Annotated in this window: 55 protein-coding genes and 3 tRNA genes (1 of these 58 cut by a window edge); 27 read left to right on the top strand and 31 right to left on the bottom strand. The window is 72.4% G+C overall.

Annotation, left to right across the window (positions count from 1 at the left end):
• Positions 1–107: 107 nt before the first annotated feature.
• From AB4Y83_RS04515 to AB4Y83_RS04500, 4 genes are all read right to left on the bottom strand, one after another.
• Entirely contained in the window at positions 108–851 is a 744-nt protein-coding gene (locus AB4Y83_RS04515; RefSeq protein ID WP_442296129.1) for a response regulator, read from the bottom strand.
• Positions 827–2,683: a GAF domain-containing protein gene (locus AB4Y83_RS04510; RefSeq protein ID WP_442275270.1), complete on the bottom strand. Its 1,857-nt coding sequence runs from the start codon at positions 2,681–2,683 to the stop codon at positions 827–829. Before AB4Y83_RS04510 ends, AB4Y83_RS04515 begins: the two co-directional genes overlap by 25 nt.
• A 130-nt stretch (positions 2,684–2,813) precedes the next feature.
• On the bottom strand, positions 2,814–3,317 hold the full coding sequence (locus AB4Y83_RS04505; protein ID WP_442275269.1) for a pyridoxamine 5'-phosphate oxidase family protein: 504 nt from the start codon (positions 3,315–3,317) through the stop codon (positions 2,814–2,816).
• Between the two features lies 1 nt (position 3,318).
• Positions 3,319–3,966, bottom strand: a complete 648-nt coding sequence (locus AB4Y83_RS04500) for a hypothetical protein (RefSeq protein ID WP_442275268.1) — start codon at positions 3,964–3,966, stop codon at positions 3,319–3,321.
• Between the two features lie 180 nt (positions 3,967–4,146).
• Between AB4Y83_RS04500 and AB4Y83_RS04495 the strand changes: the two genes are divergently transcribed.
• Positions 4,147–4,674 (top strand): universal stress protein, encoded by a 528-nt coding sequence (locus tag AB4Y83_RS04495; RefSeq protein ID WP_442275267.1) that lies wholly within the window; start codon positions 4,147–4,149, stop codon positions 4,672–4,674.
• 3 nt (positions 4,675–4,677) lie between these two features.
• On the opposite strand, the gene AB4Y83_RS04490 is transcribed toward AB4Y83_RS04495, so the two are convergent.
• The 5 genes from AB4Y83_RS04490 to AB4Y83_RS04470 form a co-directional block, all read right to left on the bottom strand.
• Entirely contained in the window at positions 4,678–5,541 is an 864-nt protein-coding gene (locus AB4Y83_RS04490) for a glycosyltransferase family 2 protein (RefSeq protein ID WP_442275266.1), read from the bottom strand.
• 50 nt (positions 5,542–5,591) lie between these two features.
• On the bottom strand, positions 5,592–6,722 hold the full coding sequence (locus tag AB4Y83_RS04485; RefSeq protein ID WP_442296128.1) for a glycosyltransferase: 1,131 nt from the start codon (positions 6,720–6,722) through the stop codon (positions 5,592–5,594).
• Complete coding sequence (locus AB4Y83_RS04480) at positions 6,719–7,801, bottom strand: glycosyltransferase (RefSeq protein ID WP_442275264.1); 1,083 nt, start codon at positions 7,799–7,801, stop codon at positions 6,719–6,721. The genes AB4Y83_RS04485 and AB4Y83_RS04480 overlap by 4 nt, the downstream gene beginning before the upstream one ends.
• On the bottom strand, positions 7,789–8,883 hold the full coding sequence (locus AB4Y83_RS04475; protein WP_442296127.1) for a glycosyltransferase family 1 protein: 1,095 nt from the start codon (positions 8,881–8,883) through the stop codon (positions 7,789–7,791). Before AB4Y83_RS04475 ends, AB4Y83_RS04480 begins: the two co-directional genes overlap by 13 nt.
• Before the next feature lie 186 nt (positions 8,884–9,069).
• Complete coding sequence (locus AB4Y83_RS04470) at positions 9,070–10,428, bottom strand: cation:proton antiporter domain-containing protein (protein ID WP_442275262.1); 1,359 nt, start codon at positions 10,426–10,428, stop codon at positions 9,070–9,072.
• A gap of 244 nt (positions 10,429–10,672) precedes the next feature.
• Between AB4Y83_RS04470 and AB4Y83_RS04465 the strand changes: the two genes are divergently transcribed.
• The gene (locus AB4Y83_RS04465; protein WP_442275261.1) at positions 10,673–11,428 is read left to right on the top strand and encodes an ANTAR domain-containing protein; all 756 of its coding nucleotides are present in this window, start codon (positions 10,673–10,675) and stop codon (positions 11,426–11,428) included.
• Positions 11,429–11,473: 45 nt separating this feature from the next.
• On the opposite strand, the gene AB4Y83_RS04460 is transcribed toward AB4Y83_RS04465, so the two are convergent.
• The gene (locus AB4Y83_RS04460) at positions 11,474–12,310 is read right to left on the bottom strand and encodes a sigma-70 family RNA polymerase sigma factor (protein WP_442275260.1); all 837 of its coding nucleotides are present in this window, start codon (positions 12,308–12,310) and stop codon (positions 11,474–11,476) included.
• Positions 12,311–12,570: 260 nt separating this feature from the next.
• Between AB4Y83_RS04460 and AB4Y83_RS04455 the strand changes: the two genes are divergently transcribed.
• On the top strand, positions 12,571–13,443 hold the full coding sequence (locus tag AB4Y83_RS04455) for an SDR family oxidoreductase (RefSeq protein WP_442296196.1): 873 nt from the start codon (positions 12,571–12,573) through the stop codon (positions 13,441–13,443).
• A 14-nt stretch (positions 13,444–13,457) separates the two neighbouring features.
• Here the strand turns inward: AB4Y83_RS04455 and AB4Y83_RS04450 are convergent, their stop codons facing one another.
• Entirely contained in the window at positions 13,458–13,829 is a 372-nt protein-coding gene (locus tag AB4Y83_RS04450; protein WP_442275258.1) for a hypothetical protein, read from the bottom strand.
• Between the two features lie 60 nt (positions 13,830–13,889).
• Positions 13,890–15,071, bottom strand: a complete 1,182-nt coding sequence (locus AB4Y83_RS04445; RefSeq protein WP_442296126.1) for a zinc-dependent alcohol dehydrogenase — start codon at positions 15,069–15,071, stop codon at positions 13,890–13,892.
• Between the two features lie 80 nt (positions 15,072–15,151).
• Between AB4Y83_RS04445 and AB4Y83_RS04440 the strand changes: the two genes are divergently transcribed.
• Positions 15,152–16,105, top strand: a complete 954-nt coding sequence (locus AB4Y83_RS04440) for an SDR family NAD(P)-dependent oxidoreductase (RefSeq protein ID WP_442296125.1) — start codon at positions 15,152–15,154, stop codon at positions 16,103–16,105.
• Between the two features lie 175 nt (positions 16,106–16,280).
• Here the strand turns inward: AB4Y83_RS04440 and AB4Y83_RS04435 are convergent, their stop codons facing one another.
• The 5 genes from AB4Y83_RS04435 to lysX all read right to left on the bottom strand — a co-directional run bounded on the left by AB4Y83_RS04435 (position 16,281) and on the right by lysX (position 24,570).
• Positions 16,281–17,963, bottom strand: coding sequence for an alpha-amylase family protein (locus AB4Y83_RS04435; protein ID WP_442296124.1), 1,683 nt, complete (start codon positions 17,961–17,963; stop codon positions 16,281–16,283).
• Positions 17,960–18,973: a TIGR03885 family FMN-dependent LLM class oxidoreductase gene (locus AB4Y83_RS04430; RefSeq protein ID WP_442296123.1), complete on the bottom strand. Its 1,014-nt coding sequence runs from the start codon at positions 18,971–18,973 to the stop codon at positions 17,960–17,962. Before AB4Y83_RS04430 ends, AB4Y83_RS04435 begins: the two co-directional genes overlap by 4 nt.
• A gap of 143 nt (positions 18,974–19,116) precedes the next feature.
• A complete protein-coding gene (locus AB4Y83_RS04425; protein WP_442296122.1) occupies positions 19,117–20,016 on the bottom strand; it encodes an SGNH/GDSL hydrolase family protein in 900 nt (299 codons plus the stop codon).
• A gap of 73 nt (positions 20,017–20,089) precedes the next feature.
• Positions 20,090–21,205 carry an alpha/beta hydrolase gene (locus AB4Y83_RS04420; RefSeq protein WP_442296121.1) on the bottom strand — a complete coding sequence of 372 codons (1,116 nt, stop codon included), beginning with the start codon at positions 21,203–21,205 and terminating at the stop codon, positions 20,090–20,092.
• Positions 21,196–24,570 (bottom strand): bifunctional lysylphosphatidylglycerol synthetase/lysine--tRNA ligase LysX, encoded by a 3,375-nt coding sequence (gene lysX, locus AB4Y83_RS04415; RefSeq protein WP_442275251.1) that lies wholly within the window; start codon positions 24,568–24,570, stop codon positions 21,196–21,198. Before lysX ends, AB4Y83_RS04420 begins: the two co-directional genes overlap by 10 nt.
• Before the next feature lie 246 nt (positions 24,571–24,816).
• Here lysX and AB4Y83_RS04410 point away from each other — a divergent pair, with 246 nt between their 5' ends.
• From AB4Y83_RS04410 to AB4Y83_RS04400, 3 genes are read left to right on the top strand one after another with little or no spacing between them, the layout of a single operon-like run.
• Positions 24,817–26,340 carry an FMN-binding glutamate synthase family protein gene (locus AB4Y83_RS04410; protein ID WP_442296120.1) on the top strand — a complete coding sequence of 508 codons (1,524 nt, stop codon included), beginning with the start codon at positions 24,817–24,819 and terminating at the stop codon, positions 26,338–26,340.
• On the top strand, positions 26,337–28,058 hold the full coding sequence (locus AB4Y83_RS04405; RefSeq protein ID WP_442296119.1) for a thiamine pyrophosphate-dependent enzyme: 1,722 nt from the start codon (positions 26,337–26,339) through the stop codon (positions 28,056–28,058). The genes AB4Y83_RS04410 and AB4Y83_RS04405 overlap by 4 nt, the downstream gene beginning before the upstream one ends.
• A gap of 2 nt (positions 28,059–28,060) precedes the next feature.
• Complete coding sequence (locus AB4Y83_RS04400) at positions 28,061–28,918, top strand: class II glutamine amidotransferase (protein ID WP_442296118.1); 858 nt, start codon at positions 28,061–28,063, stop codon at positions 28,916–28,918.
• Between the two features lie 3 nt (positions 28,919–28,921).
• Here the strand turns inward: AB4Y83_RS04400 and AB4Y83_RS04395 are convergent, their stop codons facing one another.
• Positions 28,922–29,098: a hypothetical protein gene (locus AB4Y83_RS04395; RefSeq protein ID WP_442296117.1), complete on the bottom strand. Its 177-nt coding sequence runs from the start codon at positions 29,096–29,098 to the stop codon at positions 28,922–28,924.
• Positions 29,068–29,481 (bottom strand): TetR/AcrR family transcriptional regulator, encoded by a 414-nt coding sequence (locus AB4Y83_RS04390; protein WP_442296116.1) that lies wholly within the window; start codon positions 29,479–29,481, stop codon positions 29,068–29,070. The genes AB4Y83_RS04395 and AB4Y83_RS04390 overlap by 31 nt, the downstream gene beginning before the upstream one ends.
• Positions 29,482–29,578: 97 nt before the next feature.
• Here AB4Y83_RS04390 and AB4Y83_RS04385 point away from each other — a divergent pair, with 97 nt between their 5' ends.
• On the top strand, positions 29,579–30,133 hold the full coding sequence (locus AB4Y83_RS04385; RefSeq protein WP_442275247.1) for an NADPH-dependent FMN reductase: 555 nt from the start codon (positions 29,579–29,581) through the stop codon (positions 30,131–30,133).
• A 152-nt stretch (positions 30,134–30,285) separates the two neighbouring features.
• On the opposite strand, the gene AB4Y83_RS04380 is transcribed toward AB4Y83_RS04385, so the two are convergent.
• Positions 30,286–30,798: a MarR family winged helix-turn-helix transcriptional regulator gene (locus AB4Y83_RS04380; RefSeq protein ID WP_442296115.1), complete on the bottom strand. Its 513-nt coding sequence runs from the start codon at positions 30,796–30,798 to the stop codon at positions 30,286–30,288.
• Positions 30,799–30,872: 74 nt separating this feature from the next.
• Between AB4Y83_RS04380 and AB4Y83_RS04375 the strand changes: the two genes are divergently transcribed.
• From AB4Y83_RS04375 to AB4Y83_RS04365, 3 genes are all read left to right on the top strand, one after another.
• The gene (locus AB4Y83_RS04375; protein WP_442275245.1) at positions 30,873–31,058 is read left to right on the top strand and encodes a hypothetical protein; all 186 of its coding nucleotides are present in this window, start codon (positions 30,873–30,875) and stop codon (positions 31,056–31,058) included.
• 133 nt (positions 31,059–31,191) lie between these two features.
• Positions 31,192–31,518 (top strand): hypothetical protein, encoded by a 327-nt coding sequence (locus AB4Y83_RS04370; RefSeq protein WP_442275244.1) that lies wholly within the window; start codon positions 31,192–31,194, stop codon positions 31,516–31,518.
• Between the two features lie 42 nt (positions 31,519–31,560).
• Positions 31,561–32,805, top strand: a complete 1,245-nt coding sequence (locus tag AB4Y83_RS04365; RefSeq protein WP_442296114.1) for a D-arabinono-1,4-lactone oxidase — start codon at positions 31,561–31,563, stop codon at positions 32,803–32,805.
• Positions 32,806–32,833: 28 nt separating this feature from the next.
• On the opposite strand, the gene AB4Y83_RS04360 is transcribed toward AB4Y83_RS04365, so the two are convergent.
• On the bottom strand, positions 32,834–33,313 hold the full coding sequence (locus tag AB4Y83_RS04360; protein ID WP_442275242.1) for a MarR family winged helix-turn-helix transcriptional regulator: 480 nt from the start codon (positions 33,311–33,313) through the stop codon (positions 32,834–32,836).
• Between the two features lie 204 nt (positions 33,314–33,517).
• On the opposite strand from AB4Y83_RS04360, the gene AB4Y83_RS04355 reads away from it, so the two are divergent.
• A complete protein-coding gene (locus AB4Y83_RS04355; RefSeq protein ID WP_028785469.1) occupies positions 33,518–33,709 on the top strand; it encodes a BldC family transcriptional regulator in 192 nt (63 codons plus the stop codon).
• On the opposite strand, the gene AB4Y83_RS04350 is transcribed toward AB4Y83_RS04355, so the two are convergent.
• Positions 33,706–34,956 carry an AGE family epimerase/isomerase gene (locus AB4Y83_RS04350; protein WP_442275241.1) on the bottom strand — a complete coding sequence of 417 codons (1,251 nt, stop codon included), beginning with the start codon at positions 34,954–34,956 and terminating at the stop codon, positions 33,706–33,708. The two genes, AB4Y83_RS04355 and AB4Y83_RS04350, sit on opposite strands and share 4 nt — an antisense overlap.
• A gap of 58 nt (positions 34,957–35,014) precedes the next feature.
• Positions 35,015–35,557: a MarR family winged helix-turn-helix transcriptional regulator gene (locus AB4Y83_RS04345; RefSeq protein ID WP_442296195.1), complete on the bottom strand. Its 543-nt coding sequence runs from the start codon at positions 35,555–35,557 to the stop codon at positions 35,015–35,017.
• A 91-nt stretch (positions 35,558–35,648) separates the two neighbouring features.
• Here AB4Y83_RS04345 and icmF point away from each other — a divergent pair, with 91 nt between their 5' ends.
• Positions 35,649–38,918: a fused isobutyryl-CoA mutase/GTPase IcmF gene (gene icmF, locus AB4Y83_RS04340; RefSeq protein ID WP_442296113.1), complete on the top strand. Its 3,270-nt coding sequence runs from the start codon at positions 35,649–35,651 to the stop codon at positions 38,916–38,918.
• 32 nt (positions 38,919–38,950) lie between these two features.
• Positions 38,951–39,712, top strand: coding sequence for a helical backbone metal receptor (locus AB4Y83_RS04335; protein ID WP_442275239.1), 762 nt, complete (start codon positions 38,951–38,953; stop codon positions 39,710–39,712).
• 88 nt (positions 39,713–39,800) lie between these two features.
• Here AB4Y83_RS04335 and AB4Y83_RS04330 read toward each other — a convergent pair whose 3' ends face one another.
• The 3 genes from AB4Y83_RS04330 to AB4Y83_RS04320 form a co-directional block, all read right to left on the bottom strand.
• Positions 39,801–41,048, bottom strand: coding sequence for a cupin domain-containing protein (locus AB4Y83_RS04330; RefSeq protein WP_442296112.1), 1,248 nt, complete (start codon positions 41,046–41,048; stop codon positions 39,801–39,803).
• Positions 41,048–41,320 (bottom strand): hypothetical protein, encoded by a 273-nt coding sequence (locus AB4Y83_RS04325; protein ID WP_020143298.1) that lies wholly within the window; start codon positions 41,318–41,320, stop codon positions 41,048–41,050. The genes AB4Y83_RS04330 and AB4Y83_RS04325 overlap by 1 nt, the downstream gene beginning before the upstream one ends.
• Positions 41,321–41,416: 96 nt before the next feature.
• Entirely contained in the window at positions 41,417–42,238 is an 822-nt protein-coding gene (locus AB4Y83_RS04320) for a hydrolase (protein ID WP_442275237.1), read from the bottom strand.
• Positions 42,239–42,297: 59 nt separating this feature from the next.
• On the opposite strand from AB4Y83_RS04320, the gene AB4Y83_RS04315 reads away from it, so the two are divergent.
• Entirely contained in the window at positions 42,298–43,194 is an 897-nt protein-coding gene (locus tag AB4Y83_RS04315; protein WP_442296111.1) for a hypothetical protein, read from the top strand.
• 28 nt (positions 43,195–43,222) lie between these two features.
• Here AB4Y83_RS04315 and AB4Y83_RS04310 read toward each other — a convergent pair whose 3' ends face one another.
• Positions 43,223–44,599, bottom strand: a complete 1,377-nt coding sequence (locus AB4Y83_RS04310; protein ID WP_442296110.1) for an AI-2E family transporter — start codon at positions 44,597–44,599, stop codon at positions 43,223–43,225.
• A 138-nt stretch (positions 44,600–44,737) separates the two neighbouring features.
• Here AB4Y83_RS04310 and AB4Y83_RS04305 point away from each other — a divergent pair.
• The 6 genes from AB4Y83_RS04305 (at position 44,738) to AB4Y83_RS04280 (ending at position 47,407) form a co-directional block, all read left to right on the top strand.
• Positions 44,738–44,810, top strand: a tRNA-Thr gene (locus tag AB4Y83_RS04305).
• Positions 44,811–44,869: 59 nt separating this feature from the next.
• Positions 44,870–44,946 (top strand) — tRNA-Met (locus AB4Y83_RS04300).
• 170 nt (positions 44,947–45,116) lie between these two features.
• Entirely contained in the window at positions 45,117–45,287 is a 171-nt protein-coding gene (gene rpmG / locus AB4Y83_RS04295; protein ID WP_020143294.1) for a 50S ribosomal protein L33, read from the top strand.
• 112 nt (positions 45,288–45,399) lie between these two features.
• Entirely contained in the window at positions 45,400–45,846 is a 447-nt protein-coding gene (locus tag AB4Y83_RS04290) for an FAS1-like dehydratase domain-containing protein (protein ID WP_442275234.1), read from the top strand.
• Entirely contained in the window at positions 45,846–46,316 is a 471-nt protein-coding gene (locus tag AB4Y83_RS04285; protein WP_056822143.1) for a MaoC/PaaZ C-terminal domain-containing protein, read from the top strand. Before AB4Y83_RS04290 ends, AB4Y83_RS04285 begins: the two co-directional genes overlap by 1 nt.
• Before the next feature lie 17 nt (positions 46,317–46,333).
• Positions 46,334–47,407, top strand: a complete 1,074-nt coding sequence (locus AB4Y83_RS04280; protein WP_442296109.1) for a UDP-N-acetylmuramate dehydrogenase — start codon at positions 46,334–46,336, stop codon at positions 47,405–47,407.
• A gap of 88 nt (positions 47,408–47,495) precedes the next feature.
• Here the strand turns inward: AB4Y83_RS04280 and AB4Y83_RS04275 are convergent, their stop codons facing one another.
• From AB4Y83_RS04275 to AB4Y83_RS04260, 4 genes are all read right to left on the bottom strand, one after another.
• Positions 47,496–48,179 (bottom strand): hypothetical protein, encoded by a 684-nt coding sequence (locus AB4Y83_RS04275; protein WP_442296108.1) that lies wholly within the window; start codon positions 48,177–48,179, stop codon positions 47,496–47,498.
• Positions 48,180–48,304: 125 nt separating this feature from the next.
• A complete protein-coding gene (locus tag AB4Y83_RS04270; protein WP_442296107.1) occupies positions 48,305–49,333 on the bottom strand; it encodes an adenosine deaminase in 1,029 nt (342 codons plus the stop codon).
• 92 nt (positions 49,334–49,425) lie between these two features.
• The gene (locus AB4Y83_RS04265) at positions 49,426–49,947 is read right to left on the bottom strand and encodes a DUF5709 domain-containing protein (RefSeq protein ID WP_056771184.1); all 522 of its coding nucleotides are present in this window, start codon (positions 49,945–49,947) and stop codon (positions 49,426–49,428) included.
• Positions 49,944–51,326 (bottom strand): aminotransferase class I/II-fold pyridoxal phosphate-dependent enzyme, encoded by a 1,383-nt coding sequence (locus AB4Y83_RS04260; protein ID WP_442296106.1) that lies wholly within the window; start codon positions 51,324–51,326, stop codon positions 49,944–49,946. Before AB4Y83_RS04260 ends, AB4Y83_RS04265 begins: the two co-directional genes overlap by 4 nt.
• 257 nt (positions 51,327–51,583) lie before the next feature.
• On the opposite strand from AB4Y83_RS04260, the gene AB4Y83_RS04255 reads away from it, so the two are divergent.
• The 6 genes from AB4Y83_RS04255 to ggt form a co-directional block, all read left to right on the top strand.
• Positions 51,584–51,656: transfer RNA gene (locus AB4Y83_RS04255), tRNA-Trp, on the top strand.
• Positions 51,657–51,772: 116 nt separating this feature from the next.
• A complete protein-coding gene (gene secE, locus AB4Y83_RS04250) occupies positions 51,773–52,042 on the top strand; it encodes a preprotein translocase subunit SecE (RefSeq protein WP_056752708.1) in 270 nt (89 codons plus the stop codon).
• A gap of 80 nt (positions 52,043–52,122) precedes the next feature.
• Positions 52,123–52,989 (top strand): transcription termination/antitermination protein NusG, encoded by an 867-nt coding sequence (nusG, locus tag AB4Y83_RS04245; RefSeq protein WP_442296105.1) that lies wholly within the window; start codon positions 52,123–52,125, stop codon positions 52,987–52,989.
• Between the two features lie 97 nt (positions 52,990–53,086).
• On the top strand, positions 53,087–53,518 hold the full coding sequence (gene rplK / locus AB4Y83_RS04240; protein WP_147066061.1) for a 50S ribosomal protein L11: 432 nt from the start codon (positions 53,087–53,089) through the stop codon (positions 53,516–53,518).
• Positions 53,519–53,666: 148 nt separating this feature from the next.
• Complete coding sequence (rplA, locus tag AB4Y83_RS04235; protein ID WP_056771168.1) at positions 53,667–54,383, top strand: 50S ribosomal protein L1; 717 nt, start codon at positions 53,667–53,669, stop codon at positions 54,381–54,383.
• A gap of 225 nt (positions 54,384–54,608) precedes the next feature.
• A protein-coding gene (gene ggt / locus AB4Y83_RS04230) for a gamma-glutamyltransferase (protein ID WP_442296104.1) crosses the window boundary here: on the top strand, positions 54,609–55,365 show its beginning. It continues 1,127 nt past the right edge of the window; only the first 757 of its 1,884 coding nucleotides appear in the window; it begins with the start codon at positions 54,609–54,611; its stop codon lies off the right edge, out of view.

The following is a 55,365-nucleotide window of genomic DNA, read 5'->3' as shown; positions in this document are numbered from 1 at the left end:
GCCGGACAGGCAGCGAGACGGCACCCGCTCGGGGGATCGGGTGCCGCCTCACCCACACCATCGCGGCCCGCGTGCATCCGTTACAACCGTCGGCTCGGCGTATGCCGTCACCTGCGTTCGTGGTGCTCCGCGGGCTCCGTGCCGTGCTGGGCGCCGTAGACCGCGGCCTGGGTGCGGCGCTCGAAGCCGAGCTTGGCGAGCAGGCCGGACACGTAGTTCTTGACGGTCTTCTCGGCGAGGTGCAGGCGGTCGCCGATCTGGCGGTTGGTCAGTCCCTCGGCGATGAGGGTGAGGATCTCCTGCTCCCGGTCGGTCAGGGTCCCGGTGCGCGAGCCCGGTCGCACCGATCCGACCCGCCCCGACGGGTGCTCACCGCCGCCGTCCGCGGTGTCGGCGCCCTGGGGTCGGCGGATCCGCTCGAGCAGGCGCTCGACGAGGGCAGGGTCGATGAGGGAGTGGCCGGCGGCGACGTGCGCGACCGCCTCGGTGAGGGACGTGCCGCGGATCTGCTTGAGCAGGTAGCCCGAGGCCCCGGCCATGACCGCGGCGAAGAGAGCATCGTCGTCGTCGTAGGAGGTGAGGATGAGACAGCGCGTGCCGGGGCTGCTCACCTGGACCTCGCGGCACACGTCGATGCCGCTCCCGTCGGGGAGCCGCGCGTCGAGCAGCGCCACCTGCGGGGCGAGCGTCGGGATGCGTCGCAGGGCCTCGGCGGCGGTGCCGGCCTCCCCGACGACCCGGAAGCCGTCGTGCGACTCGAGCAGGTCGACGAGCCCTCGGCGGACGATCTCGTGGTCGTCGAGCAGGAACACCGTGATCGGCGTCGTCACGGGGTCAGCAGGGCGGTCCATCTCAGCACCGTCTCCCTCTCGTCGGTCGTCAGCGTGCAGTCCCCGCCGCGGTCGTGGGCGCGCTTCGTGAGGTTGGCGAGGCCGCGGTGACGTCGCTCGGGCGGGCGCGTGGTCCGTCCGGCGCCGTCGGTGGCGTCGGTGGCGTCGCGGTCAGCCGGTGTCCCCGAGCTGCCGCGGCGCGTGCCGTCGGCCCCCGAGCCCCGCGCGGCCGGGCCGTCGTCGGTCACCTCGACCGTGACGGCCTCCGCCGTGACGGCGACGCGGACGGAGACGGCGGAGCACCGCGCGTGCTTGACGACGTTGGTCAGCGCCTCGCGGAGGACGGCCGTGACGTCGTGGACCAGCACGGGGTCGATGACCGTCGCGACCGGTCCCTCGAGGCTCAGGGTCGGCTCGACGCCGAGACCTGCGGTCGCTGCGGCGACCACCTCGAGCAGCACGGCGCGGGCGTCGAGCGACGACGGGGGTTCCTGCAGCTCGAAGATCGAGGCCCGGATCCGTCGGATCGTCTCGTCGAGGTCCTCGACCGCTCGGCCCAGGGCCCCGCGGACCGTCGTGTCGGCGGCGCGCTCGGTGACCGCCTCGAGCGACAGGGCCGTGGCGAAGATGCGCTGGATGACGTGGTCGTGCAGGTCGCGGGCGATGCGGTGGCGGTCCTCGAGCACCGCGATGCGCTCCTCGTCGGCGCGACCGTCCGCGAGCTCGAGTGCGAGCGCGGCGTGGGTCGCGAGCTGCTCGGCCATCTCGACGTCGGCGCGGGTGAACGGGTGGCTCCCGGCCCGTCGGGCGACGACGACGGCGCCGCGCACCCCGGCCTCGCCGACGAGCGGACAGGCCATGGCCGGCCCGCCCGACCCGGCCCCGTCGACCGAGAGGAGGGTCGGGTCGGCGGGCCCGGACGCCTCGGCGAGGACCGCCCGGCGCTCGCGCATCGCCGTGCCGGCCAGCGAGGGACCGGATCGGTATGCCGTTCCGACGAGGCCGTCGGCCCCCACCCCGCGCGCGACCCCGACGACGAGGCGGACGGCATACGCCAGTGGTTCGTCGGCGTCGGCGAGGGCGGCGTCCGTCTCGCGGTCGGGGAAGTCGAGGGTGACGACGTCGGCGTCGGCGAGGCGCAGCACCGCGTCGGCGATGCGGACGAGGACCTGCTCGCCGAGGCCGGGCCGGAGCAGGTCGCGGCTGATCTCGGCCGACGCCCGCAGCCACTCCTGGCGTCGTCGCGACTCCTCGTAGAGGCGAGCGTTCTCGATGGCCACACCGGCGCTCGCGGCGAGGGCCACGACGAGGTCCTCGTCGTCGGACGAGAAGTCCGAGCCGTCGACGCGCTCGGCCAGGTAGAGGTTGCCGAAGACCTCGCCCCGGGAGCGCACCGGCACCCCGAGGAAGCCGTGCATCGGAGGGTGCCCGGCGGGGAATCCGACGGACCGCGGGTCGTCGGAGATGGCGTGCAGCCGGATCGGCTCCGGCTCCTCGATGAGGGCGCCGAGCACGCCGCGCCCGGTGGGCAGGTGGCCGATCAGCTCGACCACCTCGGCGTCCATGCCCGAGTGGATGAACTGCTCGAGCCGGCCGTCGATCCCGATGACCCCGAGCGCGGCGTAGCGGGCGCCGGCGACGGCGCGTGCTGCCTCGACGATGCGGCGGAGCACGGCAGGGAGCGCGAGCTCCGAGACGACGGAGCGGTTGGCCGCGAGCAGGCCGCGCAGCCGGTCCTCCGCCGAGCCCGTCGAGCCCGTCGAGCCCGTCGAGGCCGCCACGCCTGCCCTGGGTGCCGAGCCGCGCGGGCCCGGTGTGCCGGCCGGGCGGGGCGACGGGACACGCTCGACCATCAGCGTGTCGTCCGCGCAGGCACGGCGGCCGTCCGCACCCGTCGGCCGGTCGCGCGCGTCGCCGTCATCACCCAAGGCTAGGCCCGCGCGGCTGCGCCGGTGGCTCGTTGTCGCAGGACGGGGCGGGCCGTCAGCGGGCACTGCGTCGCGCGGCGGACGGCACGCGCTGCGATCCGAAGGAACGACCGGTGATCCGCTCGACGCTGATCCCGATGAAGACGTTGCGCACGCCACCGGCCCACGGCTCGGCACCCTCGACCGTCCACAGGTGCGTGAGCAGCGCGGGTGACGCGACGGCCTGGGCGCGACCGCGTGCGATGACGCTCCACCCCGTGTGTGCCATGTCGTCGAGGTCGTCGACCTCGAAGACCACCTGGGTCGGCCGCACGAGCTCCGAGAGCACGCCGAAGGGCGAGGTCCGGAAGACGATGAGGTCGGCCGCGCAGGCATAGCTGACGGGGAAGATCTGGGGGCCGTGGCCGGCATTCCACCCGATGCGCCCGACGTTGCGGGACTCGAGCAGGGCCTGGCACTCGGTCGGGGTCAGGTCGGCGTAGTTGATGCGTCGGCTCGACCGCTGCCCGTGGTCCGCGTGGTCCGCGCTCTCGCCGGTCGGCCGGCCGGTCGTCGTCATGTCAGGACCTCGGCGTCGGCCCGGCCGAGGCCAGGCGCTGGGGGTGGTGGGCGCGGCCGGAGTCACGTCCCACGGGCCGTCCGAGCTCGACGGCGCTGACCGGGCGCGGCTCGGGAGTCACGGCGCGGAGCATCGCTCGGCACCGGTCGAGCTCGGCACGCACCCGGGCCAGCTCGGTGCGCACCTCGAGGAAGTGCACGAGGTGGTCGCCGACGCTGCGCGCCCACGCGTCGACGGCACGCCAGTCGGCGCACCACGTCATCGGGATGGTGGACCGGCCGTCCTCCGGTCCCGCCTCGGCGCCGGGGTCCGGCGGCTCCGTGGGCCGGACGGGGACCGACGGCCGGCCGCTCCAGTGGCTGACGTGCAGGTGGTCGACGGCGACGACGAGGTCGAAGCCCTCCGTCGACGTGATCGCGACGCACGGGCGGCACGTGACGCGGTGCCCGGCGCGCGAGAGCTCATCGGCGATCGACGCGGCGATGGCCTCGTCGATCCCCGCGGTCGTCGCCGCGAACGAGGACGACGAGGGGGGCGTGGCCGGCGCGCCCGTGGCCACTCCGGTCGGGAGCACGCCCGTGGCGTACGACTCGGGCGCCGTCTCCGGCGGCGGTGGTGGGGTCGAGTAGGTGATGAGGACGGTGCACATGGTGCTCTCCCTGGTCGGCGGCGCCGGGCACGGCGCTGCATCGATGGTGCGCGCCGGTGGGCGGGTCATGACACGGCCGAAGGTCGCCAGGTGCCGGGACCAAGGTCCCGGATCGGACAGGACCGATGCATCTGTCGGCAGTGCGGTCCGCGGCAGACGCTGGACCCAGAGGTGAGCACCATGGACGAGACGAGACAGCGCGACCCAGGTCCGGCCCGCCCCGGGGCGGCACGTGTGGCGACACGGCCCGCTGGGGAGCGCGGGGCTGACGCGCCTCGGCCGAGGGGCAGGATCGTCGTGGGGGTGGACGGCTCGAAGCAGAGCCGGGCCGCGCTGCGCTGGGCCTGTGCCGACGCCCACGCCAAGGGGGCCGTGGTCGTCGCGGTCGCGGTGTGGCACCTCTACCCGCTGGCGCCGCCCGAGCGGATCGGTGCGTCGCCGTGGTGGTTCACGGCCGACCCGGAGGAGGCCACTCAGGCCTTCCTCGGGGAAGTCGTGGACGAGGTGGCCGACGACTTCCCGGACGTCGTCATCGAGCAGAAGGTGCTCTCCGGGCATGCTGCCGAGCAGCTGATCAGCCTGTCCGCGGTCGCGGACCTCGTCGTCCTCGGGGCGACCGGGAGCGGTGGCTTCGCCGGCATGTCGCTCGGCTCGACGAGCCGGGCCGTCGTCGAGCACGCCCTCAGCACCGTGGTCCTCGCCCGCTGACGTTCAGCCGGGCGCGTCTCCGGTGACCTGCCACGTGCCGTCGGGGTCGCGCCGGGCGAGCCCCAGGGTGGCGAACGCGTCGAGCCACCCCTCCATCGGCCACCACCCCCACCGGCGGGCGAAGCGGTTGGCGTTGGCGACGACGTCGTGCACGTGCTGGACGGGCGGCGAGCTCGTCGGGTGGTGCTGGTGGTGTGCCACGGCACCGCCGACCCAGAGCAGGCGCCCACCGGAGGCGCCGAGGCGCTGGCCGAAGTCGGTGTCCTCGCCGCCGTAGCCGACGTACGCCTCGTCGAAGCCCCCGACGGCGTTCCACGAGCGCACCGTCAGCGCGAAGGACAGGGACCAGAAGAGCCGCAGGTCCTCCGCAGGACGCACCTCGTCCGAGGCCAGGGTCGGCCGGGCCGGGTGCGGCGAGGCCAGGGCCGCGAGGTCGAGGTCGCGGTAGTCGCGTCCCGCCGGGGCCGGTGGCAGGTAGGCCACCTCTCCGGAGAGGACCAGCGGTGCCACGCCCGGCCCGGGACTGCGCGGGTGCTCGTCGCGCAGCACGGCGGCATACCGCTCGACGAGCCGTGGTGACGGGATGCAGTCGACGTCGAGGAGCACGACCTGCTCGGCGCCGGCGCGGGAGGCGACGGCGACCCCGAGGTTGCGCGCGGCGGCGAGGGGTAGCCTTCCCCGTCGACGCGGCAGGCTCGCGACCCGCACGTCCCACGGCCCCGCCTGCGACCGGGCGAGCGGCTCGACCTCCGGGTCGTCCATCGCGACGACCACCTGCAGGTCCGGCAGTCGGGTCTGGCGACGCAGGCCCCACAGCTGGCGCGCGAGGTGCGTGTGGCGCCCGTGCACGATCGTCACCACGGCCACGCGGGGCGCCCTGCCCGCGGGCGTCCCGGCTGTCGGTGAGAGGGCGCGTGTCACGACGCCGTGCGGATGTCGTCGCCGGTGCGGGCGTGGCGGGCGTGGCGGGCGTGGCGGGCGTGGCGGGCGGCGAGCTCGTCGAGCCTGGCCGCTGCGGAGGCCGCCCCGTGACCGGTGGACCACCGGCGCCAGCCCTCCCCGCCCCGGTCGAGGGCCCGGTCGAGCAGGCCGGGCCAGGCCGTGGCGCGCGGCCAGGCGCGGACGCCGACCGCAGCCCCGAGCCGGTCGACGGCGGCGGCCGTCGCCACCTGCTCGTCGAAGGGGCGCGGCTGGGCCACGACGACGGCGGGACGGCGCGCCGCGGCGACCTCGGCGACCGCGTTCTGGCCGCCGTGCGTGACGACGACGTCGGCGGACTCGAGGTCGGCCCACAGGTCGGGCGACGGCGAGCCCGGGCCGCGCTCGACCCACTCCCAGCCCGGTGTCGCGGCCCGGGCGGCGGCCACCTCCGCGGCGGACGTCGACCGTCCGCCGCCGCCCCAGAGGACGAGGACGCGTCGCGGCGATGCCTCGGCGGGTTCCGGCCCGGCAGAGGCGGGGCCGTCCGCCAGGGCGTCGATGCCGTCCGCGGCCGAGCCGAGGGACGTGCGTCGACGCGACGGGACCCGGTCGTCGAATCGCGAGATGCCCCCGACCGCCCACAGCTTGTCTCGCCACGACCCGGGCCAGGCGGTCGCATGGGCCGCCTCGGGCCACGGGGCGAGCAGGGCATCGGCGAGGTCGTAGGCGAGGACGTGGGCGCGGTCGGTGCGCTCTCCGGGCATGGCAAGCACGACGACCGGTACGCCGCACAGCCGGACGAGCGTCGCCACCTCCACCGACACGTCGACGACGACGAGTGAGGGCCGCGTCCGGGCGATCCACTCGGTCAGTGCAGCGGCACGGTGGGCCAGTCCGGCGTCGTGCCGCGGGACCCAGTGCAGCACGTCGCCGGCCGTGGGGTCGGCGCGGACGACCTCGCCGGCGGGCATCTGGTCGTCGCGGACGAGCTGCAGCCACTCCGACGGCCATCCGTCGGGGGCTGGAAGGGAGCTGATCCCCGTGACGGGCGAGCTGAGGTGCTCGGCGACGGTCTGCAGGCGGGTCAGGTGGCCGAGCCCCTGGTGGTGGACGTACCAGCCGATCATGCGGCACCGGACATCGCGCTGAGGGACTCGTAGATCCCGAGGTAGCTCTCGACCATGCGGTCCACCGAGCAGGCGACGACGGCGTGCGCCCGGCACGCAGCGCGGTCGAGGTCGACGGCTGCGGCCACGGCCTCGGCAGCGGCCGCGTCGTCGCAGTCCCGGGGCAGCAGCAGCCCGACGCCGGGCACGACGAACTCGCGCAGGCCACCGCGGTCCAACGCCACGACCGGCGTGCCGCACGCGAGGGACTCCGCGGCGACGAGGCCGTACGGCTCGTCCCACTCCGGCGTCACGAGCATGGCCGCGCTCGCCCCGACGAGGGCGACGAGGCCGTCGGTACCGAGGTGGCCGACGTACTCGACGTCGTCGCCGAGCTCGCCCGCGACGTGCCGGGTGAAGTAGTCCGCGTCGCCGACCGGGCCCGCGAGGCGGAGCCGGCGGCCTGCCGCCCGGGCCATGGCGATGGCCCGGTGTGGTGCCTTCTCCGGCACGAGCCGGCCCACCCAGACGAGGTCGTCGCCGCCGGGTCCTTCGACCCATCGGTCGACGTCGACGCCGTTGTGGACGACGTGCGCCGGAGTGACGTGCGCCCACGACCGCGCGGTGTGCTCGCTCACGGCGACGAAGTGGCTGTGCCGCAAGGGGTTTCGTGACCGAGCGCCGATCTCGATCGCGGGCTCGAGCCACGGGGTCGGCGGAGTGTGCAGGGTCGTGAGCACGGGTGACGGCAGCGAGCCGGCCATGGCGACGGGCAGGTGGTGGAGGCTGTTGTTGTGCACGACCGCGACATCGGGACGTTGCTGGAGCGCCAGCATGACCTGCAGGTATGCGTGGTGCTCGCGCAGCCACGCCTCCGGCACCATCGACGCGTCGCTCCGGGCGGTGTGGCTCAGGCGCAGGGGCTCGACGTCGAGCGGGGTCGCCCCCAGCGCCGGGTCGCTGCCCGGGCCCGCGAAGAAGGACACGTCGACACCCTGTCGCCGCAGCCCTCGCACGAGGTGCCACGTCAGCGACTCCAGGCCACCGGCGAACGGCTCCGCGATGGGGTGCCTCGCGGCAGCGAGGATCACGACGCGCACGCGACACCCCGCTCCGCAGCGGCAGCCAGCACGTGGGCATACACCTGCTCGTGAGCACGCGAGACGTCGTGGCGCTCGCGTCGGCGTTCCTCCGGCTCGGCCCGCCACGAGGGCCGCTCGTGGTAGGCCCTCAGGAGGGCGTCCCGGAGCGTCGGGGCTCCGTCGTCCGGAAGGGATCCAGACGCGCTGTAGAGGAGGCACGGACGCTGGTCGGCGTAGTGGCCGCAGTCGGGGGCGACGACCGTCGTCCCGAGGTCGTGGCACGCCTCGAGCCAGCCCGAGTGCGTGCCGAAGCGGTAGGGCAGCACCGAGACGTCGAGGGACTGGAGGTAGTCCCACAGCTCGTCGTCGCTGAAGTAGTCGTGGACCCGCAGGTCGACGCCGTCGGTCGCTGCGAGCTCCCGGAGCCGGGGCTCGAGGTCGCTCGCGTGTCGGGGGCCGCCCGGGGTCATGACGTCGGTGTGGGCGTCGACGCGCAGCCGGGCGCCGGGCATCTCCGGCAGGGTGGCGACGATCTGCTCGATGACGGGTAGCGGGTCCATGCCCGCTCGCAGGCTCTTGGCGTGGACCCCGATGACGTAGCCGCGGTGCGGCACTCGGGGCCGGGACAGGCGCGGCTCCTCGACGACGTGCGGGTGGGGCACGACGAGCGCCTCACGCCCCCACCGCTCGGCGATCTCCGCCGCGGCGCCGGGAGTGAGCGTGATGAGGGCGTCCGCCGCCTCGACGAGGACCCCGAGCTGTGCGTCGTGCAGCTCGCGCTCGTGGTGGTGCGGGTTGCGCAGGTCGTGCACCGTCAGCACGAGGGGCTTCCCGTGGCGGCGCAGGCTCGAGGCGACCCGGGCGAGGTCGTCGGGTGACACGGCATCGAAGCCGAAGTGCACGTGCATGACGTCGAAGTCGGCGGCATGGGCGTCGACCCAGCCGGGCTCGAGCATCCGCGGCGGCCACCACTGGGCGTCGGGCACGTCGGCGCGGGGACGGGGATCCGGCAGCCGCGTCACCGTCGTGTCGCCGTCAGGTGGAGCGAGGTGGCGGACGTAGACATGGCCTGCGGGGACGGACGCGATGACGGGACTCAACCGGTTGCCTCTCGGTGCACGCCGCCCGACGCACCGAGGGAGGAAGAGGGGGCGCCGGCGCGGGTTCGGGGGGCCGCTGGGCTGGAGCCTCCAGCAGGCCCATACCCGGGTAGTGGCCCGGCCACACCGATCCGGTGGATCGTGCGCGGTATGGGGTGGTTTCGCCGGACCGGCGGGGGTATGCCGTCAGGCCGGCCCTGCGACCCCGGCGCGCTCCCGCCGGCGCTCGAGGTAACGCATGACGGGGGTGGCGAGGGTGCCGTGGACCATGACCGACAGCAGGATGGTGAAGGCGACCGTCGACCACAGCCACCGCTCGTCGGCGAAGGCGTGCTCGCCGGCCGCGAAGGCGAGGTAGTAGAGCGAGCCGATGCCGCGCACTCCGAAGAACGCCGTCGCGAGCGTCTCGCGGCGGCCGAGCCCGCCCGGGAGGTCGGCCGGGCGGGCGCGCAGCCGCAGGCTCGCCCAGCCGGACAGCGGGCGGACGACGAAGACGAGGGACACGGCGATGACGACGCCGCGCCAGTCGAGCTCGCCGAGGACGCCCTTGGTCATCGCCATCCCGAGCATGAGCAGGATGACGAGGGTCAGCAGGCGCTCGAGGCGCTGGACGACCTCGTGCATCGAGCGGTGGTACCGGTGGTTGCGCTCGGCGGCCCGCAGCGTCATGCCGCACGCGAAGACGGAGAGGAAGCCGTAGCCCCCGACGAGCTGGCTCAGCCCGTAGGTCATGACCAGCGCGGCGAGCGCGAGCAGTGGCTCGCCCTGCTCCGCGAGTCGCAACGACCGGCGCGGCGAGCGGAAGGCGACGGTGGCCAGTCCCCACCCGACGGCCACGCCGACGAGCACGCCGACGACGACCTTGCCGACGAGGTCCCAGGCCAGCCAGTGCAGACCCCACGACGAGAAGCTTCCGGCCGATGCGAGGAGCACCGCGGCCGTGACGAAGGGGAACGCGAGCCCGTCGTTGAGGCCGGCCTCGGACGTCAGGGCGAAGCGGACGTCGTCCTGCTCGTCGACGGGCTCCCCGAGGGCCTCGCCGTCGTCGCCGTCGTCGTCGGCCTCGCCCGCGTGGCCGGTGCCGTCGACCCGGGGACCCTCCACCTGCACGTCGCTGGCGAGCACCGGGTCGGTCGGAGCGAGCGCGGCGCCGAGCAGCAGGGCCGCCGCGGGCGCGACGCCGAGACCCCAGCCGAGCAGGGCCACCGACGCGATCGTCAGGGGCATCGCGACGGCGAGCAGCCGCCACGTCGGTGACCACGCGGCCCAGGCGGCGCGGCTGCGCCAGTCGAACGAGCGGTCGATCGCGAGACCGACGCCCATGAGCGCGACGAGGATCGTGAACTCGGTGACCCGCTCGACCTGCGGCCGGATGACGACCGGGTCGAGGCGCATCCCCTCGGGCAGTGGCAGCAGCCCGATGGCCATGCCGAGGAGCAGGAGCACCATCGCGGCCGACACGGCATACCGGTCGAGGACGGCCGGGAGGACGGCTGCGAGGAACATCGCCAGACCGGCGATGAGGTAGATCAGGTTGATCGACATGACGACATGCGGGAGCTGCTCCTCGGGGTGGGCCTCATGATGACCTACCCGCGACGGTAGCCCTCCGGTCACGGGGACCCGGATGCGTCTCGCGCGGACCGGCAACCGGTGGTCCCTCAGCCATGGGACGCTGTCCTCCTGGCGCCCGCAGGGTGCCCGACGACCAGCAGCAGCACCGACCCGTGGACCCCTCGCCCGCCGCGCACCGGTCCACCGTCGGCACGGACCGAAGGTGGGTGGACCCGTGAGCGTGGACCAGCAGGCCGACGACGTCGTGCGCGAGATCGCCGAGACCTTCGCCAAGCTCGGCTCCGAGCTCGGCTCGATGGGGCCGACCGACACGCTGGACGCCGTCGCCCGCATCGCGGTCGAACGCGTACCCGGCGCCAAGTGGGCGAGCATCACGAGCTACGTGCACGGCCGGTTCCGCACCGTCGCCGCCACCGACGACGTGGCCCGCCGTGCCGACGCGATCCAGTATGCCGTCGGGTCGGGTCCCTGCATCGACGCCATCATCGACGACGCCCTCTACCGCCCGCGGGACCTGCGCCACGACGGCAGGTGGCCGGAGTTCGGCGCGAGGGTCTCGCGGGAGCTCGGGATGCGCAGCATGCTCTCCTACCGACTGGGGCGGGAGGTCGGTGACGGCATCGACGGGCTCAACATCTACTCCGACGAGGTCGGCGGCTTCTCCGAGCAGTCCGAGCTGGTCGGCCTGATGCTGGCCACGCACGGCGCGCTTGCTGCGGCGCTCTCGGCCCACCAGGAGCAGGTCGAGAACCTCCAGCGGGCGCTGCTGTCCAACCGCGAGATCGGCGTCGCGATGGGGGTGCTCATGACCCGACACCACGTGACGCGCGACCAGGCGTTCGGGCTGCTGCGGATGGCGAGCCAGAACTCCAACCGCAAGCTGCACGACGTGGCGCTCGAGGTGACCGAGACCGGTGCGCTGCCGGCGATCACGGGTGACCGACCGCGGCGCGCGCCCACCACGGACTGACGGCGTCAGTGGCCTGCGCTGCCTCCGCCGACTCCGCCGGGTCGCTCAGGAGGCGGTGCCCATCTCGGCGGCGGCCTCGGTGGGCGGGGTGTGTGTGTCCTGCTCGGCAAGGTGGTCATGGAGCCGGACGGTGATGCGCCGCAGGGTCCGAGACACCTGCATCTGGCTCACCCCGCGTGCCTCGCCGATCTCGCGCTGGGTCATGCCCTCGACGTAGCGCATGAGCAGCAGCTCACGCTCGTCGTCGTCGAGCTCGGTCAGCGCGTCGGCGAGGCACACCCGGTCATCCGCTCCGGCGAGGTCGTCGTCGTCCGCGGCGAGGAAGGCCTCGAGGCCGGGGCGCTCCTCGTCCGACGGGCTGCAGTCCAGCGACAGCGGACGGAAGCCGGTGGCTGCCGTGGCCACCTCACGGACCTCCTCGACGGTCGCGCCGACTGCCTGGGCCAGCTCGGCGTCCGTGGGTGTGGCGCCGAGCTCCTGCTCGAGACGCCCCCGGACGGACTGCAGGTTGGCGCGGAGCTCCTGGAGGCGTCGCGGCGGCCGCACGACCCAGCCGCGGTCACGGAACCATCGCTTGAGCTCGCCCGAGATCGTGGGCACGGCGTACGCGGCGAACGAGGGGGCGTGGCCGGGTTCGTAGCGACGGACAGCCTTGACGAGGGCCAGGCGCGCGACCTGGACGAGGTCGTCGTGCTCGACGCCACGCCCGTCGTAACGTCCGGCCATGGAGGCGCAGAGATCGAGGTAGAGGTGGACGATCTCCTCGACGATCGGCTCGGAGTCCTCCGGTGTGCGAGCGGCGGCAAGGCGGCGGAAGAGCTCGGACGTCTCGGCGTCACGCTCGGCGAACGACAGTCGGGGATGCAGAGGGTGCTGCGACATGACTCATCTCCGGATTCCGGTGACGGAGTCGGCGCTGTGATTGGACCGCTCAGACGAATCGACAGTGCCACGCAGGAGCCCCTTCGCGCAACGGTCGCTGCCAACAAACGTCAGGTCCGCGTCCGGTCGGATGCCACAGCCGCTCGTGACGCCGGACGTCCGAGACCGCGTCGCCGGACCCGGCCGTGGGTAGGAGGAAGGCGTAGCGAACCCGAATGGAAGGACCGACCGTGTCCGAGATCGCCGACCGCGCCGAGAGCATGGTGCGCCACGACGACCAGGGCGGCTTTCCCGCCCAGCAGCAGGAACCACCCGGGCTGACGAGCGAGATGCATCCGGTTCCGGACCACGGGGAGGAGACCTACGTCGGGCACGGCCGGCTCGAGGGCAAGCGGGCGCTCATCACCGGTGGGGACTCCGGCATCGGACGAGCCGTCGCGATCGCGTTCGCCCGCGAAGGCGCCGACGTCGCGATCAGCTACCTGCCCGCCGAGCAGTCCGACGCCGAGGACACCCTCGGCTGGATCGAGAAAGCCGGTCGCGCGGGCGTCCTCGTGCCCGGAGACCTCGTCGAGCGCCAAGCCTGCATGCGCGTCGTCGCGGACGCCGTGCGCGGTCTCGGCGGACTCGACATCCTCGTCAACAACGCCGGCTACCACTGGGACCGTGGGCCGGAGGGGCTCGAGGGCCTCCAGCCGGAGCACGTGGAGCGCATCATGCGCACCAATCTCCACGCGGTGCTCTGGCTCTGCCAGGCGGCGCTGCCGCACCTGCAGCCGGGCTCATCGATCATCAACACGACCTCGATCCAGGCCTACGACCCGTCACCGGCGTTGCTCGACTATGCGGCCACCAAGGCTGCCCTCAACAACCTCACCGTCAACCTGGCAGCCTCACTGGGCCCCAGGGGAATCCGTGTGAACGCAGTCGCGCCGGGTCCGATCTGGACGCCATTGCAGCCGGCGACCCGTGACAGCCGGAAGATCGAGACGTTCGGTGCCGACACCCCGCTGGGACGGGCCGGCCAGCCGGGGGAGGTCGCTCCGGCATACGTCTTCCTGGCGTCCCCGACGGAGGCCAGCTACGTGTCGGGCACCGTGCTCGGCGTCACCGGCGGTGGCGCGGTCTTCTGAGCCCCGCGGGGGTGTCAGCCTTCGCGCTCCCAGGGAGCGTCCTCGCCCATCTTCGCGTAGTACTTCGCGAGGTGGCTACGGACGCGGTCGCGGTCCTTCTCGGGCAGGTCGACCCCGCCGCGTGAGCCCTGCATGACGGCGGCGGCCGCCATGACGGCCCGGGGGACGGCCCTGAGACGCCCGTCGACCACGTCGGCGATGAGGAGCTTGTAGGCCGTGAAGTTCGTCTTGCTGTCYGCGTCGTACCAGACGTGCGCGTCGCGGTACTTCTCGTTGGGCCCCTCCTCCGCGCCTGCCCACGCCCGCACCCGCTTCTCGGCAGCGTCGCCGTCCCACTCGCGGTCGCGGTCAGCGAGGGGAAGGTCCTGGAAGCTCGTCACGCTCATGAAGGCATCTCCTTGTCGGGTGGTTGTCTGGACTGTGGTTGGACCGGTGAGCCGTGTCGCTCAGGGACGGAGGACGACCTTGAGGCATTCGTCCTGCTTCTCCTGGAAGACGCGGTAGAGGTCCGGCGCGTCCTCCAGGCTGCCGTGGTGGGTGGCGAGACTCTCGAGCTCCAGGACATCGTCGTCCGTGCGGACGATGTCGAGGAGCTCGTCGCTCCAGCGGCGCACGTGGCACTGGCCCATCCGAACCGTCAGGCCCTTGTCGAAGAGCTCCATCATCGGCATCGGGTCGGCCATGCCCCCGTAGACGCCGCTGATGGACAGGGTGCCGCCCCGGCGCACGGCTGCGACCGCGGTGTGCAGGGCCGCGAGCCGGTCGATCCCGAACGTCTCGACCACCCCTCGAGCGATGGGCTTGGGCAGACGGCTGGCGCCGGCGATGACCTTCTCCGAGAACGGGTTCCCGTGGGCTTCCATGCCGACCGCATCGATGACGGCATCCGGTCCTCGGCCTTCGGTCAGGTCCTTGAGCGCCTGCGCCACGTCGGTGTCGGACGCATCGATGACCTCGGCCCCGCTGACCCGGGCCCGCTCGATCCGGTCGGGCACGAGGTCGACGCCGATGACCCGGCCGACGCCGGGGTGCAGCGCCGAGCGGACGGCGAGCTGACCCACCGGACCGAGCCCCAGCACGGCCAGGGTGTCGCTGCCGTTGACGTCGGCGTACTCCACGGCCTGCCACGCCGTGGGCAGGATGTCGGAGAGGTAGAGGAATCTCTCGTCGGGCATGTCGTCGGGGACGACGATGGGCCCGAAGTCGGCGTGCGGCACCAGGACCCTCTCCGCCTGACCGCCGGGCACCGAACCGTAGAGGCTCGTGTAGCCGAAGAGGCTGGCGCCCTTGCCGGAGTCGGTGTTCTGCGTCGTCTCGCACTGCGCGAACAGGCCGCGCTGGCACATCCAGCAGCGACCGCAGGAGATGTTGAACGGCACGACGACACGATCRCCGACGGCGAGCGTCGCGACACCTGGACCGACCTCCTCGACGATCCCCATGAACTCGTGCCCGAGCACGTCCCCGGGCTTCAGGTACGGCGCCAGCACCCGGTAGAGGTGCAGGTCCGAGCCGCAGATGGCGGTCGAGCTGACGCGCACGACGGCGTCGGTGGTGTGAGCGATGACGGGGTCGGGTACGTCGGTCACACGAACGTCCTCGATGCCGTGCCAGGTCAGAGCCTTCATGTGGCGGACCTACCCATGGTGAGCACAGAGAAACCTGCCGGCGGATGGGGTCACGGTGTGTACGACGCCAGGAGGCGAGCATGAGTTCGACCGAAGAGCCTGTCCGGGACCAGCCGGTGGCCCTCGTCCTGGGGGCCTCCCGCGGGCTGGGCTTCCTCGTCGCGAGGGAGCTGCTGACGCGAGGTCACCGGGTCGTCGTGGCGGCCCGTGACCAGGCGGAGGTCGCGGCTGCCGCCCAGGCCCTGGCCGCGCACGGTCCGGTCACGGCGGAGCACTGCGACGTGCGCGACCGGCACGACGTGGGCGACCTGGTCGGCCGGGTGGAGCACTCGGTCGGACCCATCGAGGTGCTCGTGACGGTGGCAGGCGTCATCCAGACCGCACCGGTCGAGTCGTTGGTCCTGCACGAGTTCGAGGACGCCATGGACACGATGGCCTGGGGGCCGATCCATGCGGCGATGACGGTGCTGCCGCACATGCGTCGGCGCGGCCACGGCCGGATCGGGACGGTGACCTCGATCGGCGGCATGGTCTCACCCCCGCACCTGCTGCCGTACGCGACGGCGAAGTTCGCCGCGGTCGGCTTCTCGGACGGTCTCGCCGCCGCGCTGAGCGGGACCGGCGTCACGGCGACGACGATCGTCCCGGGCCTGATGCGGACGGGCGGTCACGTGCACGCGCGGTTCGGGGGAGACCCTGAGGCCGAGTACGCGTGGTTCGCCCCTGCGGCCTCGCTGCCGCTGCTCTCGATCGACGCCGAGCGTGCAGCTCGGCGCATCGTGGACGCGGTGCTGTCGGGTCGGCCGATGGTCGTGCTGACGCCGTTGGCCTGGGTCGGCATCCGCGTGCGAGGCCTCGCGCCGGCGACGACGACGCGCGTGATGGGGCTCATGGGCCGGCTCCTTCCGAGCGCGCCCGCACGCGGCGGGGCGCACACCGTCGACGGCGCCGAGGCACGGCGGCGGCTCGGGTCGCCCCTCGTCGACCGGCTCGCGACGCTCGGCGACCGAGCGGCCAGACGCAACAAGGGCTGAGCGACGACCCGTCGGCCGTGAGCCGCAAGGGTGGCCGGGCGTCCGACGACGACGACGGGACGAAGGACCGGCTGATGAAGCGCGCCCGCGAGGTGGGCATCGGGGGCCGGTCGGGCATGAACGCGTCGCAGCTCACCCCCGCCCTGCGCCACCACAGAGGCACTCACGCGGATCGTCAGAGGAGCGGGTCGTCGCCCTCGCCAACCACGAGCAGCCAGCGGTAGCCGTACGGCTCGATGTCGACCTCGACAGGCCCCGACGGCGGCACGGTGACGTCGGGACGGTCCCCGAGGACGTCGACGAGCCGGGCGCCGGCGGGCAGATCGGGCACGGTGAAGGGCACGATGGCGCCGTCCTCGCCGAAGTTGTGCAGCGCGACCATCGCCCAGTCACCGGAGCGGCTGACGTGCGCGAGGACTGCCGGCACCGGGTGGTCGAGCACCTCGACGGTCGCCCACCCGCTCTCGGGGAGCTGGCGGTAGCGGCGCGCCAGACGGCGGACGAACCACCACAGCGACTCCGGGTCGCGGCGCTGCTCGGAGACGTTGACGTGCTGCGGTCCCCAGACCCCGGCGGGCATCGGGCGGGTCAGGCGCTTCGGGGTGGCGGAGGAGAAGCCGCCGCTGGGTGTGGGTGTCCACTGCATCGGGGTCCGCACCGCGAGCCGGCCCGGGACGTCGAGGTTCTCACCCATCCCGATCTCCTCGCCGTAGAAGAGCACGGGCGTGCCGGGCAGGGAGAACATGAGGGAGTATGCGAGCCGCACCCTTCTCTGGTCACCGCTCACCATGGGCGGGAGGCGGCGTCTCAGACCCCGGTCGTACAGCTGCATCTCCGGATCAGGTCCGAAGGCGTCGAAGACCTCGCGTCGCTCCCGCGTGGTCAGCTTGTCGAGGGTGAGCTCGTCGTGGTTGCGCACGAAGCTGGCCCACTGGCTCGTCACGTCGAGCGGCGGGCGCTCGCGCAGGGCCTCGGCCAGCGGTCCGGCGTCTCCGCGGGCGAGGGAGAGGTAGAAGCGCTGCATGCCGATGAAGTCGAACTGCATGTTGAGACCGTCGCCGTCGTCACCGCCGAAGAAGCTCCGCTGCTCGGGGTAGGGCAGGTTGACCTCACCGAGGAGCACCGCGTCCCCGACGCGACGGGTGACGAACGACCGGACGTCGCCGAGGTAGCGGTCGGGGTTGAACGCGTCCGCGTCGTCGACGCCCGGCACCCCGTCGCGGGCGAAGAGGAACGGCACGGCGTCCACCCGGAAGCCCGACACGCCGAGCTCGAGCCAGAAGCCAAGCGTCCGGGAGATCTCCTCCTGGACAGCAGGATTCGCGACGTTGAGGTCCGGCTGGTGCTTGTAGAAGTGGTGGAGGTAGTAGTCGCCCGTCTTCTCGTCGCGCTCCCAGATGCTGTCCTCCTGGTCGGGGAAGACGACGTCCTTGGCGCTCGACCGGGGCTTCGTGCGGCTCCACACGTAGTAGTCGCGGTACGGGTCCTCACGGCTGCGCCGGGCGGACTTGAACCACGGATGCTGGTCGGAGGTGTGGTTCATGACGAAGTCGATGATGACCCTGATCCCGTGGGCACGGGCGGTGCGCATCAGCTCGACGAAGTCACCCAGTGTGCCGAGGCGTGGGTCGACGCCGAAGAAGTCGGTGATGTCGTAGCCGTCGTCCTTGCGGGCCGTCGGGTAGAAGGGCATCAGCCAGAGGCACGTCACGCCGAGGTCGGTGAGGTACTCGATGCGGTCGGTCATCCCGCGCAGGTCGCCCACCCCGTCGCCGTCGGAGTCCTGGAACGTCTCGATGTCGGCGCAGTAGAGGACGGCGTTCTTCCACCACACGTCTCCCGTGTCGCTCATCCTCATCGGTCCTCCTCCCGTGCACCCTGAGGTGAGGCGCCTTGCGCCGCTGGGCTGGTCACCGAAAGCTGGGGCAGCACGGAGGTGCCGAACGCCTCGATGAAGGGTGCCTGGTGCTGGCCGACGAAGTGCACGTAGAGCTCGTCCCAGCCCATGTCGGCGTAGTCCTGGAGCCACTGCGCGTGGCGGTCGAGGTCCGCCGAGACGAGCACCGCCTCGCGGACCTGGTCCGGCGAGACCGTCTCGCCGATGAGGTCGAAGGCCTCGACCGTCTCGGTGTCCCACGCGACGGGCGGCCCGATCACGTTGCTGCGCCACTGGTCGTGGGCGACGTGCAGGGCCTCGTCCTCCGTGGGAGCCCAGCTCACGTGCACCTGCAGGCGGGCGGGACCGCGTCCACCGGCGTCGCGGTAGGCCGCCAGGACCGTGCGCAGCGTCTCGGGTGGTTGGTTCACCGTGATGAGGCCGTCGGCCCACCCGGCGTGACGTGCGGCCGTCTCTGCGGTCACCGCCGGCCCGACGAGGTCGGGCACGGGATCCGCGAGGGTCCAGAGCCGCGCCCGGTTGACCGACACGAGCCCGTCGTGGCTCACCTCCTCTCCGGCGAGAAGGCGACGGATGACGTCGACGCACTCGACGAGGCGGGCGTCACGGACCTCCTTTCGGGGCCACATGTCACCGGTCACCCGCTCGTTCGAGGCTTCGCCCGACCCGAGCGCGGCCCAGAAGCGTCCGGGGAACATCTGTCCGAGCGTCGCGATGGCCTGCGCGGTGACGGCGGGGTGGTAGCGCTGCCCCGGCGCGGTGACGACGCCGAACGGGAGGGTCGTGGTCGCCAGGGCCGCACCCAGCCAGCTCCACGCGTACCCGGACTCGCCCTGCCGGCTGCTCCACGGCGAGATGTGGTCGGACGACATGGCCGCCGTGAAGCCGGCGTCCTGCGCCGCGCGGACGTCCCGGAGCAGCTGGGCGGGGTCGATCTGCTCGTGCGAGCAGTGGAAGCCGATGACGGTCATGCCTCCCCACGCAACCGCACCTGAGGGTGCGCCGTCAACGCCCAGCGGTCCGGAGTGCCTGCGGCTGTTGGGATCTCGACTGAATGGGTATGAGGCAAGACCTCGTCCGTCCAGCCCACACTCCAGCCCACTCCGGTCGACCCTCAGGACGCCCCGCGCCAGGCCGCGACCGCCCCCGCCGTGGCGAGCTCGTCCACGACGGCGGTCGAGAGGAGGGTGTGGCCACTCGAGTTCGGGTGGTCACCGTCGTCGAGGAGGTCACCCGTCGGGTCCCGGGTGCCCGACGTGCCCTTGAGCGGGCTGTACGCGTCCACGTAGACCGCGCCCGTCGTCGCGGCCACCTGGTGGACCGTGTCGTTGACCAGGCGGGTGAGCTCGTCGCTGCCGAGGACGAAGTCCTCGCCGAGAGCCCGGCCGACCGAGCCGTCGACCGTGACGTTCCAGTAGCCGAGCAGGGCGATCCGCAGGTCGGGACGGTGGTCGACGCGGTGGATCGCCGTGATGATCCGGGTCAGGCCGTCACGCAGGCCGGCGATCGTGGCGGACCAGCAGCCCGACCCGGCGGCCGGGAAGCAGCCCTGGTCGTCGACCCGGTCGAGATCGAAGTCGTTGGCCCCCACCTCGACGAGGACGAGGTCGGCGTTCGCGAGGTGGCCACGGGTGGACGAGGAGCCGAGGTCGTCCTCGACGTCCGACGTGGTCCAGCCGCCGTTCGCGTCGTTGTGCACCACCCAGCCCCGGTGGGTCAGCGCGCCGAGCCGCTGACCGACCTGCTCGACGTAGCCGGTGCAGCCGCACGTCTCGGCCGACGGCACGGAGTCCCCGAGACCCACGAGCGTCAGCGGTCCGGACGGCGTCGTCTCGGAAGCGGACGGCGTCGCGGGAGCCGGGCCCACCGTCGTGGCAGCCGCTTTCGGTGCCGCGCCGGGGTCTCCCAGGAGGGTCGGCGGTCCGAGTCCGGGCACGACACCGCTCAGCCCCAGGGCGGCGAGGACGGCCAGGCCGAGCAGCGCCGCGAGGAGGTGGCGAGGTCGCGGGCGCACCCCGCGCCCCCGGGGCCGGCCGCGGCTCGAGGGGCCGTCAGGGGCCCGGCCCGGCGGCATACGTCGTCCGGTCTCAGGCACGGAAGCCCGGCAGGGTCTGGRCCAGCCACGCGAGGGCGGCCGGGACGTAGGGGGTGAACACCGAGTCCCGGTGGCCACCGTGTGCGAGGACGGTGCCCGTCACGTCGAGCGGGCTCCGGGCGACGCTGAGGAACTTCGACGTCGTGGGGTAGGACAACGGGTCCTCGCGGGAGGTGAGCACCCACATCGCCACCGGCGGCGGCGCGGTGTGCGCCATGGTCACCAGGTCGTAGCCGCGCTGGGTCGCGGTCGTCAGGGGGTCGTAGGCCGCACTGAAGTCCGGACGGAAGTAGCCGAGGAGCACGACGGCGGCGCCGAAGACGTCGGGGTGGCGCATCGACAGCGACGCTGCGCACCAGGCACCGTAGGAGTAGCCGAGCGTGGCCCACGACGTCCGCGCCAGCGTGACCCGGAAGTGGTGCGCGGTCCACGCGGGGATGTCGTGGGCGAGCCACGTGTCCGTCTGCGGCTGTCCGACCCCGCCGTTGACGCACTCGGTGTCGAGGCTCGCCGGGGTGTCGATGCGCGGGACGACGACGATCGAGGGGGCCAGCCGGTGCTCGGCGGTCAGGGCGTCGACGGAGCTGAGGAAGTCGAGCTTGAGGAAGCCCTTCGGCCCGCTCGGGAAGCCGTGCAGGCCGAGGATGACGGGATAGGTGCGCGAGGACCTCGGGTCGTAGCCGACGGGCAGGTGGACGTAGACCTGGCCCTCGGCGTTCGACCGCGTGTCGACGACCGTGTACGTCTGCAGCCGCGAGCCCGGCTGGGGGAGGGGTGGCAGCACGGCCGGTGTCGTGACGCCGCGGAGACCGGGACCGGCCACGGCGGCCGTGACGACCTCGGGGCTCGTCCCGCCGTGGTGCACCTGGACGGACGTCGAGCGGGAGCCGAAGAGGTCACCCCAGCTGGAGTAGAAGAGGTACTGGTCGTTGAGGGCGGCGCCTGCGAGGGCGAGGACGAGGACGTTGAGCAGCACGACCTGCACGCCTCGGACGACGGCGCGCGAGATGCCGGAGCCCCACCGGGGCAGGCCGGCGACGACCAGTCCGAAGACGACGAGCGCGAGCACGGAGAGCAGGACGATGGGGCCGGGATCGGTCAGCTCCATGCGGGGCTCGTCTCTCGGTCGGCCCGACGCGCGCCCATCGGACGCACGAACGGGAACGTCAGCACCGAGCGGATCGAGCTGTGGGTCAGGAGCATGACGAGCCGGTCGACACCGATCCCGAGACCTCCGCTGGGTGGCATCCCCAGCTCGAGGGCGTGGAGGAAGTCCTCGTCGACCTCCATCGCCTCGGGGTCGCCTGCGGCGGCCTTGAGCGACTGCTCGGTGAGCCGCGCCCGCTGGTCGACGGGGTCGGTCAGCTCGCTGTATGCCGTGCCGACCTCCATCCCGGCCACGACGAGGTCCCAGCGCTCGACGAGCCCGGCCTCCGTCCGGTGCGGCCGGGTCAGGGGCGAGGTCTCGACGGGGAAGTCGATGTAGAAGGTGGGCAGCATCGTGACCGGCTCGACGAGCTCGGCGTAGAGCTCCTCGATGACGGCCCCGGCGCCCATCTCGGGGCGCACCGTGATGCCGTGGACCTCGGCCAGGCCGAGCAGCACGTCGATGTCGGTGTCGACGGTGACCCGCTGTCCGACCGCGTCGGAGACCGCGTCGAGGACCTTCACCACCGGCCACTCCCCGCTGATGTCGACGAGGTCGACCCCCTGCATGCCGTCGCCGTCGAGCGCGTCGAGCCCGTCGAGCGCGTCGCGGCGCGGACCCGGCACGGGCAGCGGGATGACCTCCCGGCCGTGGACGGTGCGTGCCGCGGCGCGGACGAGCCGCTCGGTGAGGTGGCGCATCGTCGTGTAGTCGGCGTGCGGCTGGTAGACCTCGAGCGAGGTGAACTCCGGGTTGTGCGTGGCGTCCGCCCCCTCGTTGCGGAAGTTGCGACCGAGCTCGAAGACGGGACCGAGCCCGGCGACGAGGAGCCGTTTGAGGTGCAGCTCGGGCGCGATGCGCAGCGACAGGTCGACGCCGTAAGCGTTGATGAACGTCCGGAAGGGGCGCGCGCTCGCACCGCCGTGGGTCGTGTGCAGCATCGGGGTCTCCACCTCCAGGAAGCCAGCGTCGCCCAGCGTCCTCCGGATCGACCCGACGACGGCCGAACGGCGCCGCAGCAGCTCGACGTCGCGCGGGTGGACGAGCAGGTCGGTCGAGCGCCGGCGCGCCCGGGTTGCCGGGTCGTCGAAGGCGCGGAACGGGACGGGGTGCAGGCACTTGGCCTCCATCCGCCAGTCGTCGGCGAGCAGGCTCGGGGTGCCGGTCCGGGACCGGCCGGTCGTGCCGTCGACGCGGACGAGGTCGCCGACGTCGACGAACGAGGTGAACCGGTCGAGGCATTCCCGGCCGAGGCGGGCCGCGTCGAAGAGCACCTGCAGGCGCGACTCGCCGTCGACGAGGGTCGCGAAGGCGACGCCGCCGTGGTCGCGCACCTCCCGCACCCGTCCCACGACGGACAGCGTTCGGGGGGCCTGCCACGCGTCCGGGCCGAGGGTGGCGATCGGGATCGTCGTCACCGAGGCCGCGCCGACCGGGTAGGCGTCGACCCCGGCCGCGCGCATCCGGTCCAGGGCGGCGGCGCGGTGGCGGAACTGGTCGGACCGGCGCGGGCCGAGGCCCTCGACGTCGACGGGCGGCGCGCTGATCTCGGCCACCTGGGCGAGGTGCTCGGCGTCGAGCTCGGTACGGCCGGTGCGGACGTTGCGGATCGACGGGTGTCGCACGAAGCCCTCGGCCGCCCCGGCGGCGAGCGCGACCTGTGGGAGGGACACGGCGTCGTCGTAGCAGAGGAAGCGCGGCTGCCACGCCGGCTCGTACTTCTCGTTGGCCCGGTAGAGGCGCTCGAGCTGCCAGACGCGGTCGAAGAGGCCGAGGACCGACGCGCCCACCCGCGTCAGCGACCGGGACCCCAGCCGCTCGGCGTCCTCGAACACCGAGCGGAACATGCAGAAGTTGAGCGAGACCCGTGCCAGGCCGAGCCGGTGGGCGTGGGCGAGCAGCTCGCTCACCATGAGCTCCGTGACGCCGTTGGGGGCGTCGGGGGAGCGCCGCATGACGTCGAGCGAGACGCCTGAGCGGCCCCACGGCACGAGGGAGAGCACCCCGACGAGCGACCCGTCGGCGGCGTGGGCGGTCACGTGGAGGACGTCCCCGTCGGCGGCGTCGCCGCCGCGCCCGAGGGCCATCGAGAAGCCGCGGTCGGTCTCGCCCCCGCGCCACGCCTCGGCGCGGTCGGTGATCTCGGCGACCTCGTCGGCCCGCAGCTCGCGCTGGCGACGCACGCGGACCTCGAGTCCGGCTCGGGCCGCCCGCGCCACGGCGTGCCGGACCGGCGAGAGCGAGGCCCTCCGGAGGTCGAAGCGCGCGGGGTCGAGGATCGCCTCGTCCCCGAGGAGCAGCACGCGCATGCCCCCGGTGGCGGCGTATGCCCGGGCGCCGCGCTCGCTCGCGCCGACGACGGCCGGCACCCAGCCGAACTCGCGTGCCTCGGCCCGCCAGGCCTCGATGGCCGGTTGCCAGCTGTCCGGATGCCCGACCGGGTCGGCGCTCGCCAGGGAGACCCCGGCGACGACGCGGTAGGTGACGGCGGCCCGACCGTCGGGGGAGAAGACCGAGGCCTTGTCACGACGGGTCGCGAAGTAGCCGAGGGAGTCCTCGGACCCGTCGCGGGCGAGGAGGCCGCGCAGGGCCACCTCGCGGTCCGGCGACCAGCGGCTGCGCGGGCGGGCCGAGGCGAGGAAGAGGGTGACGGCCGCGAGGATCGTCAGGCCGGCGCAGACCGCCACGACGTCGACGACCCAGGGTGGGACGAGCGCGAGGGTGCGGCGGCTCACACCCCCGAAGACGGCGAGCACGGTGTCGAGGAGGGGGTCGACCTGGGAGCGGGGAGCGCCGACGGCGCCGAGGAGCAGCCAGGCCACCCCCAGCGTCACGACGGAACCGACGGCGAGCGCAGCGAACGCAAGGCCCCACGAGCCACGCTGGAGCCGGCCGGTGAAGTCGTGCCGGATCCGCCAGAGCCACCACAGGGCCAGGGCTGCGACGAGGGTCGAGACGATGTCGAGTCCGCGCCCGAGCTCGCCGCGACTCACCCACATCTCGGTCCGGGGGAGCCGTGCGGCCGGCACGAGCGCCACGAACCCGACGTAGATGCCGAGGACCTGGAAGACGGCGACGAACCACAGCCCGATCCGCTTGCGGCCCAGCAGTGCCCGAGTGGCCAGGGCGAGGACGACCACCGACACGAAGGTCGGGGCCACCGGCACGTTGAGGAGGCCGAAGATGCCCTCGGCGAGGAACGGGTGCGGTCGGCGTCGGGCCAGCAGGGTCAGCAGCAGAGCGACGAGGGTGGCGAGCGCGTAGAGGCCGGTGAGCAGTCGCGCGGGACGGTGCGAGGCCGGCGCCCGCAAGGTTCGGGTGCCCATGTCGCAGACGATCCACCTGCGCGCTGGACGGTCGCTGGGCGTTGCCTGCGAACGCCCCCACAGGCCGCGCCCAGCCCGCATCCAGTCTCGTACGGGCCCAACCGGTTCAGGAACCTCTCAGGTATGCGGTTCACCGTCGCGGGTAGGTCTCGGGTGGACGCGAACGTCGGAGTGCTCGTCCCGAACGGGCACCCGGGGCGGACGAGCACGGGTCGCGCAGGCGGCACGTCGGGCGAGGAGGCAGTCGTGGGTCGAAGCAGGTGGGTGGTCGGTGGAGCCGGGGCGGGTGCGGTCGGACTCGCGGCCTGGGACCTCCTCCAGCGCAAGCACACGATCCTGCGGCGCTATCCCGTCGTCGGGCACCTGCGCTACCTCCTCGAGGACATCCGGCCCGAGCTGCAGCAGTACTTCATCGAGCGGGACTGGGACGGCCGCCCGTTCGACCGCGACACCAGGTCGGTCGTCTACGAGCGGGCCAAGGGCATCCACGGCGAGCGCCCGTTCGGGACCGAGCTCGACGTCAACGAGGTCGGCTACGAGTACCTCGTGCACTCTGCTGCTCCGGCTGACCCGCCCGACACTCCGGCCCGCGTCCTCGTCGGCGGTCCTGACTGCACCAAGCCCTACTCCATGGCGCTGCTCAACGTGTCGGCGATGAGCTTCGGTGCCCTGTCCGCCAACGCGATCCGCGCGCTCAACCAGGGCGCGGCGCTCGGTGGGTTCGCGCACGACACCGGTGAGGGTGGCCTGTCGCCCTATCACCTCGAGAACGGGGGCGACATCGTCTGGGAGATCGGCACCGGCTACTTCGGTGCGCGCACCAAGGACGGCGACTTCGACCCGGCAACCTTCTCCGACAAGGCATCCGGCGACTCGGTCAAGTGCGTCTCCCTCAAGCTGAGCCAAGGCGCCAAGCCCGGCATCGGCGGGGTGCTGCCGGGGGCCAAGGTGACGAAGGAGATCGCCGACATCCGCCAGGTGCCGCAGGGGGAGAAGTGCGTCAGCCCGTCGAGCCACCGCGTCTTCCGCACGCCGGTGGAGCTCATCGAGTTCATCGGCCGCATGCGTGAGCTGGCCGGCGGCAAGCCCGCCGGCTTCAAGCTCTGCGTCGGCTCCCGGGTCGACGTCCTCGCCATCTGCAAGGCCATGCTCGAGGTCGGAACGACGCCCGACTTCATCGTCGTCGACGGCTCCGAGGGTGGCACGGGTGCTGCGCCGCTCGAGTTCGAGGACCACGTCGGGATGCCGCTCACCCACGGCCTCATGACCGTGCACAACGCGCTCGTCGGCGTCGGCCTGCGTGACCGCGTGCGCATCGGCGCGAGTGGCAAGGTCGCGGCCGGCAACGACATCGTCAAGCGCATCATCCAGGGGGCGGACTACACCAACTCGGCCCGCGCCATGATGATGGCCGCCGGCTGCATCCAGGCCCAGCGCTGCCACACCGACAAGTGCCCGAGCGGCGTCGCCACCCAGAACCCGCGCCGCGCGCGAGCGCTCGACGTCGGCGACAAGAGCGAGCGCGTCCACCGCTACCAGCAGGCCACGGTCGACGAGGCGATGCGGATCATGGCGGCCATGGGTGTCACGGACCCCTCGCGCCTGACGCCGCACCACCTGCGGCTCAACGTGTCGGCGACCCGCAACCAGTCCTACGCCGAGCTCTACGACTGGCTCGCGCCGGGGCAGCTGCTGGCCGAGCCCCCGCGGGACTGGGCCCATGACTGGGCCGCAGCGAGCGCCGACCACTTCGGCGGGAGCCCGTCATGACCACCGTCGCCGAGCACATCATCACCTCACTGGCGGACGCCGGGGTGACGCAGGTCTGGGGGGTCGTCGGCGACGCCCTCAACCCGCTGACCGACGCCATCCGCACGGAGGACCGCATCGAGTGGGTCGGGGTGCGCCACGAGGAGGTGGCGGCCTTCGCCGTCAGCGCCCAGGCGCAGCTGACCGGCACGCTCGGGGTGTGCATGGGCACGGTGGGACCGGGGTCGATCCACCTGCTCAACGGGCTCTACGACGCGAAGAAGTCGCACGCGCCGGTCCTCGCCATCTGCGGCCAGGTGCCGAGCCCCGAGATCGGGACCGACTTCTTCCAGGAGGTCGACAACAACGCCCTCTTCGCCGACGTCTCGGTGTGGTCCCAGACCCTGACCTCGGCGGGACAGCTGCCCTACCTGCTCGAGCAGGCCGTCAACGCGGCACAGTCGATGCGCGGCGTCGCCGTGCTGACGCTGCCGGGCGACGTCGGCGACCTCGCACTCGACAAGGGCGTGCGTCCCGCGACGTTCGCACCGACCGCGGTGCCGGCGCCCGCACCGGTCGCGCAGGTCGAGGCCGCCGTCGCCGCCCTCGCCGGTGACGCTCCCGTGACGCTCCTCGTCGGGTGCGGTGCGCGCGGGGCCCGCTCGCAGGTGCTCGAGCTGGCCGACGTCCTCGCCGCCCCGATGGTGCTGACGCTCAAGGCGAAGGAGGGACTCGAGCACGACAACCCCTTCGAGGTCGGCCAGTCCGGCCTCATCGGCAACCCCGCCGCCGCCCAGGCCATGGACGACTGCGACGTGCTCGTCCTCGTCGGCACCGACTTCCCCTACCGCGACTGGTACCCGACCGGCAAGACCGTGATCCAGCTCGACGCGCGCGGGGAGCACGTCGGCCGGCGCACCCCCGTGCAGCACGCCCTCGTCGGCGACGCCGCGTCGACGCTGGACCTGCTCGTGCCGCGGCTCCGCCGACGCGAGGACCGCGGGCACCTCGAGAGGGCGCGCACGGCATACGCGACGTGGCACGGGCGTCAGCGCTCGTTGCTCGACCCGGACCACGACCGCACGCTCCTCGGGCGGGCCCGAGCCGTCCTCGACAACCCCGACGAGCGCATCCGGCCGGAGGCGGTGGCGGCTGCCGTCGACCGGCTGGCGCCCGACACGACGATCTTCACGAGCGACACCGGCATGTCCACCGCGTGGCTCGCCCGGTTCGTGACCATGCGTGGCACGCGTCGGCTCGTCGGCTCCTACAACCTCGGCTCGATGGCCAACGCGATGCCGATGGCGCTCGGGGCGCAGGCGCTCGACCGCACGCGTCCGGTCGTGGCCTTCGCCGGCGACGGTGGACTGATGATGCTGCTCGGCGACCTGCGCACCGCGGTGACCTATCGGCTGCCCGTCGTCGTCGTGGTCTTCGACAACGGTCGGCTCGGCATGGTCAAGCTCGAGCAGGAGCAGGGTGGGCTGCCGGAGTTCGGGACCGAGCTCGACAACCCCGACCTCGCTGCGGTCGCTGCGGCCATGGGTCTGACGAGCCGCCGGGTCACCGAGGCCGACCAGCTCGACGACGCCGTGACGTGGGCCCTCGCCACCGACGGCCCGGTGCTGCTCGACGTCGTGACCAACCCCGACGAGGTCGCGATCCCGCCCAAGCCCAAGCTCGCCCAGGGCTGGGGCTTCACCATCGCCAAGTCCAAGGAGGCCGTGGAGAGCAGGTAGCCGTGTGTCGTCTCTTCGGGATGAGTGCCGGTCGCGCGCGGGTGTCCGCGACGTTCTGGCTCCTCGACGCACCGGACAGCCTGAGTCGCCAGTCGCACCGCAACCCCGACGGCACGGGCCTCGGCACCTTCGACGAGGCCGGCCGCCCGGTCGTGGAGAAGCAGGCGCTGGCGGCCTGGGACGACGCGGACTTCGCGAGCGAGGCGAAGGAACGGCGCAGTGCGACCTTCGTGGCGCACGTCCGCCACTCGTCCGGCACCGAGCCGCGCCCCGAGAACACCCACCCCTTCGAGCTCGACGGCCGGCTCTTCGCGCACAACGGTGTGGTCCAGGGGCTGCCCCGTCTCGAGGAGCACCTCGGCGCGGCGATGGCGACGGTGCGCGGCGACACCGACTCCGAGCGCCTCTTCGCGCTCGTGTCCGCCGAGACCGCCGCTGCCGGCGGGGACGTGGCCGTGGGGATGGAGCGTGCCCTCGGCTGGGTGGCCCGGCACCTGCCCGTGTATGCCGTCAACGTCGTCCTGACGACGCCCACCGAGCTGTGGGCGTGCCGCTACCCCGACACCCACGCCCTGTGGCTGCTCGACCGTCGGCAGCCCGGCGAGGTCCTCGACCACCGCAGTGACACCGGCACGCACGTCGTCAGCGACGAGCTGGCCGACGCACCGTGCGTCGTCGTCGCGAGCGAGCGCCTCGACGACGACCCCGCGTGGCGGATGCTCGACCCCGGCGTCCTCGTCCGGGTCGGCCCGGACCTGTCGGTGACCGAGCGGGCCGTCGTCGACCCGGAGCCGCGGCACCGCCTGCAGCCGGCCGACCTCGGCGCGGCCGCGGCCTCGCAGCGACCGACCGGGAGGTGAGGCTCAGCCGGCCTCGACGACGCGACGCACGAGATCGGTCCAGGTGGCGAGGATGCGCTCGCGGGTCACGCCGGCCTCGAGCTGGGGCAGGACGAAGGTCACGTCGAGCGGGGCGAGGAGGGACAGGGCCAGGACCGGCAGGTCCCCGGTCACGTCGAGCTCGGCGAGCAGGTGGCGCACGTGGGCCACGAGGAAGGCGACCGCACCATGAGGTCGCCGCTGACGAGGGTGCGCTCGAGCCGGGACTCGCCGAAGGCGAGGAGCCGGTCGAGCGCGGGCGCGCCGGGTCCGAGGGGTGGTGGACCGGAGATGACCCGGCCCTGCCACCGTGCCTCGCCGTGGTCGAGGAGGGCCGACATGAGGCCGGCGCGGCTGCCGAAGCGACGGAACACCGTGCCCTTGCCGACACCGGCCTCGGCGGCGACGGCATCCATCGTCACCGCGTCGACCCCGTCGCGGTCGACGAGCCGGTGCGCGGCGTCGAGGAGGAGCTCGCGGTTGCGCGCCGCGTCACGCCGCTCGGGGCGGCGGTGCAGGTCGAAGAGCGGTGGCTCGGTGGACACGGTCGTGATCCTAGGTCGGACGACGGAGCGTGCAGGGCGACCGCGATGACCGGTCGCCCTCGGGAATACAAGCGGACCGCGGTCCGTTTGTTCTCCCATGACCACTGCTGCCCCTACCCGCACGCGCGTCGCCGTCCTCGTCGGAAGCCTGCGCACCGAGTCCGTCAACCGTCGCATCGCCGAGTCGCTGCGCGACCAGGCGCCCGAGGGTGTCGAGATCGACATCATCGACGGCCTCGGCGCCCTGCCGTTCTACAACGAGGACATCGACGGCGACGACGTGCCTGCCACGGCTGCCCAGCTGCGCGAGAGCGTCGCGGGCGCCGACCGCGTGCTCGCCGTGACGCCGGAGTACAACGGCACCATGCCTGCCGTGCTCAACAACGCCATCGACTGGCTGTCCCGCCCCTACGGTCAGGGCGCCATCACCGGCAAGCCCTTCGCCGTCGTCGGCGCGACCCCGACCCCCTACGGCGGCAAGTGGGCCCACGACGACACCCGTCGGTCGGCAGGCATCGCCGGTGCCGTCGTGCTCGACGACGTCATCGTGTCGCAGACGACCATCGACACCGACGTGCTCGGCGACCCCGAGGTCTTCGGGCGACTGCAGGATGCGCTCAGCGCCCTCGTCGACCACCGACCCGCGGCCTGACCCGCCTGCCCCACGTCCGACCTCCCGGCTCGCGACGAGCCGACGACCCGCTGGGCCCGGACCGATGTCCGGGCCCCAGCGGCATACCCGGGCCCAGCGGCGTACCCGGGCCCAGCGGCGTACCCGGGCCGTCGCGCCCCGTCGGGTCGCGCTCAGTCGGTCACCGTCGTGGCGGCGATGACCCGGGTCAGTGAGGCGTGCAGCGCCTGGAGGTCCTCGACCCGCACCCCGAGCCGCTCGACGATCTGCGGCGGCACGTCGAGCGCCTGCTCGCGCAGCCGCCGGCCGCGCGGCGTCAGGGTGATGGCGAGGGCACGCTCGTCGTCGGGGTGCCGGTCGCGCGTCACGAGACCTGCGGCCTCGAGCCGCTTGAGCAGGGGCGAGAGCGTGGCCGGCTCGAGGCTGAGGAGCCGGCCGATCTCACGGACGGTGAGGGGTGACCGCTCCCAGRGGGCGAGCATGACGAGGTACTGCGGGTGGGTGAGCCCGAGGGGCTCGAGCACCGGGCGGTAGAGCCCGATGACGTTGCGGGCCGCCACGGCGAGGGCGAAGCAGACCTGCTGGTCGAGCTTGAGCAGGTCGTCGGGGGAGACGGTGGAGCCGGCGGTCTCTCCGAAGCGGGTGGTCGGTCGCGGCGTGGTGCGGGCGGTGGCGCTGCGGGTCATCGAGGCCTCGTCGTCGTGGTGGCTGGATCTGTGTACACTAACAGTTAGTGCACTAACTAACTGGAGGCAGCATCGTGTCGAGATCGACGCCCCGTGACGGACTCTCGATCGGGTACCGCATCGGCTACCGCCTGCGCCTGGTCGCCCTGACCGTCTTCGGCCCGGCGCAGCTGGGCGAGGGCAATGACCCGACGGCCCGGCTCGCGCGCGAGCGCGCGGCGAAGGTCGCCGCGGCCCGGGCCGCCCGCGACGCACACTGACCCCGGCGATCCGAGCAGCTCCGGGCCGCTGCGGGCTGCGCGACCCGCGCGGCATCCGTTCGCGCACAACGGGCCTCACGCGGAGCCGACGGGAGTACCGTCGGGAGTGACGCATCGGACCCTGGAGGTGCCCATGGGTGATCGTGTAGGACTCATCGTCATGCTGGCCGTCGTCGTGATCCTCGTGATCGGCCTCGTCATCGTGGGGCCCCGTCGAGCCGGACGCGACTCCAGCGAGTCGCTCAACAAGCATCGCGACGACACCGAGCAGGCGCGTCGCGACCACCCGGAGGGAGCCGAGCGCTCCCACCTCGTCGGCAACCCGCCCGTCGACACCATCACCGCCGACGGCTGGGGCGTGGCCCGTCCGGGCGAGGGTGCCGAGCCCGAGGAGCTGCCCGAGGACGTCCACCCCGAGCTCCACGAGGACCGCAGCCACCGCCGGCGTCACCAGACCTGACACTGCTGACCTCGCCTCGGCCGCCGCGGGCAGACTGGGGCCATGGCGGAGACGAACTGGGCCGGCAGTCACACCTACCGGTCCCCGATCGAGGGGGTGCGCTCGGTCGAGCACCTGCAAGAGCTCGTCGCGGCGGCCCCGCGCGTGCGCGCCCTCGGGTCGCGGCACAGCTTCACCGACCTGACCGACATCACGGACGCTGACCACGGCGTGCTCGTCTCGCTCCTCGACCTGCCGACCGCCGTGGTCGTCGACCCGACGACCCGCACGGCCCGCGTGACGGGGCACGCGGCATACGGCCAGGTGGCGACCCGGCTGCACGCGGCGGGGTGGGCCCTCGGCAACCTCGCGTCGCTCCCTCACATCTCCGTCGCGGGTGCCGTCGCCACCGGCACGCACGGCTCGGGCGCCGGAAACGGCTCTCTCGCAACGGCCGTCGCCTCCCTCGACCTCGTCGGTCCCGACGGTGAGCTGCGCACCGTCAGCCGTGGGGACGCCGACTTCGAGGGCAGCGTCGTCGCCCTCGGTGCGCTCGGGATCGTCACCTCCGCCGCCCTCGACGTCGAGCCCACCTACGACGTGCGACAGGACGTCTTCACCGGCCTGTCGTGGGACGCGCTCACCTCCGGGCTCGACGCGGTCACGAGCAGCGCCTACAGCGTCAGCCTCTTCACCCGGTGGGGCGAGGCGGGCATCGACCAGGTCTGGCTCAAGAGCCGCGGCGAGCAGGCGCCCTGCGAGCCGTTCGGCGCGGTGCCGGCGACCACGACGATGCACATGCTCGACGGTGCCGACCCGGAGTCGGTGACGGCCCAGGGCGGCGTGCCGGGCCCGTGGCTCGACCGGCTGCCGCACTTCCGGATGGGCTTCACCCCGAGCCGCGGCGAGGAGCTCCAGAGCGAGTACCTCCTGCCCCGCGAGCACGCCCTCACCGCGATCGAGCGCCTCCGCGGCCTCCGGAACCTCATGGCGCCGGTGCTCCAGGTCTCGGAGCTGCGCACCGTCGCCGCCGACGGCCTCTGGCTCAGCGGCTCGCACGGGCACGACGTCGTGGCCGTGCACTTCACGTGGGTCCGCGACGTCGAGCGCGTGTATGCCGTCCTGCCGGCGGTCGAGGCAGCCCTCCTGCCGCTCGGGGCGCGGCCGCACTGGGGCAAGTGCTTCGTCGCGGGCGTCGACGAGCTCGAGCCGCTCTACCCGCGGATGGCCGACTTCCGGTCGCTGCGGGCGAGGGTCGACCCGGAACGCGTCTTCGGCAACGCCTTCCTCGACCGCGTCATCGGCTGAGGCACGACCGGTCTGGACGACGCCGCGCTCAGTGGCGCTTGCGGCGCCCGGGGCTCGACGTGTGCGAGGTGTCGATCCGGGTGGTGACCTCGCGCAGCGAGGCGGCGAGGGTCCCCAGCGTGGCGGCCACGTCGTGCAGGTCGTCCCCGTCGAACGCGTCGAAGGCCTGGGGCAGCCAGTCCCTGACCTCGCGGAGCCGGAGCACGCCCGACTCGGGGATCTCCACCGAGCTGCGCCGCCGGTCGGTCGGGTCGGGGACGCGTCGCACCATCTCGCGCTGCTCAAGGCGGTCGAGGAGCGTCGTCGTCGAGCTCGTCGTCAGGCCGAGGGCGGTCGAGAGCTCGGTCTGGCCCATGGCGCCACGGGCCAGGAGGTAGCTGATGGTCCGACTCTCGTTGACCGAGAGGTCGAGGCGCGCGGCCACCGCGATGCGGTAGCGCTCACCGGCGAGGATCAGCTCTCTCAGGGCGACCGTCGCGTCGTCGCGGGCCTGGGCGCGGGGGCTCATGCGCTCAATCTACTGAGGCCGTCTCGTTCGTTGGTCTGGTCGCTTGATTGTCGAATGAACTGTCCGTACCGTGACAGGTGTCGGGAGCCGGCGACCGTCGCCGCAGGGCGTGCCGGGATCCGGGATCCTTCGGACTCGGGGTTGAGCAGCCAGCCCCGAGTCCGTGACCTCCACTGACGCTGCGATCGCGCGAGGCGGACTGAGATGGACGGAAATGACACAGCGGTCGAGAGGCTGTTGACCCCGGCGGAGGTCGCGACGATCTTCCGCGTCGATCCCAAGACCGTCAGCCGGTGGGCACGGACCGGCCGGCTCCACGCGCTGCGGACGCTGGGCGGACATCGCCGCTACCCGGAGAGCGAGATCTGGGCCCTCGTCGACCGGCAGCAGGACTAGGCGGTCCGAGCCGACTGGAGGTGCCCGTCCCGGAGGGCCCCGGCGAACGACGTGATCTCGCCGAGCGCGCCGACGAGGCACGCCTGGTAGGCGTGGTAGACGTCCGGGCGTCCCTGCCAGACGACGCTCGACGGCGCGAGCTCGGGTGAGAGCTCGTGGCGCCACGACCCCTGCTCGGGGTCGACGAACCACGCGTGGGCGTGCTCCCACCACCGGTCGTACCAGGCGGCATACGTCGGGTCGCCGGTCGCGAGGTGGAGTGTGCGGGCGGCGCCGATGGCCTCGGCGACGACCCAGTGCAGCCGGTCCCGCACGACGGGCCGACCCTCGAAGTCGGTCGTGTAGACGAAGCCCTCGTGCCCGTCGACGTCCCAGCCCTCGTGCACCGCGACGTCGAAGAGCGAGCGCGCCTCGTCGAGCAGCCACGCCGGCGCCTCGGCCCCGAGGGCGTGGCGCAGGTGCAGCGACAGCCTCGACCACTCGAGCAGGTGGCCGGGCGTCACGCCGAACGGGCGGAACTTGTCGGTCGGTCGCTCGCGGTTGTAGTCGGGGCGCGGCTCCCAGGACGAGTCGAAGTGCTCGGGGAGGCGGTAGTTCCACGAGCGGGCGAAGCCGTGCACGACGCGCTCGGTGATCCGGAGCGCGTGACCGAGCCAACGCGGGTCGCGCGTGACGTCCCACGCCGCGAGCAGGGCCTCGAGCGAGTGCATGTTGGCGTTGACGCCGCGGTAGTCCTCGAGGTCGGTCCACGTGCGGTCCCAGACGTCGAGGGCGAGACCGTCGGACTCCCGCCAGAAGCGCTGCTCGTAGGTCTGCAGCGCGCGGTCGAGCAGGTCGTCCGCCCCGGGACGCCGGGCGGCTGACGCGGAGGTCGCGGCGAGCACGACGAACGCGTGCTCGTAGGCCCGCTTGTCGGACACGTCGGGCGTGCCGTCGCCGTGGACCGACGCGAACCAGCCACCGTGCTCGGGATCGTGGAGCAGGCCGCCGGGGGCGAAGGTCGCGACGCCGTGGTCGACGACCGCCTCGAACGACGTGTCGCCCTCGAGCACCGCCAGGGCGGCGACGTGGGTCATCCGTGCCGTGATCCACAGCTCGACGCCGTATGCCGGGTCGAGCCTCCCGTCGTCGCCGAGCCATCCGAACCCTCCGCCGGGCCGCTGCGCGGCGCGCGCGAGCTCGCGCAACGACCGCCGCTGCTGCGCGAGCCGGTCGAGGTGGTCCGGGGGCAGCGGGGTGTCGGGCATGCCCCCCAGTCTGCCGAGGTCGCGCCCCGGCCGCTGCCGGTCCGCGTAACGAACTGGGTCAGAAGTCGCCCGCGTCGCGTCGCAGCCGCGTCAGGACGTCGACGAGCGAGCGGACGTCGGTGGCTCCGAGGTCGGGCTGCTCGAAGACCTCGGCGTTGAGGGCCTTGGTGGCCCGCTCCGCGAGCTCGCGGCCGGTCGGGGTGAGGGCGACGAGCATCGCGCGCCGGTCCTCGGGATGCGTCGAGCGCGTCACGAGCCCGGCGTCCTCAAGGCGGTCGACCGCGTTGGTCACGCTCGTGGGGTGCACCTGCAGGCGGCTGCCGATGACCTTCATCGGGAGGGACCCGCGCCGGCTGAACCACAGGAGCATGAGCACCTCGTAGCGCGCGAAGGTCACCCCGAGCGGCCGGAGCGTCGCCTCGACGCGGGCGAGCACGATCTGGTGCGCGCGCATGAGCGAGGTGATGGCGGCCATCCCGTCGGCGGCCGGGCCCCAGCCCTGCTCGACCCACTGCTCCCGCGCCCGGGCGATCGGGTCGAAGCCGAGGCCGGACCCGGCGGCGACGCCGGCGCTCGCGCCGCCGCCCGCTCCGGCGCTCATGCCGCCCTCGGCGTTGGTCTGCGCACTCATGGCGCCATCGTAGGACGCCGACGCGTTGACGTCCATTAGTAGGAAGTCMTACTATTTTTCCATGTCCGACGCAACGAAGCGCGATCACCACCAGCCGTCCCACCACGTCCGCCTCGTCACGGCGAGCAGCCTCTTCGACGGGCACGACGCGTCGATCAACATCATGCGGCGCATCATGCAGACGCAGGGAGCCGAGGTCATCCACCTCGGGCACAACCGCTCGGTCCAGGAGGTCGTCGACGCGGCGATCGAGGAGGACGTCCAGGGCGTCGCCGTCAGCTCCTACCAGGGCGGGCACGTCGAGTACTTCGAGTACCTCGTGAAGTTGCTCGAGGAGAACGGCGCCGGCCACGTCCGCGTGGTCGGCGGGGGCGGCGGCGTCATCGTCCCCGAGGAGATCGCGCGGCTGCGTGAGTCCGGCGTCACGATCTTCAGCCCCGAGGACGGCCAGCGCCTCGGCCTCGCCGGCATGATCAACACCGTCGTCGCCGACTGCGACTTCGACCCGTGGGAGCTCGGTGCGCCCGCACTCGAGGCCGTGCTCGCCGGCGAGCGGGCCGCCGTGGCGCGCGCCATCACCGGCGCGCAGGAGGGTGACATCGACGACGCCGTGCTCTCGGGCATCCGCGAGGCGGCCGGCCGGCGTCGCGTGCCGGTCCTCGGCATCACCGGCACCGGAGGCTCCGGCAAGTCGAGCCTCACCGACGAGCTGATCCGCCGGCTGCGCCTCGACCAGCAGGACAAGCTGCGGGTCGCCGTGCTCGCCGTCGACCCGACCCGCAGCCGTGGCGGCGGAGCGCTCCTCGGTGACCGCATCCGGATGAGCTCGCTCGACGGCGACCGCGTCTTCTTCCGGAGCCTCGCCACGCGCGGCGGCTCGCAGGTGCCGACGCACCTCGATGACGTCCTCGACGTCGTGCGCGCTGCCGGCTTCGACCTCGTCATCCTCGAGACGCCGGGCATCGGCCAGGGCGACGCCGCCGTCATCGACTACGCCGACGTCTCCCTCTACGTCATGACGCCGGAGTTCGGCGCCAGCAGCCAGCTCGAGAAGATCGACATGCTCGACCGCGCCGACGTCGTGGCCATCAACAAGTTCGAGCGCCGCGGCGCCGAGGACGCCCTGCGCGACGTCGGCCGCCAGATGGTGCGCAACCGCGAGGCCTTCGGCAAGAGTCCGGCCGACATGCCCGTCTACGGCACCTCGGCGGCCACCTTCAACGACGACGGCGTCACCGCGCTCTACCAGCAGCTGCGCGAGTTGCTCTCGGAGAAGGGGATGCCCGTCGACGAGGGCGTGCTGCCGCGCGTCGCCACGAGGCAGTCCACCCGCATCGCGACCATCGTGCCCGCGTCCCGGGTGCGCTACCTCGCCGAGATCAGCGACACGGTCCGCGGCTACCACGAGGCCACCGAGCGGTATGCCGCCGCGGCCAGCAGGGTGCAGCGGCTCGAGTTGGTGCGCGGGGAGCTCGCGGCCGCAGCGGCGGCCGACGACGTCGACAGCGCCGAGAGCGCGGTCGACGCCGTCGAGGCCCTCCTCGACCATGCCCGCACCGACGTGCCGACCGACGTGGCGAGCGCGCTCGCCGACTGGCCCTCCGTCGTCGAGTCCTACTCCGGCGACGAGCAGGTCGTGACGATCCGGGGCAAGGAGATCCGCAACACCCTGACCCGGGAGTCGCTGTCGGGCAACAAGATCCCCCGAGTCTCACTGCCTCGCTACCGCGACCACGGCGAGCTCGTCAGTTTCCTGCGCCGCGAGAACCTCCCCGGCTACTACCCCTTCACCGCCGGAGTCTTCCCGTTCAAGCGCGAGGGGGAGGACCCGGCGCGCATGTTCGCGGGGGAGGGTGACCCGTTCCGCACCAACCGCCGCTTCAAGCTCGTCTCCGAGGGGCAGCCGGCCACCCGCCTGTCCACGGCTTTCGACTCCGTGACGCTCTACGGCCGCGACCCCGACCCGCGCCCCGACGTCTACGGCAAGGTCGGCACCTCGGGCGTCTCCGTCGCCACGCTCGACGACATGAAGGCCCTCTACGACGGCTTCGACCTGGTGTCGCCGACGACGAGCGTCTCCATGACGATCAACGGTCCGGCGCCGACGATCCTCGCCTTCTTCCTCAACACCGCCATCGACCAGCAGGTCGACGCCTTCCGGGCGCGGGAGGGCAGGGAGCCCGGCGACGTCGAGCGCGAGGAGCTCACGGCATACGCCCTCGCCAACGTCCGCGGCACGGTGCAGGCCGACATCCTCAAGGAGGACCAGGGCCAGAACACCTGCATCTTCAGCACCGAGTTCAGCCTCAAGATGATGGCCGACATCCAGGAGTGGTTCATCGAGCGGAAGGTCCGCAACTTCTACTCCGTGTCCATCTCCGGCTACCACATCGCCGAGGCCGGGGCGAACCCCATCAGCCAACTCGCCTTCACCCTCGCCAACGGCTTCACCTACGTCGAGAGCTACCTCGCGCGCGGCATGGCGGTCGACGACTTCGCGCCCAACCTCAGCTTCTTCTTCAGCAACGGCATGGACCCGGAGTACTCCGTGCTCGGACGCGTGGCCCGCCGCATCTGGGCCGTGGCGATGAAGGAGAAGTACAACGCGGGTGAGCGGTCCCAGAAGCTGAAGTACCACGTGCAGACGTCGGGTCGCTCGCTCCACGCGCAGGAGATGGACTTCAACGACATCCGTACGACGCTCCAGGCGCTCATCGCGATCTACGACAACGCGAACTCCTTGCACACCAACGCTTTCGACGAGGCCGTGACGACCCCGTCGGAGGAGTCGGTGCGTCGCGCCCTCGCCATCCAGCTCATCATCAACCGCGAGTGGGGGCTCGCGATGAACGAGAACCCGCTCCAGGGCTCGTTCGTCGTCGACGAGCTGACCGACCTCGTCGAGGCGGCCGTCCTCAAGGAGTTCGACCGCATCACCGAGCGCGGCGGCGTGCTCGGGGCCATGGAGACCGGCTATCAGCGTGGCCGCATCCAGGACGAGTCGATGCTCTACGAGCACCGCAAGCACGACGGCAGCCTGCCGATCATCGGCGTCAACACCTTCCGCAACCCGCACGAGGGTGACGTGCCCCGCACGGTCGTGCTCGCCCGTGGCACCGAGGAGGAGAAGCAGAGCCAGCTCTCGCGCGTCCGGGCGTTCCGCGCAGAGCACGAGGTCGAGGCGGCGGCGGCGCTCGAGGAGCTCAAGGCCGTTGCCATCGAGGGCGGCAACGTCTTCGACGTCCTCATGCGGGCGGCGCGGGTGTGCTCGCTCCAGCAGGTGACCGAGGCCTTCTTCGAGGTCGGTGGCCAGTACCGCCGCAACGTCTGACCCACCCCGCAACCGTCGAAAGGCCACGAACCGTGCCGGTGACACTCGCCGACGACCTGGCGTATGCCGTGTCGTTGCCGACACCGCCGCGCCGGGTCGTGTCGTTGGTGCCGTCGATCACCGAGGCGCTGGCGACGACGTGCCCGGAGCGGCTCGTCGGCGCGACCGACTGGTGCACGCATCCGAAAGGTCTTGCGGTGCAACGGGTTCGGGGCACCAAGAACCCCGACCTCAGGGCCATCGCGGCTCTCGAGCCGGATCTCGTCGTGGTCAACAAGGAGGAGAACCGCGAGCTCGACGTCCGGCGGCTGCGGGCTGACGGCATACCCGTCTGGGTCACCGACATCGAGACGGTGCCGGGGGCGCTCGACTCGCTCGAGCGACTTTTCGTCGAGGTGCTCGAGGTCGGCACGCCCGACTGGCTCGTCGCCGCGCGGGGCGAGTGGGGTGGGCCCGTGCCCGATCCCGTCGTCGACGTGGCCGTGGCGATCTGGCGCGATCCGTGGATGGCGGTCGGGCGCGACACCTTCACCGGTGACCTCGTGTCCCGGCTCGGCTGGCGCAACGTCCTCGCCAACGCCCCGGAGCGCTACCCGCACGTCGAGGTGGCCGACCTCGACCGTGAGGGCGTGACCGTCCTGCTGCCCGACGAGCCGTACGTCTTCTCGGCGGCCGACGGTCCGGAGGCCTTCACGCAGGCCCGCACCGCGCTCGTCAGCGGACGCCTGCTCACCTGGTACGGCCCGAGCCTCGTCGGCGCCCAGGCGATCTTGAGTGCGGCCGGCACCGCCTGAGCCCCGGCACCCACTGACCTCTCGACCATCGCCACCCGACACGACGTGGCCCCTCGACGGATCAACCGTCGAGAGGCCACGTCGTGCCTCAGTCGTCGGCGACGACGAGGAGGCCGGAGAGCATCAGCCGACGAGCCAGCTCGAGCCCGACCATGTCGGCACGCAGCACTCCGCCCGCCACGAGCGCCACGAAGGTGCCGACGTCGTGCGACTCGACCGGGAAGTCGGCGAGGCGGCTGCGCAGCCGAGCCGGGCCGTCGCCCGAGGGCACGAGCCGCGCGGCCACGTGCGGCCGGAGCCGGAGCGTCGTCTCGGGTCGGAGGGCCTCCGCGGCCGCCACCTGGGCGAGCGGGCTGATCGGCGCAGGGCGCTGCGAGCCGCGGGCTCTTGCCTCGAGGGCGTCGACGACCGTGGCCACGTCGATCTCGCCCAGGGCGCGTACAAGCGCTTCCCGCACGAGCTCGACGTCGGGGGCGATGGCCTCGTGGTCGAAGCCCGTCGGCGCGACGTCGAGCGAGGCGCGCACGCCCTCGTCGCGGCTGGCCTCGGCCAGCGCGATCGACACGAGCTCGTCGGCCACGTGACGTCGCGTCCAGACGTGGACGCCGAGAGTGAGGTGCGTGCTGACCCCGCCGAGCGCGGTGGCCGAGTGCACCCAGCCGCGCGGCAGGTAGAGGACGTCACCGGCACGGAGCGTGAACTCGTGGTCAGGTGCTCGACGTCCTGCCTCCTCGACCTCGGCCCGGTGGTCGGTCCACGGCTCGTCGCGCAGCGGTGACTCGTGCACCGGGGGCCGGACGCGCCAGGTCTTCTCCCCGGCCATCTGGAGCACGAAGACGTCGTGCACGTCGTAGTGGTCGCTGAAGCCGGTGTTCTGGCTGGGCGTGACGTAGGCGTTGGCCTGGACCGGGTGCCCCAGCTCCTCCGCGAGCTGCTGGGTGAAGTCGATGAGAGGTCCCCACGTGCGGTGCAGCCCCTGCAGGACGATGGTGGCACCGTCGGCGAAGAGCCCGAGCAGCTTGTCATCGCTCACCTGGTCGGCGACGGATGCACCGACGCCTCCGCTCTGGGTGAACTCCCGGTCACCGAGCGTGCGGCCGTTCTGGGCGACCCGCAGGAAGGGGGCGCGCAGCCCGCGTCGGGAGACGAGCTCGTCGACGGAGCCCTCGCCGAAGAGGTCGAGCAGTCCGCCCGGCAGGTCGGCTGCCCTGGTGACGACCGGCGTGTGCGACCAGTGGTCCCTGGCGAACTCGTCGGCGGCGAAGGGGACGAGACGCCCGAGCGCCGAGCGCCCACGTTCGTGCGTGGGCACCCGGCTCGTCGTGCCAGCGGTCATCAGATCGAGCTGGTCGGGTCCGCTCCGGCCCCGCCGTCGGCGCCGCCGTCGTGGCTGCTCGTGTCGGCTCCGCCGTCAGCGGGGCCCTCGGTGTCGGCGCCACCGTCGGCGCCGCCGTCGTGGCTGCTCGTGTCGGCTCCGCCGTCAGCGGGGCCCTCGGTGTCGGCGCCACCGTCGGCGCCACCGTCGTGGCTGCTCGTGTCGGCTCCGCCGTCAGCGGGGCCCTCGGTCGTCGGGTCGTCGCTCACGGGGTCCAGCGGGTTGTCGCTCATGGCTTCTCCTCCACGGGTGTGGCGCGGCGCCGGACGACGCCGTCGAGGTGCACCTACCCACTGGACGCGTCTCGGGCACGACCTGGCGCCGCGTCCTCACGTCAGGTGGTCGAAGTCTCCCCGCGTCCACGCCGCGTGGCGGTCGGCGGACCGTCGCAGCATGGCCTTGGCCCCTGACGGCACTGCGGTGCCGAAGTTGTTGTAGAGGCGGTCGAAGTGCAGGGCCTCCAGCTGACCGGCAACGCGCTGGACGACGTTGCCCGACAAGGGGATCCGGTTCGGATAGCTGCGCATGAAGCTCATCGACCGACGGTCTGGGTTGGGGAAGACGGCATCGCCCGCCAGCAGCACCCCGCGTCCTTCGGCGCCTGCCGTCCACTCGACAACGGCCTGACCGCGGAAGTGCCCGCCGACGCGGTGCAGCGTCAGACCCGGTGCGACCTGCCGCTGCTCGTCATAGAGCTCGACGAGCGGGTCTCGCCGGCGCACCCACTCGGCGTCGGGCGCGGCCACGAGCACCGGGACGTCGCCGAGCGCCCGGGCCCACTCCGTCTGCACGCCGTACATGTGCGGATGGCTCGAGGCCACCGCGAGCGTGGGCCCGAGCGATCGCACGAGCTCGACGGCGGCGTCGTCGATGTAGCCGACGCAGTCGAAGAGCAACACCCCCTCGGGGACGCGCACGACCATCGTCTGCTGCCCGATGCCGACCTCGGGCTCGGCGCGCAGCCCCCAGAGGTCGTCCTCGACCGCCTCGACGCGGATGCGCGTCCCGGACTCCCGCAGCCGGTCCACCGTCGTCCAGCGCTGCCCCTGCTCGGGCACCCACTGCCGCTCGTCCTCGCAGACGGCGCACGCGTCCGGAGGCTCGGGCAGGTCATCGGTCTCGACGGCGCACGTCGCACAGATCCAGATCACGGCCCCAGCCTGCCCGTCCCGCGCGGGCCGCACCAGCGGGTTTGCGGGAGGATGCAGAGGTGATCCTGCACCTGCGCGCCGCCGTCGAGCAGCTGTATGCCGCCCCGCCCGCTCGCTTCACCCCGCTCCGTTCCGAACTGGTGGCCCAGGCGAGGTCCGCGGGCGAGAAGGACCTCGCCGCCTCGGTGGGTGCCCTGCGCAAGCCGACCCTCGCCGCCTGGGCGGTGAACCACTTCGTGCGCGAGCACGCGGACGAGCTCGAGGAGCTCCGGTCGTTCGCCGAGCTGCTCCGTGAGGCCCAGCGCACCCTCGACGCCGACCAGCTGCGGTTGCTCGGCCGGGAGCGCGCCATCCGCGTCGACGCCCTGGCCGACCGCATCGCAGAGGTCGCGGCCGAGGACGGCCAGAAGCTCGGCGCCGGTGCGGCCCAGGAGGTGCGCGAGACGCTGACCGCGCTCATCGCCGACGAGGACGCCGAGGCCTCGGTCCTCACGGGCGCGCTCGTCAAGGCGCTCAGCTACTCGGGTTTCGGCTCGGTCGACGTGGCCGACGTCGTCGCCATCACGGACCCCGAGGAGCTCGGGTCGTCCGCGCCCGACCGCGCCCGACGGTCGCTCTCGGTTCTGCCCGGCGGGGGAGGAGGGGACGCCGTCGACCTCGAGGAACGACGACGCAGCCGGCGCGCCGCCGAGCGGGCCCGACTCCAGTCGACACTCGAGACCGCACGGGCCGACCTGCGGTCCGCCGACCGACAGGTGGCGGTCCTCACGGCTCGCCAGGAGGAGGTCACGGAGGGCATCGCCGACCTCGAGCGGCGGCTCGCGACGGCGAGGTCCCGGCTCGAGAAGGTCACGGGTGAGCTCGACGAGGCGGGCGGCATACGCAGTCGCCGTGAGGCGGAGGAGGCGACGGCCCAGCAGGCGCTGGACGCCCACGACGCGCACGACGGGGAGTGACAGCGGCCGTCAGGGCCTCGGGTGCGGGCTACGTCTCCGGGCCCGACGTGTCGTGCCGGGAGAACCAGTGGCGCAGCGTCGCGCGCAGACCCGTGGGCTCCGGCACCGCCGCGGGCGTCGGCGGCTCGGGTGCCTTCGCCCGGGCCCCGGGCAGCACCGGGAGGCGGGCCGTGAAGGACGCGTGCTGGTGATCGGCCTTCTGGCGCTCACCGGGCTGCGGCGCGGCGAGCTGGGGGAGCAGCTCGTACTTGCGCGAGTAGATGTCGAAGAGGGCGAGCATCAGCGCGGCCACGGGCACCGCCACGAAGGCCCCCGAGACGCCGAAGAGCGCCGCGCCGAACATCACGGCTGCGAAGGACACCGCGGGATGCACGTCGACGGCGTCGGCCGAGATGCGCGGCTCGATCGTCACGTTCTCGATCTGCTGGTAGACGAGGGCGAAGCCGAGCAGCGCCAGCCCCTGCCACGGCTCCGGTCCGACGAGGCCGACGAAGACCGGCAGCGCGATCGCGATGTAGGTCCCGATGGTCGGCACGAACTGGGCCACGAGCCCGGTCCAGATGCCGAGGGCCAGCCAGTAGTCCATGCCGATGATGAGCATGAACAGGCTTGACAGTCCGCCGCAGATCCCGGCGAGCACGAGCCGGGCCGACACGTAGCCGCCGGTCTTGATCACCGCGAGGTCCCACGCCACCCCGATGACCGCCTGCTGGCGCGGCGGGGCGAGCTGGGCGACCCAGCGACGCAGGCGCAGGCTGTCGGCGGAGAAGTAGAAGGTGAAGAAGAAGAAGGTGATCGACGAGAAGAAGGCGCCGAGCACGGTGGCGACGGCACCGATGAGGCCGCCGGCCACGCTGCCGGCCAGGGTGCTCAGGCCGCCGACGTCGCTCGTGAACTGGGCCAGCAGCTTGTCGGGGCTGAGCTCGACGCCGAAGGTCTCGTTGGCCCACGTCGTCGCACTCTGGACGAGCGAGGGGATCGAGGCGACGAAGGTGGCCAGCTGGTCGGCCAGCAGGTTGCCGAAGGCGAGCATGAAGACGATGCAGAAGACGAGCACGCCGAGCATGACGATCATGGTCGCCATGCCGCGCCGCATCCGGCGCGAGAGCCGTGCGACGGCCGGCTCCATCGCGATCGAGGCGAGCATGGCCATGATGAGGGTGAAGATGACCGAGCCGCCGTCGTCGATGACGAACTTGCCGAGGGCGGCGATCGCGACGATGGCGACCGCGAGCCAGCCCGCGCGCCACACGCTGCGCCGGTCGAAGCGCACCTGGACGTCGACCAGGCGGGTGTCCACGTCACCGACGTCGGTGCCGGGCGGTGGGCCCCCGGACCCGACCGGTGGGTCCGGCGGTTCGGTGGCCGGACCCGGGTCGTGCTGGCCGTCGATGAGACCGCTCATGCCCTGATCCTCCCAGTTGGGACGCCGGCCGTCGGTCATCTGCTCGATTTCGTATCCGCGCCGCCGACCGTGTAGTCTCACCGTCGCACAACAGGTCGTCCTGAAGACGTTCTCGCAACGTTTCTCGGTGTCGGCCGCGCCCCAATAGCTCAGTCGGCAGAGCGTTTCCATGGTAAGGAAAAGGTCTAGGGTTCGATTCCCTATTGGGGCTCTGGTCGGTCGGTTCCCGGCCTCGTCGCTTCTGCGGCGGGCCGGGGGACGACAGCCCATGGCGGGGTAGCTCAGCTGGTTAGAGCGCACGACTCATAATCGTGAGGTCGCGGGATCGAGCCCCGCTCCCGCTACCACTTCCGCGCGCACCCGGTTCGATTTCTCGAATCATCGGGGTGTCGCGTAGCCTTGGACGTCGCGCCTGCGTGTCACCCCGGGATGCCGCCCGGAACGCGTGACGCGCCGCGCGACACCCGTCGCAAGACGACCGAACACCCAAAGTACGTTCCCGAAAGAGCAGGTTGCCGTGGCCAGCAAGAGCAGCGACGTCCGTCCGAAGATCACGATGGCGTGTGTGGACTGCAAGGACCGCAACTACATCACCAAGAAGAACCGTCGGAACAACCCCGACCGTCTCGCCATGAACAAGTTCTGCCCGAAGTGCGGCAAGCACACGGAGCACCGCGAGACCCGCTGAACCATCGCGTTCCTCGACGCTCCCTCGGCCATCGGCCGGGGGAGCGTCGTCGTTCCCGGACGCCCACCGGGCGGCGCGGGCGCCGGTCGGCAGCGGTCGATAGGCTGCCCGTATGCCGGTGAACTCAGACTTCCAGGGCCGGGTCTACCCGCCCACCGAGACCTATCGGGTCAGTGCCGCCAAGATCCGTGAGTTCGCCGAGGCCGTCGGCTCGGCCGACCCGGTGCACGTCGACGCCGAGGTCGCCCGGGCCCGCGGCTACGCCGACGTCATCGCGCCTCCGACGTTCGCGGTCCTCATCGCCCAGCAGTGCGACGGCCAGCTGATCCGCGACCCCGAGGCCGGCATCGACTTCTCCCGCGTCGTGCACGGCGAGCAGCGCTTCGTCCACCACCGCCCCCTGACCGCCGGCGACGCCGTCGTCGGCACGCTCCACGTCGACACCGTCCGCGAGGCCGGCGGCCACGCCATGGTCACGACCCGCACCGAGCTCGCCACCGAGGCGGGTGAGGCCGTCTGCACGGCCACGTCGACCATCGTCATCCGAGGGGGCGAGTGATGAGCACCACTCCGAGCACTCCGAGCACTCCGAGCACGACGCCGGCGGCCGTGCGGTCCTTCTCCGAGGTCTCCGTCGGTGACGCGCTGCCCGCGACGACCGTCCACGTCGACCGGGCGCGCCTGGTCCAGTACGCCGGCGCCTCCCTCGACCGCAACCGCATCCACTGGGACGAGCCCTTCGCCAAGGCGGTCGGGCTGCCCGACGTCATCGCTCACGGCATGTTCACGATGGGCTCGGCGGTCACGCTCGTCACCGCCTGGGTGGGCGACGCCGGCCGCGTCGTCGAGTACGGCGTGCGCTTCACCCGCCCCGTCGTCGTGCCCTACGACGCCGGCGCCGACATCGAGGTCTCGGGCGTCGTCAAGTCCGTCGACCCCGAGACGAAGCGGGTCACCGTCGAGCTGACCGCCACCGCGGCCGGCGAGAAGGTCCTCGGCCGGGCGCTCGCCGTCGCGGTCCTCGACTGAGCCGGCCGGTCCACCGCGTGCAGGAGCAACACGACGTCCTCCTCTCGACCCTCACGACGATGCGGGTCGGTGGCCCGGCCGCGCGCGTCGTCACGGCCACGACCACCGACGAGCTCGTCGACGCGGTCCGTGAGGTCGACGACGCCGACGAGCCGCTGCTCGTCGTCTCGGGCGGCTCCAACCTCCTCGTCTCGGACGACGGCTTCGAGGGCACGGTCGTGCGCGTCGCCACGTCGGGCATCACGCCCGAGTCCGCCGACTACTGCGGCGGAGCCGTCGTCCGGGTGGCCGCCGGCGAGGTGTGGGACGACGTCGTGGCCCACGCCGTCGTGCAGGGATGGGCGGGCGTCGAGGGGCTGAGCGGCATACCCGGCCTCACCGGGGCCACGCCCATCCAGAACGTCGGCGCCTACGGCCAGGACGTCTCGCAGACGGTCGCGCAGGTGCGCACGTGGGACCGGCAGGAGCAGACCGTGCGCACCTTCATGAACGCCGACTGCGCCTTCACCTACCGCCACTCGCGCTTCAAGGGGCACTCGCGCTACGTCGTGCTCGACGTGGTGTTCCAGTTCGAGGTCGCCGACCTCAGCCGCCCGGTGGCGTATGCCGCCCTGGCGAAGGGTCTCGGGGTCGAGCTCGGCACGCGCGTGCCCCTCCAGGACGCCCGTGAGGCCGTCCTCGCGCAGCGCCGGTCCCGCGGCATGGTGCTCGACGACGCCGACCCCGACACGTGGTCGTGCGGGTCGTTCTTCACCAACCCGATCCTCAGCCGCCACGAGTTCGACGACCTCGTCGAGCGCGTGGGGGAGCGGCTCGGGTGGGAGGGGCCGACGCCTCCGCGCTTCCCCGAGCCCGACGGCCGGGTCAAGACGAGCGCCGCGTGGCTCATTGACCACGCCGGCTTCGCCAAGGGCTTCGGCCTGCCGGCGCCTGCGGCGCTGTCCACGAAGCACACCTTGGCCGTGACCAACCGGGGCGGTGCCACCACCGCGGACGTCCTCGCCCTCGCCCGGCAGGTACGCGACGGGGTGCGCGACACCTTCGGCGTGACGCTTGTCAACGAGCCGGTCATCGTCGGCGACCAGCTCTGAGAGCAGTTCCGGCGAGCGCTCGATCACCCGGCAAAGGCTCCGGTTCCCTTGGGAACCGGAGCCTTTCGCGTCAGACCGCGGGCCGCGACTACTTCGTCAGGACGACGGAGAAGGTCCTGGCCGGGATGGTCTTGTCCGTCGTGCTGACGGCGTAGGCCGGCCGGTTGAAGGCCAGGCGCAGGGCCGTCGTCGTGCCCTTGTCGACCTTGAAGAAGACCCACCCGCGGTCGCGCTCGTCGCGCTTCGTCGTGAGCAGCGGGTCGGCCTTGTACGCCTTGCCGAACTCGGCCGTGGGCGCGACGTTCTGCTTGGGCTTCGTCGCGATGAGCGTCAGCATCTTCGGGTCGAGCGACGCCGAGTATCGAGAGCCGGCGGCGAACTCGACCTTGACCCCGACGATCTCGAAGGCCTCGGCCCCGACGGGCTGGTTCTTCGGGAACGGCAGGCCGCGCGAGACGCGCATGGCCGTGATCGTGTGGCCCAGCTGAGGGTCCTTGATGACGGCCTTGACGGTGCGCGTCGAGTACTTCGCCGGGGCGGCGGTCGTCGGCGCGGCCGTGGTGGGCGCTGCGGTCGTCGTGGACGTCGTCGAGGTGCTCGTCGCGGCCGGGGTCGTGCCGGCCGGCGCCGTCGGGTCGGCGGTCACGGGCGACTCCCCGCTGCACGCCGCGAGCGCGACGACGGGGGCGACGAGACCGACCACGGCGAGTCGTCGCAGACGGGCGCCGGAGGCGGTCGATGGGCGGGTGGTGGCGGGGGCAGAAGTCTTCATCTCCCGACCAGCATGACCGGGCGCACCGATCCTGAGCAAACCCGGTGGGGATGGGCGAGCAGGCCGGCTCCGTGGTGAGCGGCCCGTTATGACCGGTTACGACCCGGTCCTGCGTGTGGTCGGTGTCACGCCGGCCCGGCGAGCCAGGCGTCAACGTCGGCGAGCGCGGCCTTGCGCAGGCGGTCGGGCATCCGGCTGCCCTCGAGGGAGCCGCGGGCGAGCGCGGCGAGGCCGTCGTCGTCGAAGCCGAGTTCTCGGGCCGCGGCGTACTGCGCGGCCAGGCGGGACCCGAAGAGGAGCGGGTCGTCCGCGCCGAGCGCCACGGGGATGCCGGCCTCGACGATCCGGCGCAACGGGACGTCGCTCGCGTCGGCGTAGACCCCGAGGGCGACGTTGCTGCCCGGGCACACCTCGAGGGTCACGCCGGCCTCGGCGACGGCGTCGAGCACCTGTGGGTCCTCGACGCTGCGCACGCCGTGCCCGATGCGGTCCGGGGCGAGGTGCTCGAGCGTCTCCATGACGGACTGGGCGCCGAGGAGCTCGCCGCCGTGCGGCACGAGGGCCAGACCGGCCCGGCGGGCGATGGCGAAGGCCGGCGCGAAGTCGGCGACGGCTCCGCGCCGCTCGTCGTTGGACAGGCCGAAGCCGACGACGTCGCCGGCCTCCTCGCCCGCGTGGTGGGCGGCGAGGCGAGCGAGCGTGCGGGCCTCGAGGGGGTGGCGCATGCGGCTCGCCGCGACGACGACTCCGACCCCGATGTCCCCCGCGGCCGACACGGCGCGTGCCTCGTCGAGCACGATCTCGAGCGCCGGCGTGATCCCGCCGACGAAGGGGGCGTACGACGTCGGGTCGACCTGGATCTCGAGCCAGCGTGACCCCTCGGCCGCGTCGTCGGCCGCGGCCTCGCGCACGATCCGGCGCATGTCGTCCTCCCCGCGCACACAGGACCGGGCGGCGTCGTAGAGGCGCTGGAAGCGGAACCAGCCGCGCTCGTCGGTGGCTCGGGCGAGTCGAGGCGGCCAGCCCGTCACGAGGGCGTCGGGCAGGCGGATGCCGTGCCGGGCGGCGAGGTCTCGCACCGTGTCGATGCGCATCGAGCCCGTGAAGTGCAGGTGCAGGTGCGCCTTGGGCAGGTCCTGCACCGCACGCGTCATGCGGGTCAGTGTGTCATCCGGTCCCGGGCGGCGCAGAGCGGCCACGGCGCGGCTGGTGCCGGGCCGTGGCCTCTCTGCGGGTCGGGCGGGACTCAGTCCTCGTCGGGCTCGTCAGCGATCTCGTCGACGATGTGCATCGCGGCCTCCTCGGCCGACGCGCCGGCCCCGTCGACGCCGACGTCGCTGGCCCAGGCCTGCTTCTCGTCGTCGTCGTGGGCGCCCTCGTCGTCGGCCACGAGGCGACCGGCGCGGGCGTCGCCCACCTCGTGGTCGCCGAGCCAGTCGTCCTCGGCGTCGATGGCGTCGGGGTCGTCGCCACCGACGCGGTCGCCGTCGAGGCCGCTCTCGTTGTCGGGCGCGCCGTAGGCGGAGTCGGGGTCCGGCACCTCCTGGCGGATGCGCTCGTCGATGGTCTCGTCGACGGACTCCTCGTAGGCGGTCGTGCCGTGGGCGGTGACGCCCTGCGGCCGGTCGTTGGGCGAGTAGCCGCGGTCGAGCACGTCCTCGAGGTCACCGTCGTCGAGGGTGTCCTCGGGCTGGAGCTGGTCCTCGTCGTCGACGCTGTAGGTCGTCAGCTCGTCGTCGATGGTCTCGTTGGGATCCTGGTCGCTCATCGCGAGGCTCCTTCGGTGGCGGTGTGCGAGGGGCTCGTGGCGTCCCCGGCCGACGGCGTCTCGCCGTCGCCCTCTGCCCCTACCCCCGCGGCGCGGTCCTGCGTCAGCTTCTCGGCAGCGGCGAGGGCGACGCACGTCGCGACGCCGGCCATGGCCGTGCGCACCTCGTCGAGCACGGGGAAGGTCGGGGCCAGGCGGATGTTGCGGTCGCGCGGGTCGTGGCCCAGCGGGAAGGACGCGCCCGCCGGCGTCAGCGCGATGCCGGCGTCCTTGGCGAGCGCGACGACCCGGGACGCGGTCCCGTCGAGCACGTCGAGGTTGACGAAGTAGCCCCCGGTCGGGTGGCTCCACTCGGCGACCTCGAGCCCCGCGAGGCCGTTCGTCAGCGCCTCTGCGACCGCCGCGAACTTCGGCGCGATGATCTCGCGGTGCTTGCGCATGTGCGCACGCACGCCGTCGGCGTCGTGGAAGAACTCGACGTGACGCAGGTGGTTGACCTTGTCGGGACCGATGGAGCCCATCGCGAGGTGTCCGAGGTACCAGGTGACGTTGGCCGCGCTCGCGGCGAGGACGGCGACTCCGGCGCCCGCGAAGGTGATCTTCGAGGTCGAGGCGAACATGATCGGCCGGTTCGGGTGCCCGGAGGCGGCGGCGAGGCTGAGGATGTCGGCGCTCTTGGCCTCGTCCTCGGTGAGGTGGTGGAAGGCGTACGCGTTGTCCCAGAAGATCGTGAAGTCGGGCGCCGCTGCAGGCATGGCCGCGAGGCGGGCGGCGATCTCCTGCGAGACGACGGCACCGGACGGGTTGGCGTAGGTCGGGACGATCCAGATGCCCTTGACGCTCGGGTCGTCCTTGACGAGCGCCTCGACGGCGGCGATGTCGGGGCCGTCCGCGTGCATGTCGACGGTGACCATCTCGATGCCGAACGACGCGAGCATCGAGAAGTGGCGGTCGTAGCCGGGGACGGGGCAGATGAAGCGGACCTTCTCCTCCTGCGACCAGGGCCGCGGCGAGTCGACGCCGCCGAAGAGGAGGAAGTCGACGATCGTGCTGTACATCATCGTCAGGCTCGAGTTGCCGCCGGCGACGACCTGGCTGGGCTCGACCCAGAGCAGCTCGGCGAAGAGATCGCGCAGCTCGGCGAGGCCCTCGAGTCCGCCGTAGTTGCGCACGTCGACCCCGGCGCGGTCCTTCGTCGTGGTCGGCAGGCGCAGGAGGTCGTCGGAGAGGTCGAGCTGCGCGGCGGACGGCTTGCCCCGCGTCAGGTCGAGCCTGAGACCGCGCGACTGCAGGGCCGCGTAGGCTTCACGCTGCTCGGCGAGGAAGCCGGCCAGGTCGTCGTCGGACAGGGACGCGAGGGGGGTGCGCGGGTTCGTCACCTCTCGATCCTGCCACTGCGGCGGCCGGGTGGGGCGGCCGAGTCCGTATGCCGGGTCGCGCGGTTCCCCCCGCGGGCGCGGCAGGTGCCCGAAGGCTTCCCGAAGGGTCACGTGCCGGCGACGGGGGAGGGCCCGCGGAGGGGTTTCGGGTCGGTTCGCGTTGGGGCGCATCCGTCCCGTATGATCGTCCCTCGGACGGCTTCGCTGGCCATGCTGACGCATGCCGTCCCGCCGTGGACACCCAACGTCCCCGGCGAAGGGCAATAGCTCAATTGGTAGAGCACTGGTCTCCAAAACCAGCGGTTGGGGGTTCGAGTCCCTCTTGCCCTGCGCATCCCAGTGATGTGGTCGTCGTGCAAGGCGGCACGCGGCTTCTGCCCTGACGTGGGACTCCACGGTCCGGGTGTGGCGCCCGCGGGCCGACACCCAGGCAGAAAGAAGGAATCGTGACGGAGACGAGCGCCAAGCGCGGGTCCGGCCGTGCCGACAAGGCTCGCGGCGGCAACCCCGTATCGCGCCTCTTCGGCGCGATCAGCCTCTTCGTGCGCCAGATCCTCGACGAACTGCGCAAGGTCGTGCGGCCGACGGGTCCTGAACTCGTGCGCTACACGACCGTCGTGGTCGTGTTCGTCGTGATCATGATGGCGCTCGTGTCAACGCTCGACTTCGGTCTGAGCCGACTGGTCTCCTGGGTCTTCACCGGCTCGGCCACCTGAGGCACGAGCCACCGGCACCCGACCGGGATGTCACTTCCGGCCGTCACGGCCGGTCCACGAGCAAGGAAGTAGGTCAGAGCGTGTCCGAGCAGTTCGCCCACGAGGGCGCCCCGAACGGCGAGAGCACCGAGAGCGACGTCGTCGACCCCGCGGTCGAGACCGACGACCTCTCGGCCTCCGACGTCGAGTCGGGTGCTGAGGACGACGCCACCGACTCCGACCTCGACACCGTCGAAGCGGAGACCGACGACGAGTCTGGCGACGACGTCGATGCCGCCGTTGACTCCGAGACGTCCGAGACCTCCGGTGACGACGAGCCGGTGGCCCAGGGCAGCGGCGACCCCGTCGCCGACTTCAAGGCCGACCTGCGCACGCGCTTCGGTGACTGGTACGTCATCCACTCCTACGCCGGCTACGAGAACCGCGTGAAGGCCAACCTCGAGACGCGCATCCAGACCCTCAACATGGAGGACTTCATCTTCGAGATCGAGGTCCCCATGGAGGAGGTCACCGAGATCAAGAACGGCCAGAAGAAGCAGGTCCGTCGCGTCCGGATGCCCGGCTACGTCCTCGTCCGCATGGAGCTCACCGACGAGAGCTGGGGCGCCGTGCGCCACACGCCCGGCGTCACCGGGTTCGTCGGCAACGCCCACCAGCCGGTGCCGCTGTCGATCGACGAGGTCTTCACGATGCTCGCCCCGAACTTCGAGGCCGCTGCGGCCGCCGACGGCTCCGGCGCGTCGTCGAGCTCGAGCGCCGGCAAGGACGTGCGGGTCGTCGACTTCGAGGTCGGCGAGTCCGTCACCGTCATGGAGGGCCCGTTCGAGACCCTTCCCGCGACGATCTCCGAGATCAACCCCGACACCCAGAAGCTCAAGGTGCTCGTCTCCATCTTCGGCCGGGAGACCCCGGTCGAGCTCTCCTTCGCCCAGGTCGCCAAGATCTGATCGAGGGTCGTACGACCTCGTGCGGCTGACCGCACGAGGACATGCAACCGGGTCATCGCCCAAGGCGTCGGCCCAGCAACACAGAAGGTAGGCATCCATGCCCCCCAAGAAGAAGGTCTCCGGCTTCATCAAGCTGCAGATCCAGGCCGGTCAGGCCACCCCCGCCCCGCCCGTCGGCCCCGCCCTCGGTCAGCACGGCGTCAACATCATGGAGTTCGTCAAGGCGTACAACGCCGCGACGGAGTCCCAGCGCGGCAACGTCATCCCGGTCGAGATCACGGTCTACGAGGACCGCTCGTTCACCTTCGTGACGAAGACCCCGCCGGCCGCCGAGCTCATCAAGAAGGCCGCCGGCGTCGCCAAGGGCTCGGGCGAGCCGCACAAGACCAAGGTCGCCAAGCTCTCGCGCGACCAGGTCCTCGAGATCGCCCGTCAGAAGATGGAAGACCTCAACGCCCACGACGAGGAGATGGCGGCGCGCATCATCGCCGGCACCGCCCGCTCGATGGGCATCGACACCGAGCTCTGACGAGCTCGCGTCACCAGACGCCGGGACGCCCGCCCTCCGCGTGAGGGCGGGTACCCCCGGACCGGGCCACACGGCATACGGCCGTGAGGTCCCGTGGGAGACCAGCGCACGGTCGCACCACGACTCCACGAAGAAAGCAGGAGCAGTCATGAAGCGCAGCAAGAACTACCGCGCAGCCGCCGAGCTCGTCACGCCCGGCAAGGTCTACGCCCCGCTCGAGGCCGTCCGCGTCGCCAAGCAGACCGCCAAGGCCAAGTACGACGAGACCGTCGAGGTCGCCATGCGCCTCGGTGTCGACCCCCGCAAGGCCGACCAGGCCGTCCGCGGCACGGTCAACCTGCCGCACGGAACGGGCAAGACCGCCCGCGTCCTCGTCTTCGCCAACGGCGACAAGGCCGAGGCCGCCCGTGAGGCCGGCGCCGACCACGTCGGCTCCGACGACCTGCTCGAGAAGGTCCAGGGCGGCTGGCTCGACTTCGACGCGGTCGTCGCCACGCCTGACCTCATGGGCAAGGTCGGTCGTCTCGGCAAGGTCCTCGGCCCGCGTGGTCTCATGCCGAACCCGAAGACCGGCACCGTGACGATGGACGTCGCCAAGGCCGTCGCCGACATCAAGGGCGGCAAGATCGAGTTCCGCGTCGACAAGCACGCGAACCTCCACTTCATCATCGGCAAGGCCTCCTTCGACGAGACGAAGCTCGTCGAGAACTACGCCGCTGCCCTCGAGGAGATCCTGCGTCTGAAGCCGGCCAGCTCCAAGGGCCGCTACATCGAGAAGGCCACCGTCTCCACGACGATGGGCCCGGGCATCCCGCTCGACTTCTCCAAGACGCGCAACCTCCTCGCCGAGGAGGACCAGGCCTGACCGCCTGACGCACCCGACGCAGAGCCCGTCACCCTTCCGGGGGTGGCGGGCTCTCGTGCGTCTCCGACCGTCCTGGCTGGGGGCGCTCCGGGCGCCGACGCCATTCGCTCACTCGAGTGAGCGCCCCGTCCCAGTCGAGTGACCTCGTGGTCACACCTGTCCCAGACCTCGGATCGGCGGGGTTCTCGGGGCGATCTGCGGCGTTTGCGCGGGTACGGTCGAAAGATGAGTCGTCACAGCATATGCACCACGACACGTTCCCGATGGGTCCTCGGCGCTCTCGTCGTCGGGCTCCCTCTCTCCCTGTTGCCGGCCACGGCCGGCGCGCAGCCGGCGGTCGCGCCCGCCGCCGCAGCGGCCGACCGCGGCTGGCACGGCCAGCCCACCCCGCTACCGAAGGTCCCCGTCATGACGGGCTCCGGGGGTGCCGTCGGCTCGGTCGACCGCGACGCCTCGCAGGTCGGCATCGACGTCCTGGCCCGCGGGGGCAACGCAGCTGACGCTGCGGTCGCGACCGCAGCGGCGCTCGGCGTCACGGAGCCCTACAGCGCCGGCATCGGCGGCGGTGGCTTCCTCGTCTACTACGACGCGCGCAGCAGGAAGCTCTCGACCATCGACGGCCGCGAGACGGCTCCGGCGACGTTCACCGGCAAGACCTTCACCGACCCGGCCACGGGCAAGGCGATGGACTTCAACACCGTGGTGAACTCGGGGCTGTCGATCGGCGTGCCCGGCACGCCCGCCCTGTGGGCCAAGGCGTTGCGCGACCACGGCACGCTGTCGCTGAACGCGGCGCTCAAGCCGGCCGAGCGCCTCGCCGCCACGGGCTTCGTCGTCGACCAGACGTTCGCCGACCAGACGGCAGCCAATGCCGCACGCTTCTCCGTGTTCCCCGAGACGGCGAAGGTCTTCCTGCGGGGCGGCCAGGCTCCGGCCGTGGGCTCGGTCTTCACCAACCCCGACATGGCCAGGGCGTACCGGA

The organism is Terrabacter sp. RAF57 (genome assembly GCF_052113925.1).
Classification (GTDB): Bacteria; Actinomycetota; Actinomycetes; order Actinomycetales; family Dermatophilaceae; genus Terrabacter.
This window is presented reverse-complemented; position numbering and strand designations above follow the sequence as displayed.

Coding starts and splice junctions, on each gene's coding strand:
- AB4Y83_RS04360 (WP_442275242.1), bottom strand. CDS start 33,313: ATGAGCCCCCGCGCCCAGGCCCGCGACGACGCGACGGTCGCCCTGAGA.
- AB4Y83_RS04510 (WP_442275270.1), bottom strand. CDS start 2,683: ATGGTCGAGCGTGTCCCGTCGCCCCGCCCGGCCGGCACACCGGGCCCG.
- AB4Y83_RS04515 (WP_442296129.1), bottom strand. CDS start 851: ATGGACCGCCCTGCTGACCCCGTGACGACGCCGATCACGGTGTTCCTG.
- AB4Y83_RS04495 (WP_442275267.1), top strand. CDS start 4,147: ATGGACGAGACGAGACAGCGCGACCCAGGTCCGGCCCGCCCCGGGGCG.
- AB4Y83_RS04370 (WP_442275244.1), top strand. CDS start 31,192: ATGGGTGATCGTGTAGGACTCATCGTCATGCTGGCCGTCGTCGTGATC.
- rplK (WP_147066061.1), top strand. CDS start 53,087: ATGCCCCCCAAGAAGAAGGTCTCCGGCTTCATCAAGCTGCAGATCCAG.
- AB4Y83_RS04350 (WP_442275241.1), bottom strand. CDS start 34,956: ATGCCCGACACCCCGCTGCCCCCGGACCACCTCGACCGGCTCGCGCAG.
- AB4Y83_RS04505 (WP_442275269.1), bottom strand. CDS start 3,317: ATGACGACGACCGGCCGGCCGACCGGCGAGAGCGCGGACCACGCGGAC.
- AB4Y83_RS04355 (WP_028785469.1), top strand. CDS start 33,518: ATGGACGGAAATGACACAGCGGTCGAGAGGCTGTTGACCCCGGCGGAG.
- AB4Y83_RS04470 (WP_442275262.1), bottom strand. CDS start 10,428: ATGTCGATCAACCTGATCTACCTCATCGCCGGTCTGGCGATGTTCCTC.
- AB4Y83_RS04430 (WP_442296123.1), bottom strand. CDS start 18,973: ATGACCGTCATCGGCTTCCACTGCTCGCACGAGCAGATCGACCCCGCC.
- AB4Y83_RS04455 (WP_442296196.1), top strand. CDS start 12,571: ATGGTGCGCCACGACGACCAGGGCGGCTTTCCCGCCCAGCAGCAGGAA.
- AB4Y83_RS04265 (WP_056771184.1), bottom strand. CDS start 49,947: ATGAGCGACCAGGATCCCAACGAGACCATCGACGACGAGCTGACGACC.
- icmF (WP_442296113.1), top strand. CDS start 35,649: ATGTCCGACGCAACGAAGCGCGATCACCACCAGCCGTCCCACCACGTC.
- lysX (WP_442275251.1), bottom strand. CDS start 24,570: ATGGGCACCCGAACCTTGCGGGCGCCGGCCTCGCACCGTCCCGCGCGA.
- AB4Y83_RS04460 (WP_442275260.1), bottom strand. CDS start 12,310: ATGTCGCAGCACCCTCTGCATCCCCGACTGTCGTTCGCCGAGCGTGAC.
- AB4Y83_RS04275 (WP_442296108.1), bottom strand. CDS start 48,179: ATGAAGACTTCTGCCCCCGCCACCACCCGCCCATCGACCGCCTCCGGC.
- AB4Y83_RS04385 (WP_442275247.1), top strand. CDS start 29,579: ATGACCACTGCTGCCCCTACCCGCACGCGCGTCGCCGTCCTCGTCGGA.
- AB4Y83_RS04440 (WP_442296125.1), top strand. CDS start 15,152: ATGAGTTCGACCGAAGAGCCTGTCCGGGACCAGCCGGTGGCCCTCGTC.
- AB4Y83_RS04405 (WP_442296119.1), top strand. CDS start 26,337: ATGACCACCGTCGCCGAGCACATCATCACCTCACTGGCGGACGCCGGG.
- AB4Y83_RS04270 (WP_442296107.1), bottom strand. CDS start 49,333: ATGACGCGTGCGGTGCAGGACCTGCCCAAGGCGCACCTGCACCTGCAC.
- AB4Y83_RS04290 (WP_442275234.1), top strand. CDS start 45,400: ATGCCGGTGAACTCAGACTTCCAGGGCCGGGTCTACCCGCCCACCGAG.
- AB4Y83_RS04325 (WP_020143298.1), bottom strand. CDS start 41,320: ATGAGCGACAACCCGCTGGACCCCGTGAGCGACGACCCGACGACCGAG.
- AB4Y83_RS04330 (WP_442296112.1), bottom strand. CDS start 41,048: ATGACCGCTGGCACGACGAGCCGGGTGCCCACGCACGAACGTGGGCGC.
- AB4Y83_RS04310 (WP_442296110.1), bottom strand. CDS start 44,599: ATGAGCGGTCTCATCGACGGCCAGCACGACCCGGGTCCGGCCACCGAA.
- AB4Y83_RS04285 (WP_056822143.1), top strand. CDS start 45,846: ATGAGCACCACTCCGAGCACTCCGAGCACTCCGAGCACGACGCCGGCG.
- AB4Y83_RS04435 (WP_442296124.1), bottom strand. CDS start 17,963: ATGAGGATGAGCGACACGGGAGACGTGTGGTGGAAGAACGCCGTCCTC.
- AB4Y83_RS04500 (WP_442275268.1), bottom strand. CDS start 3,966: ATGTGCACCGTCCTCATCACCTACTCGACCCCACCACCGCCGCCGGAG.
- AB4Y83_RS04345 (WP_442296195.1), bottom strand. CDS start 35,557: ATGAGCGCCGGAGCGGGCGGCGGCGCGAGCGCCGGCGTCGCCGCCGGG.
- AB4Y83_RS04485 (WP_442296128.1), bottom strand. CDS start 6,722: ATGATCGGCTGGTACGTCCACCACCAGGGGCTCGGCCACCTGACCCGC.
- AB4Y83_RS04365 (WP_442296114.1), top strand. CDS start 31,561: ATGGCGGAGACGAACTGGGCCGGCAGTCACACCTACCGGTCCCCGATC.
- rplA (WP_056771168.1), top strand. CDS start 53,667: ATGAAGCGCAGCAAGAACTACCGCGCAGCCGCCGAGCTCGTCACGCCC.